Genomic DNA, 56,332 nt, shown 5'->3' with positions numbered 1-56,332 from the left:
CCCGGGCCTCGGCGGCGTCCTGGGCCGCGGCGGCCGTCCTGGCCTTCGCCTCGTCCAGCTTCTGCGCGGCCGCCGCCAGCCTCGCGATGATGTCCGCTGCGCTCACGCGCCCTCCCCACGTCGCCGGGCTCGACCGGTCGGCATCAGCGCTCCGCCACGAACACACCCAGACCGTGCACGCCCTGAACCCATCCCTGCGTCTGCAGGACCAGGATCGCCTGGCGCACGACCGTCGCTGACACGCCGTGCTGTGCCTTGAGCTGCGCCGTGGACGGCAACTGATCGCCGGGCGCGAGGTCACCGGACTCGATCTGGCTTCGGATGTGGTCGGCGAGCTGTTCCCACTTGGGTTTGACGGGCATCTGTACTCCCAGGTCTGCACCGCCATTCGATCACGGGCCACTTCTCATGACAAGTAAGGTGATGTCGCGCTTGCTTTAAGTGACTAGTTGTGTAAAGTTCGAATCGACCGGCTCCCAGGTCTGCAAACCCGAGTTGGTCGTTCCCACCGCGCAGAGCGCCCGGTCGGCCGGTCCCCCTGGACGGCCGGGCGTGCCCGTGGCGTGCCCGCAGTTCCCCTCGCGCCTGGCCCCTTCCCGACCGGCAAGGAGACCATCATGGACAAGCCCGAAGACCCGCCGGCGACCGGTCAGACGGGCCGGACCTTCGTGTCCCGGCAGGATCTGGACGACGCCGACGACATCCTCTTCGCGCATCCGCCCCGGAAGGTGACCCGCTGGCTCTGCGGCTGCGGCGAGGACTGGCCGTGCCCGGACGTGCGCTTCGCCCAACTGGTCCGCCACGCGCGCGTCCGCGCCGCCCCCTGATCAGCTCAGCAGCCGGAACAGCACCAGGTAGACGCAGAACAGCGACGGCGCGACCAGCGCGCAGATGACGAAGCCGAGCGGCACGTACCGCCCCGGCGGGGTCTCGCCGCCGATCACCGGGCGGCCCCAGCGCCCCAGCACCAGATGTCCGGCCAGGAAGGACAGCAGCGGCACGCCGGCGCACGAGACGGCGGCCACCAGGTCCAGCCCGGTGGCCGGCAGCGGCGAGCCGATCAGCGCCACCAGCATGAGCAGGGAGCCGGCCAGCGCGCAGGCGGTGTAGACGGCGACCGCCCGAGCCGGCGCCGACCAGGTGGGCAGCAGCACGGGCCGCTGCGCCAGCGCCTCGGCCTGCCGCCCGTGCCGGTCGGCCTCGTCGGCAAGCTGCCCGGCCGCGGCCAGCTCCGCCGCCGGGTCACCCACCCGGGGCCCCGGCACGGCCCCCTCGGGATACGCCCCGACCCCCGGCCGCCCCGGCGCGGCGGCTGCGCCGCCGGTGGCCCCGCCCCCGGTTCCGGGCGCCTCCGCGCCGGCCGGCACCGGCGCGGCCGTTCCGCCGACAGGCGCGGTCGCACCTGCGGCGGGCCCCTTCGATCCCTGGGCGGGCGCGATCGAACCCGATGCGGGCGGGGCGCCCACGGGGACCGCAGCAGCGCTCGGGGCCTCGGCCGGGACCGACCGCATCGGCAGGTTGATGGCCTGGCCGAGCTGGTCGAGGCGCTGCCCCTGGGCGGCGAGCCGCCGACCGAGCTGGTCCACGGTGGACTGGAGGGCACGCCGCCGTTCCGCCTCGGCGGCGACCGCCCGCTCCCCGCCCCGCTGCCGGGTGGACAGCTCCCGGAGCAGGGCCGCGTACTCGTCGAATCCGGTCACGACTCGTCTCCGTCGCCGACGAAGGGCACCACCAGGGCGGTGCGGTGCTCGTGCCGGTCGACCAGCAGGGCCCGGCCGTCGCGCGGGGCGTAGGCGAGGTCGTGCACGCCCAGGTGCAGCCCGAGGTCGGCGGCGGGCACGTTGAGCGCCACGAGGCAGGCCACGTCGTCGCGGTTCTGGCTGCCGCCGACGTCCTCCGTGAGCCGGCGCAGCCCTCGCCACCAGCCGAGCAGGTGCACCCCGTGCCCGGGACCGTGGCGCAGCACCGCCCGCAGGTCGTCGTAGCCGGAACGGAACGTCACCGGGTCGCTCGCCGCGAGCGCCCCGGCGGCGGCGTCCATCCCGAACACCACCAGGTAGGTGCGGGCGGGGGCCGGAGTGGACACGTCGGCCAGCTCGGCGAGGTGGGCGCGCAGTGCCGCCGCGTCGAGGCGGCGGACCGGGTGGCCGGCGGCCGCGAGGGTCATGGCCAGGTCGTCGGCGGTCTCCGTGGTCCCGGGCGCCAGGGGGACGAACAGGAAGCGGGCCGTGCCGGGTGCGTGCTGCCGGGCCAGGCTGAGGGCGGCCGACCGGAGCACGTCCACGCCGCTCGCGGCGGTGCCGACCACCGCCAGGTGCCGGCCCGGGCTGTCGTCGAGGCGGAACCCGGCCGGGCTGCCGGCCACGTCGACGGTGCGGCCGACGAGGGCGAGCGGCGGCTCGTCGCCGGGGGCCAGGCCGGCCCAGGTGGGGTCGTCGGCGAGCCGCGGGGTCTCGTACCCGCGGAAGACGGCGGGTGGACGGGCGCCGGCGGGGCGGGCGGCGAACAGCTCGTGGCGCAGGGCGGCGAGGTCGGCCGCGGCGGCGTGCGCGTCGGGGAAGCGGACCTCGGTGTCCGCGCCGGCCGTGCCGCCGGCGGTATTGACCACGGCCGTGCCCACGGTCAGCGCCTTCGCGGCGTCGTTGAGCGGATCGAGCACCCCGCCCCCGCCGGGCAGCGCGACCCGCAGCGGGAACTGGCCGAAGATCGCCTCGGCCCGGCCGTAGAGGGCCTCGATGCCGGTGGTGCTCTGGCTGGCCAGCACCAGGTGCAGGCCGTACGAGCGGCCCTTGCGGGCCAGCTCCTCGATCAGGTCGACGGCCTGCCGGGCGAGCGGGTCGTTGCCGGCGAACAGGACGTGGAACTCGTCGACCACCGTGACGATCCGGGGCGGCCGGGCGTTCGGCGGCAGGTCGGCGAGCTTGCTGACGCCGTGCCGCTTGAGCAGGTCGGCGCGGCGGGTCAGGTCGGCGCGCAGCTCGCGGAGCACGGCCACGCCGTACTCGCGGTCGGACTCGATGCCGACGGCGCGGGCGTGCGGCAGCCAGGACGGGTCCCGCTCGGTGGGCACGAACTCGGTGAAGCTGACCCCCTCCTTGAAGTCGAGCAGGAGGAGTTGGAGTTCGGCCGGCGAGTAGCGGGCGGCCAGGCCGTAGAGCACGTCGAGCAGGAACACGGTCTTGCCGGCGCCGGTGCGCCCGCCGACCAGCCAGTGCGGTGTGGCGTCGTCGAAGGCCACGGTGACCGGTTCCCGGCCGGCGGCTCCGCCGACGGCGTCGGACGCGCCGAGCCGGACCCCCCGCACGGCGCGGCCGAGCACGGTCCGCAGCCCGGGGCCGGACGACTCGGCCCAGCGCCGGGCCGGCAGCAGGTCGGCGAAGGTGACCTCGGTGGCCCGCCGGGTGGCCCGGGCGAGCTGCCCGGCCAGCGCGGTCACGGTGGCGTGGGACGGGTCGCCGTCGAGCACCACGGGTGCGGCCAGCCCGCTGCCGTCGGCGCTGAACGGCCGGCCGGGCGGGTCGCCGACCAGGGCGTACCGCTCGTTGAGCCGGAGCTGGGTGGTGGCGCCCAGCGGCGGGGCCTCGCCCGGACCGGCCGCCGGGTGGCCGGCCAGCAGCACGCAGACCGCCGCGGCGGGCCCGGCGTGGGTGAACGCGGCGAGCCGGGCCAGCTCCCGGGGCGGCGGGGCGGACGCGGCGACCAGCAGCAGCAGCTCCCGGTCCTCGGGCGCGGCCGCCTGGGCGTCGCGGGCGTGCCGTTCCGCCGCGTCCAGCAGGGCGGCCGTCTCCGCGACCGTGGTGGCCGCCGGGGCCAGCACGCCGGCGTCGAGCAGCGGGCGCAGCGGCAGGAAGGTGGCGCCGAAGGCGGCCGGGTCGATGCCGGCCACCCGGACCGTGCCGGCGGGCGCGGCGGCCAGCAGCCGCACCACGAGCGCCCGCAGCAGCTCGCCGACCCGGGTGTCCCGGGCGTCGGTGTCGACCGCGAGGTGGGCGCCCGCGCCCAGCGGCACCAGCACCGGGAAGCCGCCGTCCACGGTGGTCGCCTCGCCGAGGCGTACCGGAACGGGGTGGGTGGCGGCGCGGGCGGTGCCGGGCACCGGGCCGGCCAGCTCGTCACCCAGCCGGGCCAGCCGCGCGACCAGTTCGGGGCTGCCCACGGGTGCCGGGCCGGCGGCGGCCAGCGCGCGCCGGGCGGCCTCCCAGCGGCGCAGGGCCTCCCGGTGCAGGGCGACCGCCTGCCGGTACGCCGTCGCGAGCCTGCCCACCGTCCGCCCTCCGACGCCGCCGTACCGATCGAGGGGAACCCTAACGGACGCGCGCGGGCCCGGCACAGTACGCGGCGCGCACCGGACGTTGGTCCACTGTTCATCCCACGGTGGCCGTTCCCACCGGACGCCGTTCCCCCGGCCCGACTTGCCTCTGCCCTGAGCAACGCTGTGAACAGGAAGGCGACGACGTGACCTCCTCCCCCATCTCCCGACGGGCCGTGCTGCACGGTGGCGCGGCCGCCGGCCTCGGCATCGTGGTGGCCGGCAACCTGGAAGCCATCGCCGGCCCGGCGGCGGCGCGGGCCGCGACCCGCCCGGCGGTCGGCTACGGCGACCTCGTCCCGGACCCGGCCGGCCTGCTGGCCCTGCCGCCCGGCTTCTCGTACACCATCGTCGCCCAGGCGGGCGTGACCCTGCTGGAGTCCGGGCAGGCCACCCCGAGCGACGCGGACGGCACCGGCTGCTTCCTCGGCCCCAACGGGTCGGTGCTGGTGAACAACCACGAGATCGGCGGCAGCGAGCCGTTCCCGGTGCCGGCGCTGGCCGGGCTGACCTACGACCCGGGTGCCCGGGGCGGCACCACCACCATCGAGGTGGACGGGCAGGGCCGGCGGCTGCGCGAGTACGTCAGCGTGGCCGGCACGCACAACAACTGCGCGGGCGGCATCACCCCGTGGGGCACCTGGCTGACCTGCGAGGAGACCGAGCAGAAGGCCGGCGGCAAGTACCTGAAGGACCACGGGTACGTCTTCGAGGTCGACCCGCACGACCGGGCCGCCAACCAGAACCCGGTGGCGCTGAAGTTCCTCGGCCGCTACTCCCACGAGGCGGTGGCCGTGGACCCGTACACCCACGCCATCTACCTGACCGAGGACGCGAGCGGCCCGAACGGCCTCTACTTCCGCTGGACCCCGCCGGCCGGTTTCCGGGCCGGCAAGGGCGCGCTGCGCGCGCTCGCCCAGCGGCCCGACGGCGACACCGCCGGCAGCCTCCAGGCGATGACCTGCTTCCGGGGCAGCCAGCACGTGGCCGACCTCTCCGAGGCCACCACCCCGGGCACCCGCTACAGGGTGGAGTGGGTGGAGGTGCCGGACCGCGACGCGAAGACGGTCTCGGTGCGCAAGCAGTTCACCGACGCCGAGGTGACCCGCAGCCGCAAGCTGGAGGGCGCCTGGTGGGCCGACGGCGGCGCGTACTTCGTGGCCAGCTACGCCCGGCACGACGACGGCAGCGTCCACGAGCACGACGGCCAGGTCTGGTTCTACGACCCGCGCACCGAGACGGTGACGCTGAAGACCATCTTCGGCGTGAACACCGAGCCGGAGGCGGACAACGGCAACTACGACGGCCCGGACAACATCACCGTCTCCCCGTACGGCGGCGTGATCCTGGCCGAGGACGGCGAGGGCGTGTCGCACCTGGTCGGGGTGACCGCGCAGGGCAAGGCGTACCCGCTGGCCCGCAACGAGCTCAACGACAGCGAGTTCACCGGCCCGACGTTCAGCGCGGACGGGAAGATCCTGTTCGCCAACATCCAGTCGCCGGGCTACGTCTTCGCGATCACCGGCCCGTGGGGCCGGCCGAGCAACGCGGACGTCGACGCGTCCTGACCCGACGGTGACGGCCGGCGGCTCCACGGGGGCCGCCGGCCGTCTGCGTTGTCAGCGGGGCGCGGCCGGGAGGCGCAGGCCGTCCAGGGCGATGCCCAGCACCCGGTCGCGCTGGGCCGGCTCGAAGAACTGGTACGCCATGATCCCGCTGACCAGCCGCACCACGTCGTCGAAGGTGGCGTCCGGCCGGGCCACCCCGGCCTCCTGCGCGCGGCGCAGCAACGGCTCGCCGGCGGCGTAGATCTCGGTGCGGCAGCTGCGGAAGACCTCGGAGTCGTGCACCAACTCCTCGGCGAGGGCCCGCTTCGTGCCGACGTAGGCGACGAACCGGTGCAGCCAGGCGACCAGGGCGTCCCACGGCGGGAGGCCGGCCAGGTCGGCGGCGGACGCGCTGAGCGCCCGCACCTCCTCGACGTAGACCGCCTCGAACAGGTCGCGGCGCTTCGGGAAGTTCCGGTAGAGCGTGCCGATGCCCACCCCGGCCCGCCGGGCGATCTCCTCCAGGGAGGCGCCGGCGCCGCTCTCGCCGAACACCTCCTGGGCGGCGGCGATCAGCGCGTCGTAGTTCCGCCGGGCGTCGGCCCGCTTCGGGCGGCGGGCGAAGACCTCGCCCAGCTGGTCGGCGCTGGCCATGACGGGCGTCACCCCTCTCCCCTTGCAAGCGGAGGCATCCCTCCGCTACGTTAGTGGAGGCACCCCTCCGGAACTGACCGGAGCCTTGCCTCCGGATAGTTTACTCCGGCCTTCCCCGCCGATCCCACCCACCGCGACCGGCGAACCAGACATCGGACCCGGGAGGTCCCACCATGCCCGCGAACCGCTGAGCCACCCCCTGTGGCCGCCACCGTCGCCGATCCGCGCGAGCGGCCCGCCCGGAACACCTCGCCCCACGAACGGGAGCCATTTCCGTGATCGACACCGTCCGGCGCGACTCGCGCCGGTTGACCTTCCTCGTCCTCGCGGCCGGCGCCGGCTTCTTCGCGATGCTCCAGTCGCTGATCACCCCGGTGCTGCCCACCATCCAGCACGACCTGCACACCTCGCAGAACACCGTGACGTGGGTGCTGACCGCCTACCTGCTGTCCGCGTCGATCTTCACGCCGGTCCTCGGCCGGATCGGCGACATGGTCGGCAAGGAGCGGACCCTGGTCGTCTCCCTCGCCGCGCTCGCGCTGGGCTGCCTGCTGGCGGCCGTCGCGCCCAACATCGGCATGCTCATCGTCGCCCGGGTCGTCCAGGGCATCGGCGGCGCCGTCTTCCCGCTCTCCTTCGGCATCATCCGCGACGAGTTCCCCGCCGCCCGGGTCAGCTCGGCCGTCGCGGCCATCTCGGCGATCGTCGCCGCCGGCGGCGGCCTCGGCGTCGTGCTGGCCGGGCCCATCGTCGCCACCCTGGGCTACCGCTGGCTGTTCTGGATCCCGATGGTCGTCGTCGGCCTCACCGCGCTCGCGGCGCACCGGTTCGTGCCGGAGTCGCCGGTGCGTACCCCCGGCCGGGTCAACTGGGCGGCCACCCTGCTCCTCTCCGGGTGGCTCGTGGCGCTGCTGCTGCCGGTCAGCAAGGGCGCGGCCTGGGGCTGGACCTCCGGCCGGGTGACCGGCCTGCTGGTGCTCGCCGGCGTGCTCCTGGCCGGCTGGCTGGTGGCCGAGGCGCGCTCGGCGAACCCGCTCATCGACATGCGGATGATGCGCCTGCCGGCGGTCTGGACGACCAACCTGGTCGCCCTGCTCTACGGCGCCTCGATGTTCGCCGTCTACGCCTTCCTGCCGCAGTTCGTGCAGATCCCGACCAGCGCCGGGTACGGCTTCGGCGCGAGCATCACCCAGGCCGGGCTGCTCATGCTGCCCATGCTGGTCGGCATGTTCGTGGCCGGCCTCGTCGCCGGCCGGCTGGCGGCCCGGTTCAGCGCCAAGGCGCAACTGGCCACGGGCGCCGTGTTCAACGTGCTCGCCGCCGCCATGCTGACCGTCGCGCACGACACCCGCTGGGAGATCGGCGTGGCCGGGGGCCTCGTGGGGCTCGGCATCGGGCTGGCCTTCGCCTCGATGGCCAACCTCATCGTGGCCAACGTGCCGGCCCGGCAGACCGGCGTGGCGACCGGCATGAACGCCAACATCCGCACCATCGGCGGCGCGATCGGCGCCGCGGTGGCGAGCACCGTGATCACCGCGCACCCGCAGGCGAGCGGGCTGCCCCGCGAGGCCGGGTTCACCATGGGCTTCCTGCTGCTCACCGGCATCTCCCTCGCCGCGGCGCTGGCCGCCCTGGCCGTGCCGTCGGGCCGGCGGGCGGCGCGGGGGCGGCACACCGGGCCGACGGTGCGCGGCACCGAGCCGGAGCTGACCGGCGAGCTGGTGCCGGCGCGCTGACCGGCAGCGGCAGGCGGCCGGCGGTCCATCGCGGACCGCCGGCCGCCGTCGCGTCGGGTCAGCCGATGGCGGCCGTCAGCGCGGCCAGGTAGCCGTAGCGGTAGCCGTCGGCGTCCGGGTGGTACGCCTCGACGAGCCCGCTCACGTCGTTGATCCACGGGTCGGCGGCGCAGACGCCGTGGCCGGCGAAGTACGGCCGGGCGTCGACGAAGGTGGCCCCGGCCGCCCGGGCCCGGTCGGCGATCACCGTGGCGAGCAGGTCGGCGGCCTGGTTGAGGATGGTCCGCTTGTAGGTGCTCATGGCCAGCAGGCCGCAGTAGTTCGTCTCGAACAGCCGCGGGTAGCCGAGCACCACCAGCCGGGCGTTGGGCGCCCGGTTCCGGATGGCGGCGTAGGTGTTGTCGAGCCGGCCGGGCAGGGTGCTGGTGGCGAAGGCCCGGGAGTCGTTGACGGCGCTCTCGCAGGACGAGGTGCTGCCGAACCGGCAACTGGTGATGACGTCGGCGAAGCCGGCGTCGTTGCCGCCGATGGTGACGGTGACCAGGGTGGTGCCGGTGCTCAGCGAGTTCACCTGGCTGTTGATGACGTCGGCGGTGACCGCGCCGCCGCAGGCCGGGAACCGGAAGCTGGTGACCGCGTGCGCGGCGGCCCAGAGCGGGGCGTACGACTTCTGGCTGCGCAGGCAGGTCGAGAGGTCGTACGGGCCGGCCCCGACGCCGGAGGAGTAGGAGTCGCCCAGGGCGACGTAGTTGACGGTTGCCGCCTTGGCGACGCCGGGGACGAGCACGGCGCCGAGGACGGCCGCGAGCAGCGCGGACAGGGCGGTGTGGACGCGACGGGACATCACAGGACCTCCACGGGACAGGGGTGGTGGAGCCCGTTGACCGCGCGCGTGGCCAGAGGGTGGCGCTTGTTACTAGTCGGTAATCCTATCGAAACATTGCCATAAATTGAATAGCGGCCGCCCACGATCGGGGGCAGACGCGTTCACAACCGTCGATTAGGTTGGCGGTGCGTACACCCCGATGGAGGGAGTCCACCCCGTGCGACGCGCTCTCACGGCGGCCATCGCCGCCCTGACCGTCACCACCGCCGGCACCGTCGTGACCGGCGCCCCCGGCCAGGCCGCCCTACCGGGCTGGGGCCGGCCGAAGAAGCCCGCGGCGGCGACCCCGACCCCGGGCAGCCCCGGGCTCGGCGACAGCTACTTCCCCGACTACGGCAACGGCGGCTACGACGTCGGCCACTACGACATCCGGCTGCGCTACGAACCGGCCACCGACCGGCTCAGCGGCACCACCACGGTCCTCGCCACCGCCACCCAGGACCTGTCCCGGTTCAACCTCGACTTCGCCCTCGACGTCGAGTCGGTCCGGGTCAACGGCTGGTCGGCCGGCTTCGCCCGGGAGGGCGCGCACGAGCTGGTGGTCACCCCGCCCCGGCCGATCCTCAAGGGACAGCAGCTCACCGTCGTGGTGAAATACGCCGGCGTCCCGTCGGAGACCCTGGTCCAGGGCTACACGGGCTGGACCCGGGTCGCCGACGGCGCGCTCGCCGTCAACGAGCCCGAGTCGGCCTGGTGGTGGTACCCGAGCAACGACCACCCGACCGACAAGGCCACCTGGGACATCTCCGTCTCGGTGCCGACCGGCGTCGAGGTGGTCAGCAACGGGGTCCAGCCCCGCGCCCCGCTGCCCGAGGCCGGCAACCGCACCCGGTGGAGCTGGCGCAGCGTCAAGCCCGGCGCCACGTACCAGGCGTTCCTGGCCATCGGGCAGTACGACATCGTCACCGACACCGCGCCGAACGGGCAGCCGGTGGTCAACGCGTACAGCACCACGCTGGGCGAGCGCGCGCCGGCCGCCCGGGCCAGCATCGAGCGCACCGCCGAGGTGGTGGACTGGGAGAGCGGCGTGTTCGGGCCGTACCCGTTCGAGGCGCAGGGCGGCGTGGCCGGCCCGATCGACGGCTTCGGCTTCGCCCTGGAGACGCAGAGCCGGCCGGTCTACGGCCCCGGCTTCTGGCGGCGCGGCTCCAACACGTACGTGGTGGTGCACGAGAACGCCCACCAGTGGTTCGGCGACTCGGTCTCGGTGGCCGACTGGCGGCACATCTGGCTGAACGAGGGCTTCGCCTCGTACGCCGAGTGGCTCTGGTCGGAGGAGCAGGGCGAGGGCACCGCCCAGGAGCTGTTCGACTTCACCTACGCCTCCTACCCGGCCGACTCGGAGTTCTGGCAGGTCCTCCCCGGTGACCCGGGCGCCGGCGACATCTTCGCCGACGCGGTCTACGACCGGGGGGCCATGGCGCTGCACCAGTTCCGGCTGGCCGTCGGCGACGAGGCGTTCTTCCGGATCCTGCCGGCCTGGACCGCCGAGCACCGCTACGGCAACGGCACCGTCGCCCAGTTCCAGGCACTCGCCGAACGGATCTCCGGCCGGGACCTCGACGCGGTCTTCACCACCTGGCTGTTCACCGCCGGGCGCCCGGAGCCGGCCGCCGCCGCACGGGTCGCGGTGGCTCCGGCCCAGCCGAAGTCGTGGACCGCGATCCGGGCCGCCCACCAGCTGCTGGATCGCTGACCGGCACCGGCCGGGGCCCGCTCCACCACCCCGGGGGCGGGCCCCGGCCGGTCAGGCCGCCACCGGGGCAGCCGGGGCCGGGGTCGCCGCCTCGATCGCCCGGATGTGCCGGTACGCCAACCACAGCGGCGGGAACGCGCCCACCGCGAAGGAGAGGTCGACCAGGGTCCAGAACCAGGGGATGTCGCGCACCGGCCCGCAGATCAGCGCCAGCGGCACGATCCCGGCGCAGGCGATCATGCCGACCTGCACCACCCAGACGTTGCGCACCGGGTCGCGCAGCGGACCCCAGAACGCCACCGCGAGCACCAGGTGCGCGAAGGCGAGCCAGTCGGTGCCGTAGAGCATGAAGGGGTAGCGCTCGCCGGTCTCGACCAGTCCGGTGTGGACCCGCTCGATCCACGCGACCAGCGCCGGGAACTGCCCGGCGAGCGGGTCGAGCGCCCGGAGCAGCCAGCGCACCTCCGGCTCCAGCGGGAACGCGGTCACCCCGCTGAGGAACAGACCCACCACCACGACCCAGAGCCACCGGCGGATGCGCCGGAGGCGTACCTCGACGTCCATGCCCGCAGCGTAGTGACGATCTTCGCGCCGTCGGGCCCCGCGGGGCCCGACGGCGGCATGACCTCGCTCACCCGGCCGGGCGCCGGCGGGTCAGGCGGCGGGGCAGCCGTCGCGGTGCGCGAACGGCGTCCGCAGCCCGGTCCACCGGGAGCGGCGGCGGCCCCGGTGCGGGGCGCAGCCCGCGCAGTCCTGAGCCGCGCGGGCGGCCCGGCCCGACCGGAGCCGGGCGGCGCCGCGACGCGCGCCCGGGAGCGCCACCGGTGACGCGCCGGCCAGCACGGTGGGCCGGGGCAGCGCCACGGCGGTCGCGGCGGCCAGACCGGCGTCGGCCGGGCGGACGACCCGGGCGGCGGTGGCGGCGACCCGGCGGACCGGGCGGGCGGCGGGCACCGCCAGCACCCGGGTGAGCCGGTGCGCCAGCTTGCGCTCGCGGAGCCGGTCCAGGGCCACCCCGGCCGCGGCGGTGGCGACGGCGGTGACCGTGCCGGCCAGCACCAGGGTCTGCCGGGGGCCGGCGTGCTCGGCGAGCCAGCCGAGCAGCGGCGCGCCCACGGCCGCCGACACCGAGCCGGTGACCGCGAGAGCGGCCAGCACCCGCCCGCGCATCGCGTAGTCGGTGTCGAGCTGGGCCCGGGCGCCGACCGTGGTGTCGATGACCACCGCCGCGGCCGCCACCGGCAGGATCACCGCGGCGAAGCTCAGCGTGCCCGGGGCCAGCCCGGCGACGATCTGGAGCCCGCTGGCCAGCAGGCCGGCACCGACCAGCACCGCGTAACCGAGTTCCGCGCGGCGGGCCGCGAACAGGGCGCCGAGCACCGTGCCGACGGCGAAGACCGTGGAGAGGAAGCCGTAGCCGGACGCCCCGCCGTGCAGCGGCCCGTCGCTCATCGCGGCCATGGTGACCTGGTAGTTGCGGCCCAGGCTGCCCAGCACGAAGGAGAGCGCCAGGGCCACCAGCACCACCGGCTGGCCGAGCAGGTAGCGGAAACCGGCCCGGATGCCGCCGTCGGCCGGCGCCGCGTCGGCCGGCGCGGTCGCACCGGCGTGCCGCTCCCCCTCGCGTACGGCGAACAGCGCCACGACGACCGCGACGAAGCTGGCGGCGTTCGCGGCGAAGAGCAGCGCGGGGCCGACGGCGGCGACCACGACGGCGCCGAGGCTCATGCCGAGGATCCGCCCGGCGGAGTTGGTGAGCGAGCCGAGCGCCAGGGCGTTGCCGAGGCTGTCCCGGTCGACCAGGGTGGAGGCCCAGCGGCCCATCACCGGCCCCTCGATCGCCGACACGGCCCCGGTGGCCAGCGAGATCACGTAGATGGCCGGGAGGCCGCCGGCGCCCGTGACGGCGGCCACGGCCAGCCCGGCGGCGAGCAGCGCGTGGGCGGCCTGGGCGCCGATCAGCAGCGGCTTGGCGGGCACGCGGTCGGCCAGCGCGCCACCCCAGACGCTGAGCACCAGCGTGGGCAGGGCCTGGAGCAGGACGGTGAACCCCATCGAGGTGGCCGATCCGGTCTCGGCCAGCACGAACCAGTTGACGCCGAGGACCTGCATCCAGGTTCCGATGACCGACACGAATCCGGCCGCGGCCCAGATCCGGTAGTTGCGGTGGCGCAGCGCGGCGAACGTGGCGCCGAGGGCCATGAGTGTTTCCCCGTCCAGACGGTGACACGACGAAGCCGGACCCCGCGGGTCCGGCCAGCGCACAAGTCTGGCGGCGGTCAAACCTCCCGACCACAGTTGGTGAGAGGGTTCACCGGCACGGTCGGGCGGCCGGGCACGAACCGGACGGCACGACACCCCGGTCCGCCGGGGACCGGGGTGTCGTGACGCGCGCGTCAGCGGGCGGCGAGCGGCTGCCGGCCCGGGTCGACCGGCGCGGGCAGGGTCCCGACCCCGCCCAGGTACGCGTGGACGGCCGCGGCGGCGGCCCGGCCCTCCGCGATGGCCCAGACGATCAGCGAGGCGCCCCGGTGCATGTCCCCGGCCACGAACACGCCGTCGGCGCCGGCCTGCCAGTCGGGGCGGGCGTCGACCGCGCCCCGGCCGTTGCGGGTCACCCCGAACTGGGCCAGCAGCGGCTGCTCCTCGGTGCCCTCGAAGCCGATGGCGAGCAGCACCAGGTCGGCCGGGATCTCCCGCTCCGAGCCGGGCAGGGCCGTGACGATCCGGCGGCCGTCGACCTTCTCGACGGTCACCTCGGCGATCCGGACCGCCCGGACCTGACCGGTGCCGTCGTCGACGAACTCCTGCACCGCCACGGCGAAGACCCGCTCGCCGCCCTCCTCGTGCGCCGGGTAGCTGCGCAGCACCCACGGCCAGGTGGGCCACGGGTCGCGGGCGGCGTCCCGGTCGGCCGGCGGCTCCGGGTAGAGGTCGAGCTGGTGCACGCCGGCCGCGCCCTGCCGGTGGGCCACACCGAGGCAGTCGGCGGCCGTGTCGCCACCGCCGATGATCACCACGTGCTTGCCGGCCGCGTCGATCGGCGTGCCGTCGGGAAGCGTGGCCAGGGCCGGCCTGCCCTCACCGGCCGCGGCCACCACCCGGTTCGCGGCCACCAGATGCGCCATGGCCTGGTGTACGCCGCGCAGCGCCCGCCCCGGTGTCTCCGGGGTGTCCCGGCCCTGCAGCGCGCCGCAGGCGAGCAGCACCGCGTCGTGCTCGGCGCGCAACTCCTCGGCGGTGACGTCGACGCCGACGTTCACCCCGGTGCGGAAGCGCACCCCCTCGGCGGCGAGCTGCGCCAGCCGCCGGTCGATGTGCCGCTTCTCCAGCTTGAAGTCGGGGATGCCGTAGCGGAGCAGGCCGCCGAGCGCGTCGTCCCGCTCGTACACGGTGACGGCGTGGCCGGCCCGGGCGAGCTGCTGCGCGGCGGCGAGACCGGCGGGGCCGGAGCCCACCACGGCGACGGACCGCCCGGTCGGCGCCGGCACGGGCTGCGGGCGGAGCCCGCCCCGGGCCACCGCGGCGTCGGCGATCTCCACCTCGACCTGCTTGATGGTGACCGGCTGCTGGCCGCCCAGCCCGAGCACGCAGGCCGCCTCGCAGGGCGCCGGGCAGAGCCGGCCGGTGAACTCGGGGAAGTTGTTGGTGGCGTGCAGCGACTCCACCGCCGCGTCCCAGCCGCCGGTGCGGACCAGGTCATTCCAGTCCGGGATCCGGTTGCCGAGCGGGCAGCCGTCGTGGCAGAACGGGATGCCGCAGTCCATGCAGCGGGTCGCCTGCTCGCGGATCAGCTCCTCGCCGGCCGGCGGGTAGACCTCCCGCCAGTCCATGATCCGCACCGGGACCGGGCGGCGGGCGGGCAGCCGCCGGTCGTAGCGCAGGAAACCGTTCGGGTCAGGCACGAGCCACCTCCTGGGCGACCGCCCGCGGGGCGGGAGGCACCGGCAGCGCCGGTTGGGCCGGCTCAGCCGGCGCTGTCAGTTCTTTCATGACCGCGTCGTCGACGTCACGGCCGGCGGCTTCGGCGGCCCGCATGATCTCCAGCACCCGGCGGTAGTCCCGGGGCACCACGGCGGTGAACTCCTCCACCGCCTCCGGCCAGCGCTTGAGCAGCTCCTCGGCGACCGCCGAGTCAGTCTCGGCGAAGTGCCGCTGGACCAGCTCGTGCAGGCGCTCCCGCTCCTCCTCGCGCAGCGGCGACAGGTCGACCAGCTCGGCGTTGACGAGCCGCCGGTCCAGCCGGTGCACGAACGCGGTGCCGCCGGACATGCCGGCCGCGAAGTTGCGCCCGGTCGGCCCGAGCACCACCACCGTGCCGCCGGTCATGTACTCGCACCCGTGGTCGCCGACGCCCTCGACGACGGCCGCCGCGCCGGAGTTGCGCACCGCGAACCGCTCGCCGACCCGGCCGCGCAGGAAGACCTCGCCGCCGGTGGCCCCGTAGAGGATCGTGTTGCCGGCGATGATCTGGTCCTCGGCACGCCGGCCCGGGTCGGCGTCCGCGCCGGCGAACGGCGCGGCGGCGTCCGGGCGGACGACCAGCCGCCCGCCGGAGAGGCCCTTGCCGACGTAGTCGTTGGCGTCGCCGTGCAGGCGCAGGGTGACCCCGCGCGGCAGGAACGCCCCGAACGACTGGCCCGCGGTGCCGTGCAGCAGGAACTCGACGGTGTCGTCGGGCAGCCCGGCCCCGCCGAAGCGGCGGGTCACCTCGCCGCCGAGCATCGCGCCCACGCTGCGGTGCTCGTTGCGGACGGCCACCTCGACCCGGACCGGGGTGCCGTCGCGCAGCGCCGGCTCGGCCAGGGCGATGAGCTGGTTGTCCAGCGCCAGCTCCAGGCCGTGGTCCTGGGCCCGGATCCCGCGCCGGGCGGCGCCCTCGGGCAGCTCGGGCAGGTCCAGCACCCGGCTGAGGTCGAGGCCGTGGCCCTTCCAGTGGTCGATCGCCGGGGTGACGTCGAGCAGCTCGGTGTGCCCGATCGCCTCCTCGATGCTGCGGAAGCCCAGCTCGGCCAGGTAGCCGCGGACCTCCTCGGCCAGGAAGAGGAAGAAGTTCTCCACGAACTCGGGCCGGCCGGTGAAGCGCTCGCGCAGCACCGGGTTCTGGGTGGCGATGCCGACCGGGCAGGTGTCCAGGTGGCAGACCCGCATCATCACGCAGCCCTCGACGATCAGCGGGGCGGTGGCGAAGCCGAACTCCTCGGCGCCGAGCAGCGCCGCGACCAGCACGTCCCGGCCGGTCTTGAGCTGGCCGTCGACCTGCACGGTGACCCGGTCCCGGAGCTTGTTGAGCAGCAGCGTCTGCTGCGCCTCGGCCAGCCCCAGCTCCCAGGGGGTGCCGGCGTGCTTGAGCGAGTTGAGCGGGGACGCGCCGGTGCCGCCGTCGTGGCCGGAGATCAGGATGACGTCGGCCTTGAGCTTGGCCACGCCCGCGGCCACGGTGCCCACCCCGACCTCGCTGACCAGCTTGACGTGCACCCGGGCGGCCGGGTTGACGCACTTCAGGTCGTGGACGAGCTGGGCCAGGTCCTCGATCGAGTAGATGTCGTGGTGCGGCGGCGGCGAGATGAGGCCGACGCCCGGGGTGGCGTGCCGGGTCCGGGCGATCCACGGCCAGACCTTGTTGCCGGGCAGCTGGCCGCCCTCGCCGGGCTTCGCGCCCTGGGCCATCTTGATCTGGAGGTCGTCGGCGTTGACCAGGTATTCGCTGGTCACGCCGAACCGGCCGCTGGCGATCTGCTTGACCGCGGAGCGGCGCCGCGGGTCGTGCAGCCGGTCGACGTCCTCGCCGCCCTCGCCGGTGTTCGACTTGCCGCCGAGGCGGTTCATCGCGATGGCCAGCGTCTCGTGCGCCTCCGCCGAGATCGACCCGTACGACATGGCGCCCGTGGCGAACCGCTTGACGATCTCGGTCGCCGGCTCGACCTCGTCCAGCGGCACCGGCGGGCGCACCCCGGTACGCAGGCTGAACAGCCCGCGCAGCGAGCCGCCCCGCGCGGCCAGCTCGTCGACCTTGGCGGTGTACTGCCGGAAGACGTCGTACTGGCGGCTGCGCGTGGCGTGCTGGAGCAGGAACACCGTCTCCGGGTTGAACAGGTGCAGCTCGCCCTCGCGGCGCCACTGGTACTCGCCGCCGACCTCCAGCCGGTCGGTGGCCCGCCCACCCGGGGCCGGCCAGGCCAGGGCGTGCCGGGCGGCCACCTCGGCGTGGATCTCGGCCAGCCCGATGCCGCTGATCGTGCTCGGGGTGCCCCGGAAGTAGCGCTGGACCAGGCGGGTGTCCAGGCCGACCGCCTCGAAGACCTGCGCGCCGCAGTACGACGAGACCGTCGAGATCCCCATCTTCGACATGATCTTCAGGACGCCCTTGCCGAGCGCCTTGACGTAGTTGCGGATCGCCTTGCCGGGGTCCACGCCGACCAGCGCGCCCGTGGAGATCATGTCCTCGACCGACTCGAAGGCCAGGTACGGGTTGACCGCCGCGGCGCCGTAGCCGATCAGCACGGCGGCGTGGTGCACCTCGCGGCAGTCGCCGGACTCGACGATGAGCGCCACCTGGGTGCGGGTCTGCTCCCGCACCAGGTGCTGGTGCACGGCGGCGGTGAGCAGCAGCGACGGGATCGGGGCCAGGTCGGCGTTGGAGTCCCGGTCGGAGAGCACCAGGATGCGGACGCCGTCCTCGATCGCCTCGGAGACGTGCCGGCAGATCTCGGTGAGCCGGGCCTTGATGCCGGCGCCGCCGTCCCGGACGCGGTAGAGCCCGGAGACCCGGACCGCCTTGAAGCCGGGCAGGTCGCCGTCCTCGTCGATGGAGAGGATCTTGGCCAGCTCGTCGTTGTCGATCACCGGGTAGGGCAGCACGATCTGCCGGCAGCTCGCCGGGCCCGGGTCGAGCAGGTTGCCCTCCGGCCCGATGGTGGACGACAGGCTGGTCACCAGCTCCTCCCGGATGGCGTCCAGCGGCGGGTTGGTGACCTGGGCGAAGAGCTGGTGGAAGTAGTCGTAGAGCAGCCGCGGCCGGGTGGACAGCGGGGCGATCGGGGTGTCCGTGCCCATCGAGCCGATCGGCTCGGCGCCGCCCCGGGCCATCGGGGCGAGCAGGATCTTCAGCTCCTCCTCGGTGTAGCCGAAGGTCTGCTGGCGGCGGCGTACCGAGTCGTGGGTGTAGACGATGTGCTCGCGCGGGGGCAGCTCGTCCAGCTCGATGAGGCCGGCGTGCAGCCACTCCCCGTACGGGCGGGCGGCGGCCAGCTCGGTCTTGATCTCGTCGTCGGAGACGATCCGGCCGTTGACCGTGTCGACCAGGAACATCCGGCCGGGCTGGAGCCGGCCCTTGGCGACCACGGTGGCCGGGTCGAGGTCGAGCACGCCCGCCTCGCTGCCCAGCACCACCAGCCCGTCGGCGGTGTGCCACCAGCGGCCCGGGCGCAGCCCGTTGCGGTCCAGCACCGCGCCGACGATCTCGCCGTCGGTGAAGGCGACCGAGGCGGGGCCGTCCCACGGCTCCATGAGGCTGGCGTGGAACCGGTAGAAGTCGCGCTTGTCGGCGCGCATCTCCGGGTCGTTCTCCCACGCCTCGGGGATCATCATGAGCACCGCGTGCGGCAGGCTCCGCCCGGCCAGGTGCAGCAGTTCGAGAACCTCGTCGAAGTTGGCCGAGTCGGAGGCGGCCGGGGTGCAGACCGGGAAGACCCGCCGGATGTTGCCGGGCAGGTTCGGGCTGCGCAGCAGCGCCTCCCGCGCCTGCATCCAGTTCCGGTTGCCGCGGATCGTGTTGATCTCGCCGTTGTGCGCGATGAACCGGTACGGGTGGGCCAGCGGCCAGGACGGGAACGTGTTGGTGGAGAACCGGGAGTGCACCAGCGCGATGGCGCTGACCACCCGCTCGTCGGTCAGCTCCGGGTAGAACGCCGGGAGCTGGTCCGGGGTGAGCATGCCCTTCCAGACCATGGTCCGGCCGCTCAGCGACGGGAAGTAGGCCGGCACGCCCCGCTCGGCGGTCTCCCGCTCGACCTGCTTGCGCAGGCAGAACGCCACCCGGTCCAGGTCCAGCCCGGTCAGCGGGGAGCCGGCCGGCCCGGCGGGCGCGTCGGTGAGCCGGTGCGCGGCCAGGAAGAGCTGCCGGACCCGGGGCATCGCCGCGAGGGCGGTCTCGCCGAGGCCGGACGGGTCGGTGGGCACCTCGCGCCAGCCGAGGATGTCGGCCCCCTCGACCAGGGCGTACTTCTCCACCACCTGGCGGGCCCGGGCCTCGGCCGCGTCGTCGTCGGGGAGGAAGACCAGGCCGGTGGCGTACTGGCCGACGGGCGGCAGCGGGAAGTCGACGACCGCACGCAGGAACGCGTCCGGCACCTGGATCATGATGCCCGCGCCGTCGCCGGTGTTGTGCTCCGCCCCCCGGGCGCCCCGGTGGTCCAGCCGGCAGAGCGCCCCGAGGCCGTTCGCGACGACCTCGTGGGAGCGGCGCCCGTGCAGGTCGGCCACGAAGGCCACACCGCAGGCGTCGTGCTCGTGCGCGGGGTCGTAGAGCCCCGTCGTCCGCGGGGCCGGCTGGGGGCTGTGAGGGTACGGAAAGGCCACCGGGCCTCCTGTCGTCACTCAGGTTGGAACATGGTGGGGACGACGTCGGCCCTCGGGGGTTTTATTGAGTCTACGTTAGGGCTTCCGGCGCAAGGCCAGTTCGGATTGATCACACTTCCACAATCTGGGACGTGTAGTCTCGCGCGGTGGATGTCGTACGCACTGACGCGCTCGACCGGTTGGAGCGTTTCTACGACGCCGTGCCCCGGGACGGGGCCCGGGCGGAGGAACACGGCTCCCTCGTGCTGTTCGTCCGGGACGGCGCCGGCTGGCCGTTCTACGCCCGCCCCCGGGTGGACGCCACGGAGTCGCCTTCGCTGGCCGACGTGACCGCCGTCCGGGCCCGGCAGCGGGAACTGGGCCTGCCGGAGGCGTTCGAGTGGGTGCACGAGGTCACCCCGGACCTGCTGGCGGTGGCCCGCTCGGCCGGGCTGAGCGTGCTGGAGGCGCCGCTCATGGTGCTGGAGCCGGAGCGCCTGCCCGACCCGGCGACGCTCAGCGGCGTACCGGTGCGGGTCCTCGACCCCGCCGACCCCAGCTTCGCGGCGGACGTGGCGCTGCGCCGCGCCGTCGCGGCGGTCGGCTTCTCGCACGGCGGCACCGCACGCGGCGAGGCCGGCCCGGCCGAGCGGGACGCCGCGATCTCCCGGCTGGACGTGGCCGCGCTGGACGAGGAGGCGGTCCGCATCGCCGACGGCCGGCGCATCTCGGTGCTCGCCGAGACCCCCGACGAGGGGGCGCTGGCCAGCGGCATGGCCATGCGGGTCGACGACGTGGCGGAGATCGCCGGGGTGGCCACCCTGCCGGCCGCGCGCCGGCGCGGCCTCGGCGCGGCGGTGACCGCCACCCTCGCCCACCGGCTGCGCGCCGCCGGCACCGACCTGATCTTCCTCTCCGCCGGCAGCGAGGAGATCGCCCGGGTCTACCTGCGGGTCGGCTTCCGCCGCGTCGGGACCGCCTGCATCGCCGAACCCACCGCCGTGGTCGGCTGACCCTCGCTCGCTCCGCCCGGCAGGCCCTGCCCCGCGGGCGCGGTCAGGCCGGCGGGTGCCAGGAGGCGGCCGCGGTCGCCGCCGTGTTGCGCAGCCGTGGGCTGATCGTGCCCAGGGCGGCGTCGCGGGCGCGCAACGCCAGCCGGCCCCGGGTCTGGAGGACGGCCGACATCCGCCGGGTCTGCCGCACCATGGTCGCCGCGCGCGGCCGGCGCAGCCGGTCGTAGGCGGTCACCGCGTCCGGGAGACGGGACTCCCGCAGCAGCGCCGACAGGGTGGCCGCGTCCTCGAAGGCCAGGCAGGCGCCCTGCCCGAGATGCGGCGGCATGGCGTGCGCGGCGTCGCCGAGCAGCACCACCCCGCCCGGACCGGCCGGGAAGCCGTACGCCCGGGGCAGCGGGCGCAGCTCGCGGATCTCCTGCTGCACCACGTCGGCGGGGTCGGTGGCGTCCAGCAGCGCGCCGATCGGCGCGGGCCAGCCCGAGTACCAGCGCTTGAGCAGGGCGAGCTGGGTCTCCGGCGGCTCGGGCCGGGGCGCCCCGGCCGCGGTGGCCACCCAGTAGATGCCGCCCCGGCGGGAGGCGCCCGCCGTGCCCCGGTCGCCGAGCGAGGCGGCCACGAAGCGGTAGCCCGCGCCCAGCGTCTCGCCGTGCACCGGCTGGTCGTCGGGGAGCTGCGGCGCCCGGTACCAGGGGATGACGGCCCGCCAGGCGGCGCAGCCGGAGCTCACCACCGCGGTCTCCGGGGCCAGTTGCCGGCGGATCTCGCTGTCCGTGCCGTCGGCCGCGACCACCAGGTCCGCCTCGACGGTGTGCCGGCCGTCGCCGACCGCGGGACGCTCGCCGGGCGCCGCCCGCACGGTCCGCACGGTCACGCCGGTGCGCAGCTCCACCTGGTCGCCCAGCCCGGCGATCAGCGCGTCGTGCAGGTCCTCCCGGTGCACCACCACCGGCATCCGCTCGGCCGGGGTGGGCCGGGGCTGCACCAGCCAGTGCCCGTCGGGGCGGCGTACGCCGCCGTCGGGCAGCGGGGTGGCGATCGCGTCCAGCCCGGCGCCGAGGCCGAGGGCGCGCAGCGCGCGTACCCCGTTGGGCCAGAGCACCACGGCGGTCGCCTCGGGACGGACCCGGTCGGCCCGTTCGAGGAGGGTGACCCGCCAGCCCGACCGGGCCAGCGCGCCGGCCGTCGCCAGCCCGCCGAGGCCGGCGCCGACCACCACCGCGCTCCGCATGACTCCCCCGCTCAGCTGTCCCGGTCGGCGGGGCGGGCGCCACCGGCGCCGGCCCGGTCCTCGTCCGTCCGGTCCGGGTCGGGTCGCGCCTCGTCGGCGGGGCCGTCCGCCGGCTCGCGCTCCGCGGCGTCCGCACCGGTGGCGGCCTCCTCGGAACCGCCCTCGGCGGCCTCGTCCGCGTCGGCCTCGCCGGTCGCCGCCGGCTCCTCGGCGGGGACCTCGCCGGTCTCCCGGTACGCGCGGAACTGCTCCTCGGTCACCACCCGGTAGCCCTCCGGCGCGACCGGCCGCGCCCCGCCCTCCCGCGCGGAGAGGTCGACCTGCGACACGTCGCCGCCGGCGGGCGGGACCGGGGCGGCCGGCTCCCCGACCGGGATCAGGTATTCGCGGGGCCCGCGCACCCGCAGGAAGTAGACGAGGGCGCCGAGGAAGACCAGCGCGGCGGTCCACACGTTGAGCCGCACGCCGAGGATGTGGTTGGCCTCGTCGGTGCGCATCAGCTCGATCCAGAACCGGCCCGCCGTGTAGCCCATGACGTAGAGCGCGAAGGCCCGCCCCCGGCCCAGCCGCAGCTTGCGGTCGAGGACCAGGACCAGCGCGGCGACGCCGATGTTCCAGAGCGCCTCGTAGAGGAACGTCGGGTGGTAGAGCCCTGGTTCGAGGACCGGCTTGCCGGCGTCGTCGCGCAGCGCGTGCCCCGGGTTGTCCGGGTCCATGACGTGGACCTGCAGACCCCAGGGCAGGCTGGTGCGCCCGCCGAAGAGCTCGTTGTTGAACCAGTTGCCGAACCGGCCGACCGCCTGGGCCAGCGGCAGCCCCGGGGCGAGCGCGTCGGCGACCACGGCGAACGGGATGCCCAGCTGCCGGGCGGCGAACCAGGCGCCGACCGCGCCACCGGCCACCGCGCCCCAGATGCCGAGGCCGCCCTCCCAGATGGCGAACGCCTTGAGCGGCTGGCCGTCGGCCCCGAAGTATTTCTCCGGCGAGGTGATCACGTGGTAGATCCGGGCGCCGATGATGCCCGCGGGCACCGCCCAGACGGCGATGTCGAGCACGGCGCCCGGAGCGACGCCGCGGCGGCGCAGCCGGTACTCGGTGACCACGCAGGCCACCACGATGCCGACGATGATGCAGAGCGCGTACGCCCGGATCGGAACCGGGCCGAGCTGCCAGACGGCGGTGCTGGGGCTGGGCAGGGCCGCCAGTGGGGTCATCGGGGCGAGGGTCACGGGTGCACACGGTACCGGGACGGACCGTGCTCGCGGCACCCCGGTCCGGCCGGGTTCGCGGGTCGGCTGACTTCTGGTTTGCGCGGTCGTAGGCTCTTTGTCCATGAGCGCGCTCACCTGGGCGGTCGCCGCGGTCGTCACCGACCGGTCCGGCCGGGTGCTGCTCTGCCGGCAGTCCGGCGGCGGCCGGCGCTGGGCGTTGCCCGGGGGGCGGCTGCGCCGCGACGAGAGCCCGGCCGCGGCCGCGCGCCGGGAGATCCGCGCCGAGACGGGCTGGGAGGTCGACCTCGTCGACCTCGTCGGCCTCTACCGGCTCGGCGACCCGGCCGCTCCCCCGCCCCCGGCCGGCCGCTGCGGCGCCCTGCCGGACGTGCTGGTGCACGTGTTCCGGGCCCGGGTGGCCGCGGACGCGCCGGCCGGCGCCCCGGCGGGCGGCTGCCAGCTCGACTGGCATCCGCCGGACGCGCTGCCCGAGGCGCTCACCCCGACCACCCGCGCCGCCGTCGCCGACGCCCTCGCCGGCCGCTCCGGCGTGCTGTGCGAGACGACGCGCGGCGGGGACGGGCCGGCCGGCGCGGCGGCCCCGCCCGGACAGCGTGCCGGGGGCGAGCTGGGCACCCTGCGGTGACGCCGGCCCGCCGGACTGATCGACACGACCGCCGTCAGCGCGCCGGGTTGCGGACCCCTTCGGCGAGTTCGGCGCTGAGGGCGCGCAGGGCCGTGAGGCCGGCGGCCTGGTCGGGCGCGTCGAGCACGCAGCGGACCAGCGCGCTGCCGACGATCACCGCGTCGGCGTACCCGGCCACCGTGGCGGCCTGCGCGCCGGTGCCCACGCCCAGCCCGACGCCGACCGGCAGGTCGGTCACCTCACGAAGCCGCGACACCAGCACCGGGGCGGCCTCGGAGGTCTGGGCCCGGGCCCCCGTGACGCCCATGATGGCGGTGGCGTAGACGAAGCCGCGGCAGTGCTCGGCGGTCATCTTCAGCCGGGCATCGGTGGAGGACGGGGAGACCAGGAACGTCCGGTCCAGGCCGTGCGCCTCGGACGCGGCCAGCCACTCGCCGGCCTCCTCCGGGATGAGGTCCGGCGTGATCAGGCCGGTGCCACCGGCCGCGGCCAGGTCGCGGGCGAACCCGTCGACGCCGTACTGCTCGATCGGGTTCCAGTAGGTCATGGTGACCACCGGCGCGCCGGTCGCGGCGACCGCCTCGATGATGCGCAGCGTGTCCGCGGTGCGTACGCCGCCGGCCAGGGCGATGTCGCTGGCCTTCTGGATGACCGGGCCGTCCATCACCGGGTCGGAGTAGGGGATCTCCACCTCGATGACGTCCACGCCGGCCTCGACCATGGCGGTCATGGCGGCGATGCTGCCCTCGACGCTCGGGAAGCCGGCCGGCATGCAGCCCACCAGCACCGCCCGCCCGTCGGCCCGGGCCTTGTCGAAGGCCACCCCGATCCGGCTCACGCTCTCACTCCTTGTCGAGGATGCCGAAGTAGGCACCGGCGGTGTGCACGTCCTTGTCGCCCCGGCCGGAGAGGTTGACCACGATGACCGGCTCCCGGCCCAGCTCGGCGGCGAGCTGCGGGGCGATCCGGCGGGCCCCGGCGAGCGCGTGCGAGCTCTCGATCGCCGGGATGATGCCCTCGGTGCGGCAGAGCAGCTCGAAGGCGGCCATCGCCTCGGCGTCATCGACGGGCAGGTAGGTGGCCCGGCCGCTGTCGTGCAGCCAGGCGTGTTCCGGCCCGACGCCCGGGTAGTCCAGGCCGGCCGAGATCGAGTGCGACTCGATCGTCTGCCCGTCGGAGTTCTGGAGCACGTACGTCCGCGTGCCGTGCAGGACGCCCGCCGAGCCACCGGTGATGCTGGCCGCGTGCCGGCCGGTCGTCACGCCCTCGCCGCCGGCCTCGAAGCCGTAGAGCCGCACCCCGGTGTCCGGCACGAAGGCGTGGAAGATGCCGAGCGCGTTGGAGCCCCCACCCACGCAGGCCGCGACGGCGTCCGGCAGCGCGCCGGTGAGGTCGAGGCACTGCTGGCGGGCCTCCACGCCGATGCCGCGCACGAAGTCCCGGACCATCTCGGGGAACGGGTGCGGGCCGGCGGCGGTGCCGATCAGGTAGTGGGTGGTGTCGACGTTGGCGACCCAGTCCCGCATGGCCTCGTTCATCGCGTCCTTGAGGGTCCGCGAGCCGGTGGTGACCGGGACGACGGTGGCGCCGAGCATCCGCATCCGGGCCACGTTGAGCGCCTGCCGCTCGGTGTCCACCTCGCCCATGTAGACCACGCACTCGAGGTCGAACAGGGCGGCCGCCGTGGCGGTGGCCACGCCGTGCTGGCCGGCGCCGGTCTCCGCGATCACCCGCTGCTTGCCCATCCGCTTGGTGAGCAGCGCCTGGCCGAGCACGTTGCGCACCTTGTGCGCGCCGGTGTGGTTGAGGTCCTCCCGCTTGAGCAGGACCCGGGCCCCGATCTCGGCGGAGAGCCGGCGGGCCTCGTAGAGCAGCGAGGGGGTGCCGGCGTAGTCGCGCAGGAGGGCGTCGAACTCGGCGAGGAAGCTCTCGTCGGTCATCGCCTTCCGGTACGCCGCGTCCAGTTCGTCGAGCGCGGCGACGAGGGCCTCGGGGACGAACCGGCCGCCGAACCGGCCGAAGTGACCGGCGGCGTCGGGGAGCCGGCCGGCCGGGGCCGCGGCGTCAGTGCTCATCGCGGGAGTCCTCTCGCTGCGTTTGGGGACCCGGCGCGGGTCAGCGCACCGGGCGGGGCGTGGCCGGGTGGTTGCCGGCGTTGACCAGCTCGGCGACCGCCTCGCGGGGGCTCTTCTGGGTGACCAGGCCCTCGCCGACCAGGACCGCGTCGGCGCCGGCCGAGGCGTAGCGGATCAGGTCGTGCGGGCCGCGCACGCCGGACTCGGCGATCTTGACGACGCTGCTCGGCAGGCCGGGCGCGATCCGCTCGAACACCGAGCGGTCGACCTCCAGGGTACGCAGGTCACGGGCGTTGACCCCGATCACCTGCGCGCCGGCCTCCATGGCCCGGTCGGCCTCCTCCTCGTTGTGCACCTCGACGAGCGCGCACATGCCCAGCGACTCGATCCGCTCCAGCAGCCCGACGAGCACGTTCTGCTCCAACGCGGCGACGATCAGCAGCACCAGGTCGGCGCCGTGCGCGCGGGCCTCGTGCACCTGGTAGCTGGAGACCACGAAGTCCTTGCGCAGCACCGGCACGTTCACCGCGGCGCGGACCGCGGCCAGGTCGTCTAGCGACCCGCCGAACCAGCGGCCCTCGGTGAGCACGCTGATCGCCCGGGCGCCGCCGGCCGCGTAGTCGCTGGCCAGGTCGGCGGGGTCGGCGATCTCGGCCAGCCGCCCCTTGGACGGCGACGAGCGCTTCACCTCGGCGATCACGGCCACGCCGGGCCGGCGCAGCGCCGCGTACGCGTCCAGCGGCGGCGGCGCGGCGGCGGCCAGCTCGCGGATCCGCTCCAGCGGAACCTGCTCCTGTCGCCGGGCCACGTCCTCGCGCACGCCGGCCAGGATCTCGTCGAGCACGCTTGCGGACGCCGCCGATCCGGCCTCGTCCCCCTCCGCGTGCGCATGCTCAGCAGTCACCAACGGACTCCCCTCTCCGGGTGTCATGGGCCGATGCTAGGGGGCGCCACCTGGCGACAAGTGCCGGGGGGTATGGCGCTCCTCACGAAATGGGCTGTGGCATGATGACCGACTTCGGGTGAACACGGTGTCACGCAGCGCCACCGCGCCCATCGACCGGCGTCACCCGGGCGCGTCCCGCACCCCCGGCCGCCACATCGACCGCCGCCCATGACCCATCTCACCATGGCGGCCCGTCCCCCGCAGGCCAGCGGCGGCCGTCGATGCTGTGAGCAAGCTCAAGGACGAACGGCCCTGCCCAGGTCGGACCGGCTGCCGCAGAGTTGACCTGCGTTTCACGGACGCGAAACGTGAGCCCGGCAGCATCTTCCTCGGGCAGACTCGATGAGGCGGCTGCCGACCGTCGCCAACGATCTCGTGCGGGGTGACCATGAGCGCCAACGGTCCGAACCAGACCCTCGGATTCACCACCATCTCCCGGAACGTCGCGGCGCTCGCCGTCGGCGTCGTGCACACCCTCGAAGCCATGGCCGGCGACGGGCGGACGCGCACCGCCCGGGGCAACGCCTGGGAGGCCGTCTGCGCCGACCGGGCCCGGGCCGCGCAGCGCCGGGAACTGGACCGCCTGGTGGCCGAGCTGGCCGCGGCCCGCGCCGCGGTCCGAGAGCGCCGCGACGCGCGCGACGCCCAGCCGGTGCGCTGACCCCGGGAGCGCCGCGACCCGAGGGACCCTCCCGACGCCCAGCCGGTGCGCTGACCCCGGGAGCGCCGCGACCCGAGGGACCCTCCCGACGCCCAGCCGGTGCGCTGACCCGCGACCCGCATCTCGGGACGGCCGGTCGTTGAGCTGACCCGACGGTCAGCGCACGGTCGGGTCCTCGCCCCGGTCGAGCGCCTCCCAGGCGTCCCGGGTGCCGCGCTCGACCGCCGGCCCGGCCGCGCCGGCCGGCTCGGCCGGCCGCCGCTCGTAGCGGGCGCCCATCGCCGGCCAACCGCCGCCGCGCAGCGCGGTGAACAGCCCGCCGGCCGCCAGGACCAGCCCGCCCAGCAGCACCACCGCCGGCCACTGCCGGCTCACCCCGGCCTCGGTCAGGCCGTAGCCGCCGCCGGCCGCCACGCCCAGGCCGAGCAGGGCCAGCAGGCCGCCCAGCAGCCGTCGTACCCGCCCCCGGGTGGCCAGCACGGCGCCGCCGCCGGCCAGACCGACCAGGGCCAGCGCCGACACCCAGGGCAGCAGGTCCGTCCCGGTGCGAGCGTGCCGGGTGGGCGGCAGCGAGCCGCGGGCGGTCAGCTCGACCGACCAGGTGCGGGTCACGGCCCAGAACGCCAGGCCCGCGCCGGCCAGGCAGAGCAGCACGGCGTACGTCAGCGCGCGCCGGCCCCGGGCGGCGGGCGCGCCGGTCGACGCGCTCATCGCGCCGGCCGCAGCGTCTCGGCGGCGGCGATCGCGGCGAGCACCGCGGCCGCCTTGTTCCGGGTCTCCTGGTCCTCGGCGGCGGGATCGGAATCGGCCACCACCCCGGCCCCGGCCTGCACGTAGGCGCGGCCCTCGCGGATCAGCGCGGTGCGGATGGCGATCGCCATGTCCAGGTCGCCGCCGAAGCCGAAGTAGCCGACGGTGCCGCCGTAGACGCCGCGCCGGACCGGCTCCAGCTCCTCGATGATCTCCATGGCCCGCACCTTCGGCGCGCCGGAGAGCGTCCCGGCCGGGAAGGTCGCGGCGAGCGCGTCGAAGGCCGTGCGGTCCGCCCGCAGCTCGCCCACGACCGTGGAGACGATGTGCATGACGTGGCTGTACCGCTCGATCGTGGCGAACTCCGGCACCTCCACGGTGCCCGGCCGGCAGACCCGGCCCAGGTCGTTGCGGCCCAGGTCGACCAGCATGACGTGCTCGGCGCGCTCCTTCGGGTCGGCCAGCAGCTCGGCGGCGAGCCGGGCGTCCGCCGCCGGGGAGCCGCCGCGCGGCCGGGTGCCGGCGATCGGGTGCAGCAGCGCGCGGCGCCGCCCCTCCGCCGTGGTGCTCACCTTGAGGTGCGCCTCCGGCGAGGAGCCGACGATGTCGAAGCCGTCGAACCGCAGCAGGTACATGTACGGGCTGGGGTTGGTGGTGCGCAGCACCCGGTAGACGTCGAGCGGGTCGGCGTGCGTGGGGCGCTCGAAGCGCTGGCTGAGCACGATCTGGAAGCACTCGCCGGCCCGGATCGCCTCCTTGGCCGCCTCCACCGCCTTCGGGTAGCCGCCCTCCGGCGTCCGGCTGAGCACCTCGCCCACCCCGGGCCGGGCGACCGTCGAGATCATGGGCGGAATCGGTCGGGACAGCGCCGTGGTCATCGCGTCCAGCCGGCCCACCGCGTGGTGGTACGCGGCCGCCACCAGGGAATCCCGGTCGGGCGCGTCGAGCGGGGGCAGCACCGCGTTGGCGACCAGGATGGCCGAACCGTCGTAGTGGTCGAGCACCACGAGGTCGGTGGCGAGCATCATGCCCAGCTCGGGCACGTCGAGCTCGTCCTCGGTCAGCTCGGGCAGCCGCTCGAAGCGGCGGACCAGGTCGTAGCCGAGGTAGCCCACCATGCCCCCGGTGAGCGGCGGCATGCCGCTGGCCGGGTCCCAGGCCGGGCCGGCCAGCGCGGCGACGGTCTCCCGGAGCGCGGTCACCGGGTCGCCGGCGGTCGGCACCCCGGCGGGCGGCTCGCCGGCCCAGGCCGCCGTGCCGTCCCGCTCGGTCAGCGTGGCGCTGCTGCGCACCCCGATGAAGGAGTAGCGCGACCAGGCCATCCCGGCCGAGCCGACGCCCTGCTCGGCGGATTCCAGCAGGAACGTGCCGGGGCCCCCGGCGAGCTTGCGGTAGACGCCCACCGGGGTCTCGGCGTCGGCGAGCAGCCGACGGGTGACCGGCACGACCCGCCAGCGGGCCGCCAGGTCGGCGAACGTGCCCTGGTCCGGGCTGACCGTGCCGTCGGTCATGAGGTCGCCTCCGGGGAGCTGACCGGCAGTTCGGTGAAGAAGCAGGTGCGGTGCCCGGTGTGGCAGGCCGCGCCGACCTGGTCGACGCTGACCAGCAGCGCGTCGCCGTCGCAGTCGACCGCGACGGAGCGGACGTGCTGGTGGTGGCCGGAGGTGGCCCCCTTGACCCAGTACTCCTGCCGGCTGCGCGACCAGTAGGTGGCCCGGCCGGTGGTCAGGGTGCGGTGCAGGGCCTCGTCGTCCATCCAGGCGACCATGAGCACCTCGCCGGAGTCGTGCGCGCGGACGACGGCGGCCACCAGGCCGTCGGGGGTGCGGCGCAGCCGGGCCGCGATGGCCGGGTCGAGCCGGGAGGGGCGGGCCGGGCCGGGGGCCGCGGCGCCGCCGGAGCTGGCGGGGGCGCCGGTCACCGGCGCGTCAGAGGCGGGCACGGTTGCCCATTCTCCCGCACGGGGCACCGGCACCGCCGACGTGTCCCGGGAGGCGGGCGCGGGGCGGTCCAGGGCCCGGGCCAGTTGGCCGAGGTAGCGGTCCAACCGGCCGTCCACCAGCGCCTCGGCCAGGTCGGCGCCGCCGACCGCGGCGATCTCCCCGGCGTACGGGCGGACGAGCGGCACGATCCCGGTCACCAGGCGGCCGGCGGCGGCGCCCACCTCCGCGGTGTCGCCGGGGCGCAGCCCGAGGCAGCGCAGCATGTCGTCGCGGTAGCCGGGCGGGGCGACCGGCAGGTCCAGCGCGGCGGCCAGGGCCGCCCGGCGGGACGCCACCCGGACGGACGGGTTGGCCAGCCGCAGCACCGACGGGCAGAGCCGGGCCAGATCGGCGGCGGCGAGTCGGACCCCGACCGGGTCGCCGGCCCAGCGGGCGCCGGCCACCTTGCCGAGGGTGGCGATCAGCTCCTCGAGGCGGGGCTCGTCGGCGGGCTGGCAGAGCACCGGCAGGTCGATCCGGCGCCGCCACTCCGGCGCCGCCCAGAGCAGCCGGGCGGGCGCGGTGACCGGCAGCCCGAACGCCCAGTCGGCGGGCTGGCCGAGCCGGCGCACCCAGGAGCGGACGTCCCGGGCGGCCACCGAGACGTGCACGAGCCGGCCGTCGAACTCGGCGAGGTACGCCCGGCGGGCCGCGTAGGGGGTGCCGGGGCGGGCCGAACCCGCCGCACCGGAAACCGGGGCGGCGGGTCCGTCGTCGTCGGTGGCGACCAGCACGTCCACGTCGACGTCGCTGTGCTCGGTGGCGGCCCGCCGGGCATGGCTGCCCCGCAGCATGATCCCCACGACGGGACGGTCGGCGGCCTGCCGGAGGCGGGCGGCCCAGTCGTCGAGGAATTGCGACCACTCCGGCTCGGCGCGTCCGGCGCCGCGCCGCGACCTGGAGCCACCGCCGGTCTCGGACAACGAAGCGGGACCCACCGCGCCATGGTGCCGGACGCCCGATCTTCGGCGCAATGACCGATGGCGGACGCCGTGTCCGATGCGAGGAGCTAGTGACCGACCGTTCGCATTCCTGCCGCGGTATACCTTTCCCCCGCGACGGAACCGGCGGGCACCGCGGCACGGAGGCGGGCCTGCTGTTCCGGGCTCAGCCGCAGGTCGGCCGCCGCGGCGTTCTCGGTCAGGTAGCGGACCCGCCTGGTGCCGGGGATCGGCAGGATGTCGTCGCCCTGGGCGAGCAGCCAGGCCAGCGCCGCCTGGGCCGGGGTGCAGGCGATCTCGGCGGCCACCTCGCGGACCGCGTCGGCGAGCCGCACGTTGGCGTCGAGGTTGCCGTCGGCGAAGCGCGGCACGGTCCGCCGCCAGTCGTCGTCGGCGAGCTGCTCGCGGCTGGTGATGGCCCCGGTGAGCAGCCCGCGCCCGACCGGCGAGTACGCCACGAGGGACACCCCCAGCTCCCGGCAGGTGGCCAGCATCTCGTCCTCGACGTCCCGGGTGAACAGGGAGTACTCCATCTGGACGGCCGAGACGGGGTGCACCGCGTGCGCCGCCCGCAGGGTCGCCGGGCTGACCTCGGAGAGGCCGATGAGCCGCACCTTGCCGGCCTGGACCAGCTCGGCCAGCGCGCCGACGGTCTCCTCGATGGGGGTGCCCGGGTCGCGCCGGTGCAGGTAGTAGAGGTCGATGGTCTCGATGCCGAGCCGCTCCAGCGAGGCGTCGCAGGCCTGCTTCGCCCAGGCGGCGCTGCTGTCCACGTAGGCGCCCGGGCTGCCGGTGCCGCCGAAGCTGTCGCCGCTGGTGCGGTTGCCGAACTTGGTGGCCAGGAAGACCTCGTCCCGGCGCTCCCGGACCACCGGGCCGAGCAGCCGCTCGTTCGCCCCGAAGCCGTACATGTCGGCGGTGTCGAGGTGGTTGACCCCGAGGTCGAGGGCCCGGTGCAGGGTCCGGGTCGACTCGGCGTCGTCGGCGGCGCCGTAGGCGAAGCTCATGCCCATGCAGCCCAGCCCGATCGCCGAGACCTCCGGACCGGTCGCGCCCACCCGTCGCTTGATCATGACAGTTCCTCCTCGGCCCGCCGGTACGCGTCGATCTTGTGGTCGAGGACCTTGAGGTCGTCCTCCAGCTCCGCCATCCGGGCCAGCACCCGGGTGCGGTGCGCCTCGAACAGCGCCCGCCGGGCGCCGAGCGTGCGGTCCCCCTGCCGGGCCAGTTCGGCGTAGCGCCGCATGTCCCGCACCGGCATGCCGGTGCGGCGCAGCCGGGTGAGCAGGAACAGCCAGTTGACGTCGGACTCGGTGTAGCGCCGGCGGCCCCCGGAGTCCCGGCCGACCGGGGCGACCAGCCCCTCCTGCTCGTACCAGCGAAGTGTGTAGGTGGTGAGGCCGACCCGTTCCGCCGCCTCACCGACGGTGAGGCTCATCTCCCGCGTGCTGATGTCCACGCACCAAGGCTTCCAGTTCGAGCGCACTCGAAGTCAACCTTGCGCGCGGGCCGGTAACTCATCTAGCGTTGAGTTCAACAGTTGATGAGTTTTCTGGAGGCGGGCATGGACGACGCGGTGTCGGTCCGTGACCTGGTGGTCGAGCGGGGCCGGCGGCGGGTGCTCCAGGGCATCTCCTGCGCGGTGCCCCGCGGCACGGTCACCGGGCTGCTCGGGCCGAGCGGCAGCGGCAAGACGACCCTGATGCGGGCGATCGTCGGGGTGCAGACGGTCGACTCGGGCACGGTGACCGTGCTGGGCCGACCCGCCGGGGCGGCGGAGCTGCGCCGCCGGGTCGGCTACCTGACCCAGGCGCCCAGCGTCTACGCGGACCTGACCGTCCGGGAGAACGCCCGGTACTTCGCCGCACTCCACGGGCGGGACCACGCCCACGCCGACCAGACGGTCGCCGACGTCGGGCTGGCCGGCGCGGCCACCCAACTGGTCGGCAACCTCTCCGGCGGCCAGCGCAGCCGCGCCTCGCTGGCCTGCGCCCTGGTCGGCGACCCCGAGCTGGTCATCCTCGACGAGCCGACCGTGGGCCAGGACCCGGTGCTCCGGGCCGACCTGTGGGCCCGGTTCCACGCCATGGCTGCCGCCGGCACCACGCTGCTGGTGTCCAGCCACGTGATGGACGAGGCGGGCCGGTGCGACCGCCTGCTGCTCATCCGGGACGGCCGCCTGGTCGCCGACGACACCCCGGCCGCGGTCCGCGCCGCCACCGGGGTGGACGACCTGGAAGAGGCGTTCCTCCGGTTGATCAAGGCGAGCGAGCAGGAGGCCGACGCATGAACCCGCACATCCTCGCCGCCACCACCGGGCGGATCCTGCGCCAGCTCCGGCACGACAGGCGGACCGTGGCGCTGCTCGTCGTGGTCCCCACCGTGCTGCTCACGCTCGTCTACTTCATGTACGTCGACCAGCCCACCCCGCCGGGGCAGCCCACGGTCTTCGACCGGGTGGCCCTGATCATGCTGGGCTTCTTCCCGTTCATCATCATGTTCCTGGTGACCAGCATCGCCATGCTGCGGGAGCGCACCACCGGCACGCTGGAACGGCTGCTCACCACCCCGCTGGCCAAGCTCGACCTGCTCTTCGGCTACGGCATCGCGTTCGGCCTGGCCGGCGTGGTCCAGGCCACCGTCGCCTCGGCCGTGGCGTACTGGGTGTTCGACCTGACCACCGCCGGCAGCATCGGGTTCGTGATCATGATCGCCGCGATCAACGCCGTGCTCGCCGTCGCGCTCGGGCTGTTCTGCAGCGCCTTCGCCCGCACCGAGTTCCAGGCCGTGCAGTTCATGCCCGTGGTGGTGCTGCCGCAGGTGCTGCTCTGCGGGCTGTTCGTGCCGCGCGGCGAGATGGCCGGCTGGCTCCAGGCGATCAGCGACGTGCTGCCCCTGTCGTACGCCGTCGAGGCGCTCCAGGAGGTCGGCGCGCACGCCGACCCGACCGGGACGATGTGGCGGGACGTGGCGATCGTCGCCGGGGCGGCGGTGGCGGCGCTGGTGCTGGCCGCCGCGACGCTGCGGCGGCGCAGCGGGTGATGGCGCGGCGCACCGGCCGGCGGCCCGGCAACCCCGACACCCGGGAGGCCATCCTCACGGCGGCCCGGGCGGCGTTCGCCGACCGGGGGTTCGACGCCGCCTCGATCCGGGCGATCGCCACCGCCGCGGGGGTGGACCCGGCGCTGGTGCACCACTACTTCGGCACCAAGGAGGAGCTGTTCCGGGCCACCGTGGCGATCCCCGTCGACCCGGCGGAGCTGGTGCCGCGCGTGCTGGCCGGCGGCCGCGACGAGGTCGGCGAGCGGCTGGTCCGCACCTTCCTGTCCGTCTGGGACTCCCCGGTCGGCACCGCCGCGGTGGCCCTGCTCCGCTCGGCGGTGAGCAACCAGTGGACCGCCCGCCTGCTGCGCGAGTTCCTGGTCACCCAGGTGCTGCGCCGGGTCGTCGAGCAGCTCGACCTCGACCCGGCCGAGACGCCGCTGCGGGGCGCGCTGGTGGCCACCCAGATCGCCGGCCTGGCCATGATGCGGTACGTGATCCGCCTCGAACCGGCCGCCTCCGCGTCCCCGGACACGCTGGCCGCCACGATCGGCCCCACCGTCCAGCGCTACCTGACCGGCCCGCTCGACACCGCCTGACCGGGCCGGTCGCGCGCCGGTCTACCGGGTCTGCTCCAGCCAGGAGGCGAAGAGCAGGCCGTAGACCGACTCCGGGTCGCGCAGCAGCTCGTCGTGCGGGCCGCGCTGCACGATCCGCCCCCGGTCCACCACGATCACCTCGTCGGCGGCCTGGGCGGTGGAGAGCCGGTGGGCGATGGCGAGCGTGGTCCGGCCCCGGGTGACCGCGTCCAGGGTGCGCTGGAGGCGCACCTCGGTGGCCGGGTCGACGGCGCTCGTCGCCTCGTCCAGCACCAGCAGGTCGGGGTCGGCCACGTACGCCCGGGCCAGCGCGACGAGCTGCCGCTCGCCGACGCTGAGCGCCTCGCCGCGCTCGCCGACCGGGGTGTCCAGCCCGGCCGGCAGCCCGTCCAGCCAGTCGGCCAGGCCCAGCTCCGAGAAGGCGGCCGTGAGCTGGGCGTCGGTCAGGTCCGGGCGGGCGAAGCGGACGTTCTCGCCGACCGTGGCGTCGAAGAGGAAGCCGTCCTGCGGCACCATCACGACCCGGGAGCGCAGCGACTCGAAACGCACGTCGCGCAGCGAGACGCCGGAGAGCAGCACCGCACCCTCGGTGGGGTCCATGAGCCGGGTGAGCAGCTTGGCGAAGGTGGTCTTGCCGCTGCCGGTCTCCCCGACCACGGCCACCCGGCTCTTCGCTGGGATCTCCAGCGTCACGTCGTGCAGCACCGGCGGCCCGCCCGGGTAGGCGAAGGTCACCCCGGCGAAGCGGATGTCCAGCGGGCCGGGCGGCAGCTCCCGGCCCTGCTCCCCCGGGTCGGCCACGTCCGGCGCGACGTCCAGCACGTCGAGCACCCGGCGCCAGCCGGCGATCGCGTTCTGCGCCTCGTTGAGCACCTCGGTGGCGATCTGCACCGGCTGGATGAAGAGCGTCACCAGGAACAGGAAGGCGGTGAGCTGGCCGATGGACAGGGTGCGGTCGACGCCGAGGTTCACCCCGACCACCACCACGCCCGCGAGGGCCAGGCCGGCCGCCAGCTCGCCGACGGAGCTGCCCAGGATGCTGATCCGGATGGCCTTCTGCTGGGCCTGCCGCTGCCCCTCGATCGCCGTGTCCAGGCGCCGGGCGGTGCGCCCGGCGATCCCGTACGCCCGGATCACCGGGGCGCCCACCACGCTCTCGCCGATGGTGCCGAGCAGCGTGCCCGTCCGCTGCCGGACCACCCCGTAGGCGCCGGCCAGCCGGCGCTGGAGCAGCCGGATGACCAGCACCGCGGGCGCGAAGGCCGCGAGCACCACGAGGGTCAGCTGCCAGGAGTACGCGAGCATCACGGCCGTGGTCACCACGAGCTGGCCCAGGTTGACGATGAGGATCACGCCGCCCCACTGGAGGAACTGGGTGATCTGGTCGACGTCGCTGGTGACCCGGGAGACCAGCGAGCCGCGCCGCTCGGACTGCTGGTGCAGCATGGACAGGTCGTGCACGTGCCGGAACGCCCGGGTGCGCACCCCGGCCAGCGCGGTCTCGCTGACCGTGAACAGCCGGCGCATCATCAGGTAGCCGCAGGTCGTGGTGACCAGCAGCACGGCGGCGGTGACCACCACGGTCAGCGTGACGACGTCCAGGTCGAGCCCGCCGACGATGCCGTGGTCGATGCCGCGCTGCACGGCCACCGGCACGGCGACCCGGCCGACCATGTAGACCAGGGCCAGTGCCAGGGTGCCGGCCAGCCCGGTCTTCAGCTCCGGGGAGAGCGCCAGCCCGCGCCGCAGCGTCCGCCAGGTCGACTCGGTCGCCTCGGCCGGCCGCTCGGCCTCAACAGTCGCGCTCACCGGTCAACCTCGACTTCCAGGCCGGAGGTCAGCGGGGTGACCTCGTCGTACGTGCGGGTCTGCTCGCGTTCCTGCTCCGCCTGCTCGTAGGCGGTGACCAGGTCGGCGTAGCCGGGGACGGTGGCGAGCAGGTCGGTGTGCGTGCCGCGGGCCACCACCCGGCCGTGCTCGACGTAGATCACCTCGTCGGCGAGCGCGATGGTGGCCCGCCGGTAGGCGACCACCAGGATCGAGGCCGGCGCCCCGCCGTCCGTCGGAGCGCGCAGCCCGGCCAGGATGGCCGCCTCCACCCGGGGGTCGACGGCGCTGGTGGCGTCGTCGAGCACCAGCAGCCGGGGCCGGCCGGCGAGCGCCCGGGCCAGGGTGAGCCGCTGCCGCTGCCCGCCGGAGAGCGAGGTGCCGCGCTCGCCGACCATGGTGTCCAGCCCCTCGGGCAGCGCGGCCACGAAGCCGTCCGCCTCGGCCAGCCGCAGCGCCGCCCAGACCTCCTCGTCGCCGATTCCGGGGCGGTCCAGGGTGATGTTGGCCCGCACGGTGTCGTCGAAGACGAACGGCACCTGGGCGACCAGCGCGACGGTCGAGGCGAGCGAGGCGGCCGTCAACTCCCGCACGTCGACCCCGTCCAGGGTGACCGTGCCGCTGGCCGGGTCGACCAGCCGCACGGCCAGCGAGGCGATGGTGGACTTGCCGGCGCCGGTGGGCCCGACCAGGGCGACCGTCTTCCCGGCCGGCACGGTGAAGGTGACCTCGCCGAGCACCTCGGTGCCGGGCAGGTGCGCCTCGGCCGGCTCGTACCCGAAGTGCACGTCGTGGAAGGCGAGGGTGGCCGGCGCCGGCGTGGCCGGGTCGAGCACCACCTCGCCGTACGGCATCTCGCCGGTGGCGTCGAGGACCCGGCGGACGCGGTCCCAGCCGGCGACGCTGCGCGGCAGCTCGGCCAGCACCCAGCCGATGGCCCGCACCGGGAAGGCCAGCACGGTGAAGAGGAAGGCCACGCTGACCAGCTCGGTCACGGTGATCGCGCCCTGCCGGAGCCGGATCGCGCCGACCACCAGCACGGCGAGCGTGCCGAGGCTGGGCAGCGTCTCCAGCATCGGGTCGAAGACGCCGCGCAGCTTGCCCACGGAGATCAGCGCGTCGCGCAGGTCACCGGCCCGGGCCGCGAACCGCGCGGTCTCCTGGGCCTCCCGGCCCATCGTCTTGACCACCAGGGCGCCGTCGAAGCTCTCGTGGGCGATGCCGCTGACCTCGGCACGCAGCCGCTGGGCCCGGGCCTGGCGGGGCGCCATCCGGCGGGAGTAGACGACGTTGAGCGCGAACAGCGCCGGGAAGACGGCGAGGCCGACCAGCGCGAGGGCCCAGTCGGTGAGGAAGAGCGAGACCACGGCGCCGACCAGCATGACCAGGGTGCCGACGGCGAAGGGCAGCGGCGCGATCGGGTACCAGGCGGCCTCCACGTCCGAGTTGGCGTTGGAGAGCAGCGTGCCGGTGGAGTTGCGGTGGTGCCAGGCCAGCGGCAGGTCGAGGTACCGGCGGGTGACCCGGCGACGGTAGGTGGCCTGGAGCCGGTACTGCATGTAGCCGGCGCCGAGCCGGCGGCCGAAGATGCCGACCACCCGCAGCACGCTGATCCCGAACAGCGCGGCCGCGGCGAGCGCGAGGGCCCCGTCGGTCACCGAGCCGCGGGCGACCGCCGGGACCACCACCTTGCCGACCACCGCGCCGACGACGTACGCGCTGGCGATCACCATGAGACCGAAGAGCACGCTGCCGGTGACCGCCACCGCGAAGATGCGCGGCTGCTCCCGGATGGCCCGGCCGAGCACCCGTAGCCCTCTGCCGACGACGTCCCGACTTGTCCCGCTCGCCACGCTGTCCCCCGCCGTAAGCCGCAGTTTTCCCTCCTCATCCTTACCGCTCGACCCCGACTCCGCCGACCCGGCCCTGATATGTCCACCGTCACGCCTTCCCCCGGGCCCCGCCCACCAGGGCGGACGCCCGCGCGACGGGCCACCCCTCGACGTGGGACGCCGGCCCCGGGCCGCGCCGGGCGCGCCGGCCGGCCCCGCCGGGCCTACGATCAGCCCATGCCGCGGTACGCCCGGGCGGAGCGCGAGGCGCTCGCCGACCTGATGCTGGAGCTGGGACCGGACGCGCCGACGGTCAACGAGGGGTGGACCACCCGCGACCTGGCGGCGCACCTGCTGGTGCGGGAGCGCCGGCCGGACGCGGCCGGCGGCATCCTGCTGCCGCCGCTGCGCGGGCACGGCGAGACGGTCCGCCGGCGGGTGGCCGCCGGCCCGTACGCGGACCTGGTGGCCCGGGTCCGCCGCCCGCCGCTGTGGAGCCCGGTGAGCAACCCGCTCACCGACGAGCTCGTCAACGGCCTGGAGTTCTTCATCCACCACGAGGACGTGCGCCGGGCCCAGGCGGGCTGGCTGCCCCGCGACCTGCCGGCCCGCCAGCAGGCGGCGCTCTGGAAGCAGGCCGCCGTGCTGGCCCGGGTGGCGTTGCGGCGCTTCCCGGCCGACCTGCTGATCCAGGCCCCGGGCTACGGCGAGCGCAGCGTCGGCCGCGGCGGCGAACGGCTGCGCGTGGTGGGCGCACCGGGCGAGCTGGTGCTGTTCGTCTCCGGTCGGCAGCGGGTCGCCCGGGTCCAGGTGGACGGCCCCGCCGAGCCGGCGGAGCGGTTGCGGGCGGCCAGCCTCGGCTTCTGACCCGGTGTGCCGAACCGGTCACCGGGGAACGGTGGTGCGGCTTCGGCCCAGCGACGAAAGCCGATCCGCGCTGCCGTACGCTCCTGTCCCGCCGCCCCACCCCGAGGCGGCGGACAGGGGAGACGATGCGAGGCTTCGCGCTCTCGGCACTGCACGAACCCCCCTTCCCGGCGCGCCGGCACGCCGCCGTCCAACTGGTCGCCGGACAGAGCGCCGGGTGGGTACGCGACCTGGGCCTGATCGACACCCCCGACGGGCTGCGCCGGCTGGGCGGCGCACACCCGGTGGAACTGGCCGGACGGGCCTGCCCGGACGCGTCGGTCGACGACCTGCGGCTGCTCGCCGACCTGATCAGCTGGCTGTTCGTGATGGACGACGCCTGCGACGAGGACGGCCTGGGGACCAGCCCGACCCGGCTCGCCCCGACCGTGGCGGCCCTGCTGGAGGTGCTCGACCGGCACGGTGACCCGGGCGCGCCGGTCCCGGCCGACGCCGGCCCGCTGGCCGTGGCGCTGGACGACCTGTGCCGGCGGGTCCGCGACCGGAAGCGGCCGGGCCTCCTGCTGAGCCTGGTCAGCCAGTTGCGGGAGTACCTGCTGGCGCTGCTCTGGGAGGCGGCCAACCGCGAGCACCGCCGGGTGCCCGGGGTGGCCGAGTACGTGCAGATGCGCCGGCACACCGGGGGCGTCCGGCCCAGCTTCACGCTGACGGACCTGGCGCAACCGGAGCGGTCCGACCCCGGCCGACGGGCGGAGCCGGCGCTGGCCGACCTGGACGCGCTCGCCACCGACCTGGTCTGCTGGTGCAACGACCTCTTCTCCTACGACAAGGAGCGGGCGACCGGCCCGGACGCGCACAACCTGGTCACCACGATCGCCGGCGAGACGGGGCAGGGCGAGGAGGCGGCGCTGCGCGCGGCGGCCGCCCGGTTCAACGAGGGCCTGGCCGCGTACGCCGAGCGGGACGCGGCGGTGGCCGCCACGGGCGACGACGGGGTGCGGGCCTTCCTCGCCACCCGGCGCAACTGGATCCGGGCCACCTACGACTGGTCCCGCGCCGCCACCCGGTACGCCTGAGCCCCGGGTTCCACCTCGCGGGACGCCGGTCGCCGCAGGCCAGCAGGGCTAGCCGCTGCCCGGGTGGAGGCAATACTCTTCGGTAACCGCAGAATGGGCGTGACCCCCGTCACGTCCCTCCACCCTTGAAGGCGGCTACAGCGATGGCTCTCGATGTACCGTACCGTTCCGTACCCGACATGTTCCTCAAGCGTGTGGCGGACTCCCCCGACCGCCACGCGTTCGCCCATCCCGCCCCGGACGACTCGGGACCGGTCTGGCTGACGTGGGAGCAGGTCGGGCAGCGCGCCAAGGCGATCGCCGCCGGTTTGCACGGGCTCGGCGTCGGCCTGGAGGACCCGGTGGCGATCCTGGCGAACACCCGCCTCGACTGGGTGCTCGCCGACTTCGGGATCATGTGTGCCGGCGGGGCCACCACCACCGTCTACCCGACCACCGAGCCGGAGGACGCGACCTACATCATCGCCGACTCCGGGTCGAAGGTGCTCTTCGCCGAGAACCCGGCCCAGGCCGCGAAGATCGCCGGCAGCGCCGTGCCGGCGCTGACCCACGTGGTGCTCTTCGACGGCGCGCCCGACCCGGCCGCCCCCGTCCCGCAGCTCACCCTGGCCGAGCTGGAGGAGCGGGGGGCCCGGGCGCTGGAGAACGAGCCCGACCTCATCGACATGCTGGTCGCCGGGATCGGTCCCGACCACCTGGCCACCCTGATCTACACCTCCGGCACCACCGGCCGGCCCAAGGGGGTCGAGCTGCTGCACGGCGGCTGGTGCTGGGAGGGCGTGGCCCAGGCCGAGCAGGGCCTGCTGCACGCGGACGACCTGCAGTACCTGTGGCTGCCGCTGTCCCACTCGTTCGGCAAGACGCTGCTCTGCGGCGCCACCCACGTCGGCCTGCCCACCTACGTCGACGGCCGGGTGGACAAGCTGGTCGACCTGCTCGGGGTGATCCGGCCGACGCTCATGTGCGGCGCGCCCCGGGTCTTCGAGAAGGTCTACAACAAGGCGGTCACCACGGCCCAGGGCGCCGGCGGCGCGAAGGCGAAGATCTTCGCCTGGGGCGTCGCGGTGGGCAAGCAGAAGGTCGCGCTGGAGCAGGCCGGCAAGCCGGTGCCGGCCGGCCTGAAGCTGAAGTACGCGGTGGCCGAGAAGCTGGTGTTCAGCAAGCTCCAGGCCCGGCTCGGCGGGCGGATGCGGGTGCTGGTTTCCGGCGCGGCCCCGCTGAGCAAGGAGATCTCCACCTTCTTCGCCGCGGCCAACCTGCCCATCTCCGAGGGCTACGGGCTCACCGAGACCAGCGCCGGCGCGTTCGTGAACCCGCCCGACGGGCTGAGGATCGGCAGCGTGGGCCGGGCCATGGGCGACCTGGAGTGCCGGATCGACACCGACGGCGAGATCCTGGTCCGGGGCAAGCCGGTCATGCGCGGCTACCACAACCTGCCGGAGGAGACGGCCGCCGCGTTCACCGAGGACGGCTTCTTCCGCACCGGCGACATCGGCACGCTCGACGACGACGGCTACCTGTGCATCACCGACCGGAAGAAGGACCTGGTCAAGACCTCCGGCGGCAAGTACATCGCGCCGTCGCACATCGAGGGCATGTTCAAGGCCGTCTGCCCGTACACCTCGCAGGCGGTGGTGATCGGGCAGGCCCGCAACTACTGCACCATGCTGGTCACGCTCGACCCGGACGCGATCAAGGGGTGGGCCGCCGGCACGCCGCTGGAGGGCCGCGACTACACCGCCATCGTCACCTCGCCGGAGGCCCAGGCCATGGTCGAGGGCTACGTGGCCGAGCTGAACGGCAAGCTGAACCGCTGGGAGACGATCAAGAAGGTGACCATCCTCCCCCGGGACCTCACCATCGAGGACGGCGAGGTCACCCCGTCGCTGAAGATCAAGCGCCGGAGCGTGGAGACCAACTTCGCCGACGAGATCGACAAGATGTACGCGGGCACCCTCGCCGAGCTGTAGCGGGTCCCGCACCGGCCGGCGGCCGTGCCCCTCCGTCCCGGGGCACGGCCGCCGCCCCGATTTCCGCTCAGAGGTGCTGCTGGCGCCAGTGGCTCTGGTCCACCTCCGCGGCGAGCTGCTCCTCCAGCGCGAGCTGCCGGATCCGGCGCCGCCGGCCGTCCTCCTGGAACGTCTCCGCGGCCACGCCGGCGGTGACGAGCACCGCCAGCACGATGAGTGACGCCAGCTCGGGGATCGGGGCGACGACCGGGGCGACGACGGCGAGCGCCGCGACCGTGATCACCAGGGGCCAGCGCACCTCCCGCAGCGCCACCAGCGCGCAGGCGACGAGGCTCAGCAGGTAGAGGCCCACCCCGCCGTAGAGGACGGCGACCCAGAAGCCGCCCAGCGGCGGGCCCCAGCTCGGGGTGTCCGGGCTGGCCGCGTCGGCCAGCAGGTCCTTGAGGCCGAGGGCGAAGAGGATGACGCCGGCGAGCAGCGGCAGGTGCAGGAACGTGTAGACGTCCCGGCAGAGCCGGCGCCGGGCGTCCGGGTCGCGCGCGTGGTGCAGCGCCTGCTCCAGCGCGTACGCCAGGGTGTCGAAGTACGCCCACCAGAGCATCGCCACGACCAGGACGCCGAGCAGGGCGGCGACCGCCACCGGGCCGGTGAGCGGCAGCCCGGTCTTCGGGCCGAGCCCGAGCGCGATGATCAACTCTCCGAGCGCGACCAGCACCATGAGGGCGTGCCGCTCCGCCCAGTGCCCGGCAGAGACCACCACCCACCACCGCCGGGCCAGGGTCGTCCCGCCGACGTACTCGACCAGCAGCGCCACCGTCCACAGCGCCAGTTGCAGCGCCACGGCGTACGGCCGTTCGGCGAACCGCACGGGCACGAGGCCGGCGACCACCAGCAGCACGGTGGCGAGGCTCGGCAGCAGGGCGCGCAGCAACAGCCCGCGGCGCCGGGCCCGATCCGACCGGTCGAGCCAGGCGAAGACCGCGAGCTGGGCCATCCGGATCACGAAGTAGCAGCCCGCGAAGACCAGCGGGCCGTTCAGCCCACCGGGCTGGTCGACGAACGCGCTGGGCACGCTGAGCACCAGCAGGAAGGTCGCGGCCACCGTGACGACGCCGACCACCGGCAGCAGGCCCTGGTCGGCGCGGACCGCGTTGCCGAGCCGGGCGAAGCCGGTCCACGACCACCAGAGCAGGGCCAGCACCAGCAGGCAGCGGTAGACGTTCACCGGCGTGGGAATGGTGGCGGTCAGGGTGGTGACGTTGATGAACGCGAAGACGAAGACCAGGTCGTAGAAGAGTTCCAGGCGGGTGGTCCGGGAGCCGGGCGCGCCGGGCAACAGCACCCGCGACCACCGGGTGCCTCCGCCGTTCCCCACGCGGGCAGTCTCCGCAATCGCCGGCCCGCGCGGTGCCGATCGGACGATCCGTACCGGAACGTGCCTACCGGCCGGGCTCGCCGCCGACGCCGTGCTCGGTGAGGAACTCGTCGCGCAGGGCGCGGCGGGCCGTGCCGAAGAGCACCACCTCGGCCCCCACCATGCCGGCGCAGACCACGGCGAGCAGCCCCAGCGCGGCCAGTGCGGGCAGGTGGTCGGCGACCGGCAGGAGCAGCACCAGCAGCACGGTGGTGGCGACCCGCGGCCAGTTGAGCGAGCGCATGTTGCGCAGCCGGAAGCCCACGTGCCCGAGCAGGTAGACGATCACGCCGCCGTAGAGGGCGAGCAGGCCCAGCCCGTGCAGCGGGTCGGTGAGCCGGTGGTGGGTGCCGTCCCCGACGTACGCCAGGACCTTCTTGAAGCCGAGGGCGAGCAGGATGATCCCGGCGACCATCGGCAGGTGCAGGTAGGTGTAGGAGTCCCGGCCCAGCGCGGCCCGTTCGGCGCCCCGCGCCCGCGCCAGCACCCGCTCGGCGGCGATCGACACCACGTCGAAGTACGCCCACCACAGCGCCGCTGCCACCGTGACGCCGAGGAACGAGGCCACGATGATCGGCCAGGAGATCGGCAGCGCGGTGATCCCGACGCCGATGGCGACGAGGGACTCCCCCAGCGCCACGATGATGATGAGGCCGTGCCGCTCCGTCCAGTGGGCGGCCGAGAGGATCTGCCAGCCCGCCGCGCCGATGGCCATGATGCCGCCGTAGTCGACCGCGAGGGCGCACACCCACAGGACGGTACGCAACGCGACGACGCGCCCCGGGTCGTCGGTGAGGTACGGCGGCAGCAGCGCGGCGGTGAAGAGCAGCACCGCCCCGCCCAGCATCGGCAGGGCGGCCCGCACCAGCTGCCGGCGCAGCCCGGCGTCGCCGCGGGCGGCGTACCAGTAGAGGGTCAGGTGCAGCACCCGGACGGCCAGGTAGCAGGCGGCGAAGACGACCGGGCCGGAGAGCCCGCCGGGCAGGTCGACGAACGCCTCGGGGATGGTCGCGGCGACCACGAACATGGTGGCGATCACCGCGAAGAGGACCACCCGGACCACGCCCTCGTCGGCCCGGACGGTGTTGCCGAGCCAGGCGTAGCAGCACCAGCACCACCAGAGCAGGGCCAGCAGCAGCAGGCCCCGACCCAGGCCGGGCCACGTCAGGTCGGTCGCCATGAGCGCGGTCACCTGGGTGAGCGCGTAGACGAAGACCAGGTCGAAGAAGAGTTCCAGCGGGGTGACCGAGGCGCCCTCGGTCATCACCCGCATCCGCGGCCCGCGCCGCGTTCCGTCCGTCACGGCGGACAGTCTGGCAGCCGGGCGGCCGGGACGCCGTCCCCGGGACGCCCGGCGCGCCCCAGGTCCGGTCAGGCGATGACGGAGGGCTCCCGCCACTGCGGACGGCCGGTGCGGTCCAGGTCGTAGCGGACCGCGGCGAGCCGGCCGACGGCCTCCTCCAGGTCCGCGGTGGGCAGCGTGAAGGGCAGCCGGAGGAACCGCTCAAGGGTGCCGTCCAGGCCGAACCGCGGTCCGGGCGCCAGGCGTACGCCGACCTCCTCGGCGGCCCGGGCCAGCGCGCTGGAGATCGGGCCGTCCAGCTCCGCCCAGAGCGTCACCCCGCCGCGCGGCACGGTGACCCGCCAGTCGGGCAGGCGGTCGGCCATCGCCTTGACGAGGGCGTCCCGCTGGGCGGCGAGCTGGATCCGCCGGGCGGCCACGATGCTGGGCCCCTGGGCCAGCAGGTGCACCGCGACGAGCTGGTCGAGCACCGGGCTGGCCATGTCCACGCCGACCCGGGCGGCGGCCAGCCGCTGCACCTGCGGGGCGGACGCCCGGACCCAGCCGATCCGCAGGCCACCCCAGTACGGCTTGCTCATCCCGCCGATGCTGATGACCCGGGAGTGCCGGTCGAAGGTGGCCACCGGCGGCGGCAGCGGGGTGCCGTCCAGCGGCAGGTCCACGAACGACTCGTCCACCACGAGGTCGGTGCCGGCGGCGTGCGCCGCGCCGACCAGCCGCTCGCGCAGGTCGGTCGCCATGAGGTGGCCGGTCGGGTTGTGGAACTCGGGGATCACGTACGCCAGCTTCGGCCGGGTCTGCCGGATGCTGCCCAGCAGCAGGTCGGCGTCCCAGCCGTCGCCGTCGGCGGCGAGACCGTGAGTGGTGATCCGGGCCCGCCGGGCCGACAGCGCGGCGAGGGCGTTCGGGTAGGTCGGTGACTCCACCAGCACCCCGCCGCCCGGCGACAGGGCCAGCCGCAGCACCAGGTCCAGCGCGTGCTGGGTGCCGCTGGTGACCATGATCTGTTCCGGGCTGGTCGGCAGCCCCCGGTCGGTGTACGCGCGGGCCACCGCCTCGCGCAGCTCGATGATGCCGGTCGGGTGGTAGCCGGCCCCGCCGAGGTAGCGGGGCAGGTCCTCGGCGGCGGCCCGGGCCGCGGGCACGAGCTGCGCCGGGGCGGAGAGCGCGGCCACCCCCAGGTCGATCATGTCCCGGTCGTCGAGCGGGGTCCAGAGCCCGGTGCTGGCCACCCGGTGCGTGCCCGGGAGCATGGTCCAGCTCCCGGCGCCCCGCCGGCTGGCCAGGTGGCCGGTCTCCCGGAGCTCCCGGTAGGCGGCGGTGACCGTGGTGCGGCTGATCCGCAGCGCCTCGGCCAGATCGCGCTCGGCCGGCAGGCGTACCCCGAGGGGGAGCCGGCCGTCGGCGAGCAGCCCGCGGACCGCGGCGGCGAGCGCGGCGTAGTCCGGGCTGCGCCGGCGGCCCGGTAGGGCGTGCCACTGCCCGAGGAGCCGAGCCAATTGGACGCCACGCACCTGACTCGTCATGGCCACCCCTCCTGAATTGGCTCTGTCGCGGGCAGGATTGGCCCCTAGGGTGGCATGCATGGCACCAATTGGCAATCTCCGGCACCGGCCCACCCGGCGGCTCGTCCAGCTCTACGCCGGGCTGGCCCTCTACGGCATCAGCATGGCGCTGATGATCCGGTCCGGCCTCGGGCTCGACCCGTGGGACGTGTTCCACCAGGGGCTCGCCCGACAGACCCACCTCTCCTTCGGCACGGTCACCATCGCGGTCGGCGCGCTCGTGCTGCTGCTCTGGATCCCGCTGCGGCAGCGTCCCGGCCTCGGCACCATCAGCAACGTCGTGGTGATCGGCCTGGTCGTCGACGCCACGCTGGCCCTGCTGCCGCCCGGCGACGGCCTGCCGGTCCGCGCCACCCTGCTGGTCTCCGGGATCGTCGCCAACGGCGCCGCCACCGGCCTCTACCTGGGCGCCGGGCTCGGCCCCGGCCCGCGCGACGGCCTCATGACCGGCTTCACGGCCCGCCGGCCCCGCTACTCCCTGCGGCTGGTGCGGACCGTGATCGAGGTGACCGTGCTGAGCCTGGGCTGGCTGCTCGGCGGCACCGTGGGCCTCGGCACCGTGGCGTACGCGCTGGCCATCGGGCCGCTCGCCCAGTTCTTCATCCCGATCTTCGCGGTGCCGGCCCGGCCGGCCGACGAGCCGGTGGTCGCCTGCGCGCCGGGGGCGGCCGGCGAGGCAGCCTGAACCGCCCTTCGACCACGCAGCGTCACCACCGCCGCGCCGCCCGCAGCGGAACGGGACGCGCCGGACGTCGCTGAGCTGCGGCGACGTCCGGCCGCGAAACCGGGTGTTTTCTCCGCCGCCGTCGCCGGGCATCATTCGTTCATGGGGGAGAACGGTTGGCGTTGGAGCGACGCCTGGATCTTCGTCTCACTGGTCATCGCGAGCGGCGCCGGTCGGCACCGCCGGGCCGCCGACACCCGGCGCCCGGAGGGCGTGCGCCTCGCCGACGTCCTCTCCACAGCCGACCACCTCAACCAGGCCATCCCCGAGCGGCACGAGGTGGAGGGCGCGGTCCGCCGGCTCGTCGACGCGGGCCTGGTCAGCGTCACCGACGGCTGGTTCCGGGTGACCCCGGACGGCGAGCGGCTCTGGCGCACCCGGCCCAGCGCCGGGCTGGGCACCACCGTCGACACCGTGCAGGGCGTGCTGAGCCGCGGCCCCGTGCCCGGCGAGTCCGACTGGCGGCTGGACGAGGACGACCACGCCGCCGCCGTGCAGGAGTACGTGGTCCGTTCGATCCCGATGCCCCGCCGCTCCCCCGAGGGTCACTCCGGCCGCCCCTGACCGGCGGCGGCTCCCCGCCGAGCCGACGGGCGGGCGGGCGTCAGCGGACCGGGTGGCCCGCGCCGCGCAGGGCGTCCTTGACCTCGCCGACGGTCAGCTCGCCGAAGTGGAAGACGCTCGCCGCGAGCACCGCGTCGGCGCCCGCGCCGATGGCCGGCGGGAAGTGGGCGACCTCGCCCGCCCCGCCGCTGGCGATCACCGGCACGTCAACCACCGCGCGGACCGCCTCGATCAGCGGCAGGTCGAAGCCGGCCTTGGTGCCGTCGGCGTCCATCGAGTTGAGCAGGATCTCCCCCGCGCCCAGTTCGGCGCCGCGCGCCGCCCACTCGACCGCGTCGAGTCCGGCGCCCCGGCGCCCGCCGTGCGTGGTCACCTCGAAGCCGCTCGGCGTGGCGCCGGCCGGCGCCCGGCGTACGTCGAGGGAGAGCACCAGCACCTGGCGGCCGAACCGGTCGGCGATCTCGGCGATCAGCTCGGGGCGGGCGATGGCCGCGGTGTTCACCCCGACCTTGTCCGCGCCGGCCCGCAGCAGGGTGTCGACGTCGGCGACCTGGCGGACGCCACCGCCGACGGTGAGCGGGATGAAGACCGACTCGGCGGTGCGCCGCACCACGTCGAGCATGGTGCCGCGGTCGCTGCTGGAGGCGGTGACGTCGAGGAAGGTCAGCTCGTCGGCGCCGGCCCGGTCGTACGCGGCCGCCAGCTCGACCGGGTCGCCGGCGTCGCGCAGGTCGAGGAAGTTGACCCCCTTGACCACCCGCCCGGCGTCCACGTCCAGACACGGGATCACCCGTACCGCCACCGTCATGCCGTGAGCCTATCCAACCGGCACGGCACGGCGGCCGGCCCAACCGGGCCGACCGCCGTGAACGAGTGCGGCGTCACACACGGACGAGCATCTTGCCCAGGTTCTCGCCGCGCAGCAGGCCGAGGAAGGCCTCCGGGGCCCGCTCGATGCCGTCGACCACCGTCTCGTCGTAGGTGATCCGGCCGTCCCGCAGCCAGCCGGCCATCTCCTGGACGAACTGCTCCCGCAGGTGCCCGTGGTCGCCGACCAGGAAGCCGCGCAGGGTGAGCCGCTTGCCGATGAGCAGCGCCAGGTTGCGCGGTGCGGCGGGCGGCTCGGTGGCGTTGTACTGCGCGATCATGCCGCAGATGGCGGCCCGGCCGTGCAGGTTCATGGCGCCGATGGCGGCCTCCAGGTGCTCGCCGCCGACGTTGTCGAAGTAGACGTCGACGCCGTCCGGCGCGGCGGCCCTGAGCTGGTCGCGGACCGGGCCGTCGTGGTAGTCGAACGCGGCGTCGAAGCCGAGCGCCCGCAGCCGCTCGACCTTGGCCGGCGAGCCGGCGCTGCCGATGACCCGGCCGGCGCCGCGCAGCTTGGCGATCTGCCCGACCATGCTGCCGACCGCGCCGGCCGCGCCGGAGACGAAGACCGTCTCGCCCGGCTTCATGGCCGCCACGTCGAGCAGCCCGGCGTACGCGGTCAGCCCGGTCATGCCGAGCACGCCCAGGTAGGCGGTGACCGGCGCCAGGTCCGGGTCGACCTTCCGGGCGCCCCGGGCGTCGACCAGCGCGTACTCCCGCCAGCCCAGGCCGTGCAGCACGGTGTCGCCGGGAGCGAAGCCCTCGGCCTCGCTCGCCACCACCTCGCCGACCGCACCGCCGTCGAGCGGGGCGTCGAGCGCGAACGGCGGCACGTACGACTTGACGTCGTTCATCCGCCCGCGCATGTACGGGTCCACCGACATGAACCGGTTGCGGACCACGAGCTGGCCGGGCCCCGGGGTGGGCACCTCGGTCTCGACGAGGCGGAAGTTGTCGGCGGTGGGCCAGCCCTGCGGGCGGGACGCCAGGTGGATCTCCCGGTTGGCGGTCATCGGGCGTCCCGGACGGTCAGGGTGACCTCGACGTTGCCCCGGGTCGCGTTGGAGTACGGGCAGACCTGGTGGGCCGCCTCGACGAGCTGCTGCGCGGCGGACCGCTCGACCACGGGCAGGTCGACCACCAGCGTGACGGCCAGGCCGTAGCCGCCGCTGCCGTTCGGGCCGATGCCCACCTCGGCCTCGACGACCGAGTTCGAGAGGTCCGCCCGGGCCTTACGGGCGACCAGGCGCAGCGCGGAGTGGAAGCAGGCGGCGTAGCCGGCCGCGAAGAGCTGCTCCGGGTTGGTCGCGCCGCCGGCGCCGCCCATCTCCTTCGGGACGGCCAGGTCCAGGTCGAGGCCGCCGTCGGAGGTGCGGACGTGGCCGTCCCGGCCGTCGCCGGTGGCCTGCGCGGACGCGGTGTAGAGCACCTGCATGGTGGTCACTGCTCCTTCTGTCGGTGGATCGTCTCGGTGACCCGGGTGAGGGTGTCGCGGAGGGCGACCAGCTCGGCCTCGGTGAGGCCGGTGGCGCGGGCCACCCGGCACGGCACCTCGTCCATCCGCTCCCGCAGGGCCCGGCCCTGCGCGGTGAGGCCCACCTCGACCCGGCGCTCGTCGGCCGCCGAGCGGGTACGCACCACCAGGCCGGCCGTCTCCAGCCGCTTGAGCAGCGGCGAGAGGGTGCCGGAGTCGAGCCGGAGCCGCGCGCCGAGCTCGGAGACCGTGGGGGCGTCGTCGCCGCGCTCCCAGAGGACCAGCAGCACCAGGTACTGCGGGTAGGTCAGGCCGTGCTCGTCGAGGATGGGCCGGTAGACGTCGGTGAGGGCGCGCGACGCCGCGTAGAGGGCGAAGCACACCTGCCGGCGCAGCACCAGATCATCGGTCACCCCGAAAACGTAGCCCGCAATTGAGTTGTGCACAACCGAACTGGCCGCGGAGTGGCCGCCCCCACACCGCGGGGAAGGCCGTCAGCGATCGCCGAGCCAGGCCTCCAGCTCGACCTCGACCAGGTGCTCCGGGTCGATCAGCCCGGCCACCACGACCATGGTGGCCACCGGACGGACGGCGCCGAACACCGCGTTGTGCGCCCGGCCCACCTCGTCGGCGTACATCCGGTCGGTCACGTACATCCGGGTGCGCACCACGTCGGCCGGCTCGGCGCCGACCTCGGCGAGCGCGTCCAGGCCGATCCGGATCGCCTGGGCGGTCTGCGCCGCGGCGTCGCCCACGTGGGCCACCCGGCCGTCCACCGTCGAGGTGCAGCCGGCGGTGATCGCCAGCTGTCCGGCGCGCACCACCCGGCAGTAGCCGTAGAGCGCCTCCCACGGCCCGCCCGAGCCCAGCCGGGTGACCGCCGCGCCGGCCGGCACGTCCGGCGCCGGCCGGGCGCCCTCACCCGCGACGGCCGTCACGCCCCGGCCCGCAGGGTGGCCATCGCCTCGGCGACGGTGAACGCCCCCGCGTAGAGCGCCTTGCCCGCGATCACGCCCTCCACGCCCACCGGCTCCAGGGTGGCCAGCGCGCGCAGGTCGTCCAGCGTGGACACGCCACCGGAGGCGATCACCGGGGCGTCGGTGCGGGAGCAGACCTCGCGCAGCAGGTCCAGGTTGGGCCCGCGCATGGTGCCGTCCTTGGTGATGTCCGTGACCACGTAGCGGGAGGCGCCGGCCTTGTCCAGCCGGGCCAGCACCTCGTAGAGGTCACCGCCGTCGCGGGTCCAGCCGCGCGCGGAGAGGGTACGGCCGCGCACGTCCAGCCCGATGGCCACCCGGTCGCCGTACTCGCCGCAGACCCGGTCGCACCACTCCGGGTCCTCCAGCGCGGCGGTGCCGATGTTCACCCGGGCCGCGCCGGTGCCCAGGGCGGCCTGCAACGACTCGTCGTCACGGATGCCGCCGGACAGCTCGACCTTCACGTCGAGCTGCCGGACCACCTCGGCCAGCAGGTGGGCGTTGGTGCCCCGGCCGAACGCGGCGTCCAGGTCGACCAGGTGGATCCACTCCGCGCCGTCGGCCTGCCAGGCGAGGGCGGCCTCCAGCGGGTCGCCGTACGCGGTCTCGCTGCCGGCGGCGCCCTGGACGAGCCGGACGGCCTGGCCGTCGGCGACGTCCACGGCGGGCAACAGGGTGAGGCTCAACGATCTACTCCTCGCATCAGGAACGACGGTCCAGGGCGATCACCACGACCGCGGGCAGGACCAGCAGCAACAACACGACCAGCGCCAGCCGCAGCGCCAGGTCGTCGACGAAACTCCAGATACCGGCCACCGCCGCGCCGGTGAGCAGCACGATGGCCGCCCGCTCCCCGCGGCTGTGCCGGCGCAGCCGGCCGGTGCGGCCCCGCCGCAGCCTCGGCGTGAACCGGCGGGCGACCACGCGCCGCCGCTCCCGCCGCGCCACCTTCCGGGCCCGCGCGACGCGTTCCCGCTCCAGCTCGGCCTGGCGGGCCTCCCGGCGGCGGGCCCGCTCCTTACTCACACTGCGCCACCGTTCGTTCGCGACTGCGGGGCTCGCAACCCCGGCTCACTCCTCGCGCTCACAGTGTGCCGAGCCAGTTGCGCAGCAGGGCCGCCCCGGTGTCGGCGGACTTCTCGGGGTGGAACTGGGCCGCCGACAGCGCGCCGCGCTCGACCCCGGCGACGAAGTCCGTGCCGTGGTGGGCGGTGGTGACGGTGGCCCCGGCGGCGGCCAGCGCCGCCGGTTCGGTTACCCCGTAGGAGTGGACGAAGTAGAACCGGGCGTCCGCCGGCAGGCCGGCGAAGAGCACCGAGCCGGCCGGAGCGTGCACGGTGTTCCAGCCCATGTGCGGCAGCCGCGGCGCGGGCAGCTTCGTCACCCCGCCGGGGAGCAGCCCGAGCCCCTTCGTGACCACGCCGTGCTCGTCGCCGTGCTCGAAGAGCACCTGCATGCCCACGCAGATGCCGAGCACCGGGCGGCCGGCGGCCACCCGCTCGGCGATGACCGGCCCCGCGCCCAGCTCCTCGATCCCGGCCATGCACGCCGCGTACGCGCCGACACCCGGCACCACCAGGCCCTCGGCCTCGGCGGCGGCGCTCAGGTCGGCGGTGACGGTGACGTCGGCGCCGGCCCGCTCCAGGGCGCGCTCGGCTGAGCGCAGGTTGCCCGAGCCGTAGTCGAGCACCACGACACGCCTGCTCACGACCCCTCCCCCGGCAGCAGCCAGAGCAGCCCGCCGGCGGTGGCCAGCACGGCCAGCAGCCCGGTGACCACCACGGCGGGGCGGGCGGCGCCCTGCTTGTAGAGCGACCAGGTGCCGCCGACCAGCACCCCGGCGAGGATCAGCAGCAGCGTCGGCAGTGCCCGCCCCATCAGAGCCGGCTTCCATTCACGACTGCGGTACTCCGCTGCGCTGCGTTCCTCGCGCTCATCAGAGGGCTCCCTTCGTGCTGGGAATCGCGCCGGCCGCCCGCGGGTCGATCGACGTGGCCTCGCGCAGCGCGCGGGAGACCGCCTTGAACTGGGCCTCCACCACGTGGTGGGCGTCCGGGTTGCCGCCCGGCCGGGCCGCCCGCAGCACGTCCACGTGCAGCGTGACCCGGGCGGCCTGACCGAACGACTCCCAGATGTGCCGGGTCATGCTCGTCGGGTAGACCGGCCCGATGTACGGCGCGAGCGCCGGCTCGTCGTGCACCACGTACGGCCGCCCGGAGAGGTCGACGGCGGCCCGGACCAGCACCTCGTCCATGGGGACGGTGGCCGAGCCGTACCGCCGGATGCCGGCCTTGTCCCCCAGCGCCTGGTCGAACGCGGCGCCCAGGGCCAGCGCGGTGTCCTCCATGGTGTGGTGGGCGTCGATCTCCAGGTCGCCGACCGTGTGCACGGTCAGGTCGAAGCCGCCGTGCCGGGCGATCTGGTTCAGCATGTGGTCGTAGAAGCCGACGCCGGTCTCGATGTCGGCCTTGCCGGTGCCGTCGAGGTCGATCTCGACGAGGACCTTGGTCTCCTTGGTGATCCGCTCCACCCGGGCGGTCCGGCTCATGACAGCTTCTCCATTGCAGACAGAAAGGCGTCGGTCTCGGCGGGGGTGCCGGCGGTGACCCGCAGCCAGCCGGGCAGGCCGACGTCGCGGACCAGCACGCCGGCGTCGAGCAGGGTGCGCCACGCCGCGGCCTGGTCGCCGCCGACCTCGAAGAGCACGAAGTTGGCGTCGCTGTCGGCCACCCGGCGCCCGCGGGCGCGCAGCTCGGCGACGATCCGGTCGCGCTGCTCCATGATCGCGGCGACCGTGCCGAGCAGGGCGTCGCGGTGGGCCAGCGCCGCGCGGGCGGCGGCCTGGGTGAGCGCCGAGAGGTGGTACGGCAGCCGGACCAGCTGCACGGCCCGCACCACGGCCGGGTCGGCCGCCAGGTAGCCGAGCCGGCCACCGGCGAAGCCGAACGCCTTGCTCATGGTCCGGGTCACCACCAGCCGGGGGTGCCCGGGCAGCACGGCGAGCGCGCTGACCGTGCCGGGCCGGGCGAACTCGGCGTACGCCTCGTCCACGACCACCATGCCGGGCGCCTCGGCCAGCACGGCGGCCACCACCGCCGGGTCGAGCGCGGTGCCGGTCGGGTTGTTCGGCGAGCAGAGGAAGACCACGTCGGGCCGGTGCGCCCGGACCTGGGCGACGGCGTCGGCGGCGGCCAGCCCGAAGTCCGCGTCGCGGGCGGCCGGGATCCAGCCGGTGCCGGTGCCGAGCGCCAGCAGCGGGTGCATCGAGTACGCCGGCGTGAAGCCGAGCGCGGTGCGTCCGGGGCCGCCGAACGCCTGGAGCAGCTGCTGCTGGATCTCGTTGGAGCCGTTGGCCGCCCACACCTGGTCGACGGTGAGCCCGTGGCCCAGGTACTCCGCCAGGTCGGCGCGGAGCGCCACGGCGTCCCGGTCGGGATAGCGGTTGAGGTCGCGCAGCTCGGCGGAGAGGGCCTTGCCGATCGCCTCCACCACCGGCTCGGGCACCGGGTAGGAGTTCTCGTTGGTGTTCAGCCGCACCGGCACGTCGAGCTGCGGCGCCCCGTACGGCGTCAGGCCCCGCAGGTCGTCGCGGATCGGCAGGTCGTCGAGGGTGGTCACGAGGTCGCCCCCGGGAAGCGCACGCTGACCGCCTGGCCGTGCGCCGGCAGGTCCTCGACGCCGGCCAGGGTGACCACGTGCGGGGCCACCTCGCGCAACGCGTCCCGCGTGTATTCCACCAGGTGGACGCCGCGCAGGAAGGACTGCACCGACAGGCCGGAGGAGTGCCGGGCGCAGCCGCCGGTGGGCAGCACGTGGTTGGAGCCGGCGCAGTAGTCGCCGAGCGACACCGGCGACCAGGCGCCCACGAAGATCGCCCCGGCGTTGCGCACCCGCAGCGCCCACTCGCGCGCGTCGACGGTCTGGATCTCCAGGTGCTCGGCCGCGTACGCGTCGACCACCCGCAGCCCGGCCTCCAGGTCGTCGACGAGGACGACGCCGCTCTGCTCGCCGCGCAGGGCGGTGCCGATCCGCTCGGCGTGCTTGGCCGCCGGCACCTGCCGGGCCAGCTCGGCGTCGACCGCGTCGGCGAGCGCCACCGACGGGGTGACCAGCACGCTGGCCGCGAGGGGGTCGTGCTCGGCCTGGCTGATCAGGTCGGCGGCGACGTGCGCCGGGTCGGCCGTGTCGTCGGCCAGGATGGCGATCTCGGTGGGGCCGGCCTCGGCGTCGATGCCCACCACGCCGCGCAGCAGCCGCTTCGCGGCGGTCACCCAGATGTTGCCGGGGCCGGTGATCATGTCGACGGCCTCGCAGCGCTCGGCGCCCTCGGGGTCGACGGTCGCCCCGTAGGCCAGCATGGCCACGGCCTGGGCGCCGCCGACGGCGTAGACCTCGTCGACGCCGAGCAGCGCGCAGGCGGCGAGCACCCGCTGGTCGGGCAGGCCGCCGTTGTCCTTCTGCGGCGGGCTGACCACCACCAGCGAGCGGACCCCGGCCGCCTGGGCGGGGACCACGTTCATCACCACGGTCGACGGGTACATGGCCAGCCCGCCGGGGACGTAGAGGCCCACCCGGTCGACCGGCACCCAGCGCTCGGTCACCGTGCCGCCCGGCACCACCTGGGTGGTGTGGTCGACGCGGCGCTGGTCGGCGTGGACCTTGCGGGCCCGGGTGATCGACTCCAGCAGCGCGGCGCGGACCTGCGGGTCGAGGGTGTCCTCGGCGGCGCGGATCACCTCGACCGGCACCCGCAGGCGCTCGGGAGAGACCCCGTCGAACCGTTCGCTCGCCTCCCGGATCGCCGGGTACCCATGCTCCCGGACCGCCTCCACGAGGGGGCGGATCCTCTCGACGGCCACGGAGACGTCGAGCTGGGCACGGGGCAGCAGGCGGCGCGGGTCGCGCGCGCCGCCGCGCAGGTCGATCCGATTCAACACCCTTGCGAGTCTAGGCCGCCCGTCCGCGCGCCGACCGGAGCCGCCCGTACGCCGGGACGGTGAGCCGGGACACGCCGCCGCGGCGCGCTCGGGATACTCTCGATCACGTGACCGCACGGCTGCCGGTTTTCCCGCTCGGGACGGTCCTGTTCCCGGGGCTGGTTCTCCCGCTGCACATCTTCGAGGAGCGCTACCGGGCGCTGGTGCGCCACCTCGTCGGGCTGCCCGAGGGCGCGCCGCGCGAGTTCGGGGTGGTGGCCATCCGGGCCGGCTGGGAGGTCGCGCCGGCCGGGCCGCCGGACCGCTCCGGCCCCGCCGGCGGCGAGGTCACGCTGCACGAGGTGGGCTGCACCGCCGAGCTGCGGCAGGTCACCGAGCTGGCCGACGGCGGGTTCGACATCGTCACCGTGGGCCGGCGGCGGTTCCGCATCGCCGAGGTCGACGACGCCGC

52 protein-coding genes and 2 pseudogenes (2 of these 54 running past the window's edge) are annotated in these 56,332 nt (G+C 75.0%); 16 read left to right on the top strand and 38 right to left on the bottom strand.

Translation table 11 applies throughout. The features are described 5' to 3' along the window. A protein-coding gene (locus FXF50_RS18845; protein ID WP_091320555.1) for a DUF6244 family protein crosses the window boundary here: on the bottom strand, positions 1 to 106 show its 5' portion. It extends 158 nt beyond the left edge of the window; 106 of the gene's 264 nt are visible here — the first part of the coding sequence; it begins with the start codon at positions 104 to 106; its stop codon lies beyond the left edge, outside the window. A gap of 37 nt (positions 107 to 143) precedes the next feature. After that, a complete protein-coding gene (locus tag FXF50_RS18840) occupies positions 144 to 362 on the bottom strand; it encodes a winged helix-turn-helix domain-containing protein (protein WP_148429627.1) in 219 nt (72 codons plus the stop codon). A gap of 255 nt (positions 363 to 617) precedes the next feature. Here FXF50_RS18840 and FXF50_RS18835 point away from each other — a divergent pair, with 255 nt between their 5' ends. After that, positions 618 to 827 carry a hypothetical protein gene (locus tag FXF50_RS18835; protein ID WP_148429625.1) on the top strand — a complete coding sequence of 70 codons (210 nt, stop codon included), beginning with the start codon at positions 618 to 620 and terminating at the stop codon, positions 825 to 827. On the opposite strand, the gene FXF50_RS18830 is transcribed toward FXF50_RS18835, so the two are convergent. Continuing rightward, positions 828 to 1,700: a hypothetical protein gene (locus FXF50_RS18830; protein ID WP_148429623.1), complete on the bottom strand. Its 873-nt coding sequence runs from the start codon at positions 1,698 to 1,700 to the stop codon at positions 828 to 830. Continuing rightward, entirely contained in the window at positions 1,697 to 4,264 is a 2,568-nt protein-coding gene (locus FXF50_RS18825; RefSeq protein WP_148429621.1) for an FtsK/SpoIIIE domain-containing protein, read from the bottom strand. The genes FXF50_RS18830 and FXF50_RS18825 overlap by 4 nt, the downstream gene beginning before the upstream one ends. 191 nt (positions 4,265 to 4,455) lie before the next feature. On the opposite strand from FXF50_RS18825, the gene FXF50_RS18820 reads away from it, so the two are divergent. Beyond that, on the top strand, positions 4,456 to 5,877 hold the full coding sequence (locus tag FXF50_RS18820) for an alkaline phosphatase PhoX (protein WP_148429619.1): 1,422 nt from the start codon (positions 4,456 to 4,458) through the stop codon (positions 5,875 to 5,877). Positions 5,878 to 5,928: 51 nt separating this feature from the next. Here the strand turns inward: FXF50_RS18820 and FXF50_RS18815 are convergent, their stop codons facing one another. Next, complete coding sequence (locus FXF50_RS18815; protein ID WP_148429617.1) at positions 5,929 to 6,522, bottom strand: TetR/AcrR family transcriptional regulator; 594 nt, start codon at positions 6,520 to 6,522, stop codon at positions 5,929 to 5,931. A gap of 224 nt (positions 6,523 to 6,746) precedes the next feature. Between FXF50_RS18815 and FXF50_RS18810 the strand changes: the two are divergent. Continuing rightward, positions 6,747 to 8,246, top strand: a pseudogene (locus FXF50_RS18810) (MFS transporter); the annotation flags it as partial. A 58-nt stretch (positions 8,247 to 8,304) separates the two neighbouring features. Here FXF50_RS18810 and FXF50_RS18805 read toward each other — a convergent pair. Continuing rightward, positions 8,305 to 9,090, bottom strand: a complete 786-nt coding sequence (locus FXF50_RS18805; RefSeq protein WP_148429612.1) for an SGNH/GDSL hydrolase family protein — start codon at positions 9,088 to 9,090, stop codon at positions 8,305 to 8,307. A gap of 199 nt (positions 9,091 to 9,289) precedes the next feature. Here FXF50_RS18805 and FXF50_RS18800 point away from each other — a divergent pair, with 199 nt between their 5' ends. Then, complete coding sequence (locus FXF50_RS18800; RefSeq protein ID WP_148429610.1) at positions 9,290 to 10,828, top strand: M1 family metallopeptidase; 1,539 nt, start codon at positions 9,290 to 9,292, stop codon at positions 10,826 to 10,828. Between the two features lie 51 nt (positions 10,829 to 10,879). Here FXF50_RS18800 and FXF50_RS18795 read toward each other — a convergent pair whose 3' ends face one another. From FXF50_RS18795 to gltB, 4 genes are all read right to left on the bottom strand, one after another. Further along, complete coding sequence (locus tag FXF50_RS18795; RefSeq protein ID WP_148429608.1) at positions 10,880 to 11,392, bottom strand: hypothetical protein; 513 nt, start codon at positions 11,390 to 11,392, stop codon at positions 10,880 to 10,882. A 90-nt stretch (positions 11,393 to 11,482) separates the two neighbouring features. Further along, on the bottom strand, positions 11,483 to 13,030 hold the full coding sequence (locus tag FXF50_RS18790) for an MFS transporter (RefSeq protein ID WP_255510105.1): 1,548 nt from the start codon (positions 13,028 to 13,030) through the stop codon (positions 11,483 to 11,485). 194 nt (positions 13,031 to 13,224) lie between these two features. Continuing rightward, on the bottom strand, positions 13,225 to 14,733 hold the full coding sequence (locus FXF50_RS18785; RefSeq protein ID WP_148429606.1) for a glutamate synthase subunit beta: 1,509 nt from the start codon (positions 14,731 to 14,733) through the stop codon (positions 13,225 to 13,227). Next, a complete protein-coding gene (gltB, locus tag FXF50_RS18780) occupies positions 14,726 to 19,408 on the bottom strand; it encodes a glutamate synthase large subunit (protein ID WP_148429604.1) in 4,683 nt (1,560 codons plus the stop codon). Before gltB ends, FXF50_RS18785 begins: the two co-directional genes overlap by 8 nt. 146 nt (positions 19,409 to 19,554) lie before the next feature. Between gltB and FXF50_RS18775 the strand changes: the two genes are divergently transcribed. Then, on the top strand, positions 19,555 to 20,400 hold the full coding sequence (locus tag FXF50_RS18775) for a GNAT family N-acetyltransferase (protein ID WP_148429602.1): 846 nt from the start codon (positions 19,555 to 19,557) through the stop codon (positions 20,398 to 20,400). Between the two features lie 43 nt (positions 20,401 to 20,443). On the opposite strand, the gene FXF50_RS18770 is transcribed toward FXF50_RS18775, so the two are convergent. Both FXF50_RS18770 and lgt read right to left on the bottom strand, forming a co-directional pair. Then, entirely contained in the window at positions 20,444 to 21,631 is a 1,188-nt protein-coding gene (locus tag FXF50_RS18770; protein ID WP_148429599.1) for an NAD(P)/FAD-dependent oxidoreductase, read from the bottom strand. An 11-nt stretch (positions 21,632 to 21,642) separates the two neighbouring features. After that, complete coding sequence (gene lgt, locus FXF50_RS18765) at positions 21,643 to 22,860, bottom strand: prolipoprotein diacylglyceryl transferase (protein ID WP_148429597.1); 1,218 nt, start codon at positions 22,858 to 22,860, stop codon at positions 21,643 to 21,645. Between the two features lie 103 nt (positions 22,861 to 22,963). Here lgt and FXF50_RS18760 point away from each other — a divergent pair, with 103 nt between their 5' ends. Beyond that, entirely contained in the window at positions 22,964 to 23,488 is a 525-nt protein-coding gene (locus FXF50_RS18760) for an NUDIX hydrolase (protein WP_148429595.1), read from the top strand. 34 nt (positions 23,489 to 23,522) lie between these two features. Here FXF50_RS18760 and trpA read toward each other — a convergent pair whose 3' ends face one another. The 3 genes from trpA to trpC are packed head-to-tail and all read right to left on the bottom strand — an operon-like array spanning position 23,523 to position 26,407. Next, positions 23,523 to 24,326: a tryptophan synthase subunit alpha gene (gene trpA, locus FXF50_RS18755; protein ID WP_148429593.1), complete on the bottom strand. Its 804-nt coding sequence runs from the start codon at positions 24,324 to 24,326 to the stop codon at positions 23,523 to 23,525. 4 nt (positions 24,327 to 24,330) lie between these two features. Next, complete coding sequence (trpB, locus tag FXF50_RS18750) at positions 24,331 to 25,563, bottom strand: tryptophan synthase subunit beta (protein WP_148429591.1); 1,233 nt, start codon at positions 25,561 to 25,563, stop codon at positions 24,331 to 24,333. Positions 25,564 to 25,603: 40 nt separating this feature from the next. Beyond that, positions 25,604 to 26,407, bottom strand: a complete 804-nt coding sequence (trpC, locus tag FXF50_RS18745) for an indole-3-glycerol phosphate synthase TrpC (RefSeq protein WP_187399731.1) — start codon at positions 26,405 to 26,407, stop codon at positions 25,604 to 25,606. Positions 26,408 to 26,897: 490 nt separating this feature from the next. On the opposite strand from trpC, the gene FXF50_RS18740 reads away from it, so the two are divergent. Further along, positions 26,898 to 27,170 (top strand): hypothetical protein, encoded by a 273-nt coding sequence (locus tag FXF50_RS18740; protein ID WP_148429585.1) that lies wholly within the window; start codon positions 26,898 to 26,900, stop codon positions 27,168 to 27,170. Between the two features lie 156 nt (positions 27,171 to 27,326). Here FXF50_RS18740 and FXF50_RS18735 read toward each other — a convergent pair whose 3' ends face one another. The 6 genes and pseudogenes from FXF50_RS18735 to FXF50_RS18715 form a co-directional block, all read right to left on the bottom strand. Then, positions 27,327 to 27,881, bottom strand: coding sequence for a Trp biosynthesis-associated membrane protein (locus FXF50_RS18735; RefSeq protein ID WP_148429582.1), 555 nt, complete (start codon positions 27,879 to 27,881; stop codon positions 27,327 to 27,329). Beyond that, entirely contained in the window at positions 27,878 to 29,431 is a 1,554-nt protein-coding gene (locus FXF50_RS18730) for an anthranilate synthase component I (protein ID WP_148429580.1), read from the bottom strand. Before FXF50_RS18730 ends, FXF50_RS18735 begins: the two co-directional genes overlap by 4 nt. Then, positions 29,428 to 29,862, bottom strand: a complete 435-nt coding sequence (gene hisI, locus FXF50_RS29930; protein ID WP_148429754.1) for a phosphoribosyl-AMP cyclohydrolase — start codon at positions 29,860 to 29,862, stop codon at positions 29,428 to 29,430. The genes FXF50_RS18730 and hisI overlap by 4 nt, the downstream gene beginning before the upstream one ends. Before the next feature lie 180 nt (positions 29,863 to 30,042). After that, a pseudogene (locus FXF50_RS29925) lies at positions 30,043 to 30,696 on the bottom strand (phosphoribosyl-AMP cyclohydrolase); the annotation flags it as partial. Between the two features lie 215 nt (positions 30,697 to 30,911). Beyond that, positions 30,912 to 31,916 carry an aldo/keto reductase gene (locus FXF50_RS18720; RefSeq protein ID WP_148429577.1) on the bottom strand — a complete coding sequence of 335 codons (1,005 nt, stop codon included), beginning with the start codon at positions 31,914 to 31,916 and terminating at the stop codon, positions 30,912 to 30,914. Continuing rightward, positions 31,913 to 32,302, bottom strand: coding sequence for a MerR family transcriptional regulator (locus tag FXF50_RS18715; RefSeq protein ID WP_148429575.1), 390 nt, complete (start codon positions 32,300 to 32,302; stop codon positions 31,913 to 31,915). Before FXF50_RS18715 ends, FXF50_RS18720 begins: the two co-directional genes overlap by 4 nt. Positions 32,303 to 32,407: 105 nt before the next feature. Here FXF50_RS18715 and FXF50_RS18710 point away from each other — a divergent pair, with 105 nt between their 5' ends. From FXF50_RS18710 to FXF50_RS18700, 3 genes are read left to right on the top strand one after another with little or no spacing between them, the layout of a single operon-like run. Next, a complete protein-coding gene (locus FXF50_RS18710; protein ID WP_148429751.1) occupies positions 32,408 to 33,133 on the top strand; it encodes an ABC transporter ATP-binding protein in 726 nt (241 codons plus the stop codon). After that, the gene (locus FXF50_RS18705; protein ID WP_148429573.1) at positions 33,130 to 33,885 is read left to right on the top strand and encodes an ABC transporter permease; all 756 of its coding nucleotides are present in this window, start codon (positions 33,130 to 33,132) and stop codon (positions 33,883 to 33,885) included. The genes FXF50_RS18710 and FXF50_RS18705 overlap by 4 nt, the downstream gene beginning before the upstream one ends. After that, the gene (locus FXF50_RS18700) at positions 33,885 to 34,484 is read left to right on the top strand and encodes a TetR family transcriptional regulator (RefSeq protein WP_148429571.1); all 600 of its coding nucleotides are present in this window, start codon (positions 33,885 to 33,887) and stop codon (positions 34,482 to 34,484) included. Before FXF50_RS18705 ends, FXF50_RS18700 begins: the two co-directional genes overlap by 1 nt. Before the next feature lie 21 nt (positions 34,485 to 34,505). Here FXF50_RS18700 and FXF50_RS18695 read toward each other — a convergent pair whose 3' ends face one another. Together FXF50_RS18695 and FXF50_RS18690 are read right to left on the bottom strand one after the other, a co-directional pair. Beyond that, on the bottom strand, positions 34,506 to 36,293 hold the full coding sequence (locus FXF50_RS18695) for an ABC transporter ATP-binding protein (RefSeq protein ID WP_148429569.1): 1,788 nt from the start codon (positions 36,291 to 36,293) through the stop codon (positions 34,506 to 34,508). After that, positions 36,290 to 38,164 carry an ABC transporter ATP-binding protein gene (locus tag FXF50_RS18690; protein ID WP_187399727.1) on the bottom strand — a complete coding sequence of 625 codons (1,875 nt, stop codon included), beginning with the start codon at positions 38,162 to 38,164 and terminating at the stop codon, positions 36,290 to 36,292. Before FXF50_RS18690 ends, FXF50_RS18695 begins: the two co-directional genes overlap by 4 nt. Positions 38,165 to 38,380: 216 nt before the next feature. Between FXF50_RS18690 and FXF50_RS18680 the strand changes: the two genes are divergently transcribed. The 3 genes from FXF50_RS18680 to FXF50_RS18670 all read left to right on the top strand — a co-directional run bounded on the left by FXF50_RS18680 (position 38,381) and on the right by FXF50_RS18670 (position 42,056). Beyond that, positions 38,381 to 39,010, top strand: a complete 630-nt coding sequence (locus tag FXF50_RS18680) for a TIGR03085 family metal-binding protein (protein ID WP_148429564.1) — start codon at positions 38,381 to 38,383, stop codon at positions 39,008 to 39,010. A gap of 125 nt (positions 39,011 to 39,135) precedes the next feature. Then, complete coding sequence (locus FXF50_RS18675; protein ID WP_148429553.1) at positions 39,136 to 40,086, top strand: terpene synthase; 951 nt, start codon at positions 39,136 to 39,138, stop codon at positions 40,084 to 40,086. Between the two features lie 143 nt (positions 40,087 to 40,229). Next, entirely contained in the window at positions 40,230 to 42,056 is a 1,827-nt protein-coding gene (locus FXF50_RS18670) for a long-chain fatty acid--CoA ligase (protein WP_148429551.1), read from the top strand. Between the two features lie 67 nt (positions 42,057 to 42,123). Here the strand turns inward: FXF50_RS18670 and FXF50_RS18665 are convergent, their stop codons facing one another. The 3 genes from FXF50_RS18665 to FXF50_RS18655 form a co-directional block, all read right to left on the bottom strand. Next, positions 42,124 to 43,431 (bottom strand): low temperature requirement protein A, encoded by a 1,308-nt coding sequence (locus FXF50_RS18665; protein WP_255510103.1) that lies wholly within the window; start codon positions 43,429 to 43,431, stop codon positions 42,124 to 42,126. Between the two features lie 64 nt (positions 43,432 to 43,495). Further along, the gene (locus FXF50_RS18660) at positions 43,496 to 44,773 is read right to left on the bottom strand and encodes a low temperature requirement protein A (protein WP_222866077.1); all 1,278 of its coding nucleotides are present in this window, start codon (positions 44,771 to 44,773) and stop codon (positions 43,496 to 43,498) included. A 68-nt stretch (positions 44,774 to 44,841) separates the two neighbouring features. Next, a complete protein-coding gene (locus FXF50_RS18655; protein ID WP_148429549.1) occupies positions 44,842 to 46,299 on the bottom strand; it encodes a PLP-dependent aminotransferase family protein in 1,458 nt (485 codons plus the stop codon). 58 nt (positions 46,300 to 46,357) lie between these two features. Here FXF50_RS18655 and FXF50_RS18650 point away from each other — a divergent pair, with 58 nt between their 5' ends. Both FXF50_RS18650 and FXF50_RS18645 read left to right on the top strand, forming a co-directional pair. Then, complete coding sequence (locus FXF50_RS18650; protein ID WP_148429547.1) at positions 46,358 to 47,023, top strand: YitT family protein; 666 nt, start codon at positions 46,358 to 46,360, stop codon at positions 47,021 to 47,023. A 141-nt stretch (positions 47,024 to 47,164) separates the two neighbouring features. Further along, entirely contained in the window at positions 47,165 to 47,626 is a 462-nt protein-coding gene (locus tag FXF50_RS18645; RefSeq protein WP_148429545.1) for a hypothetical protein, read from the top strand. 40 nt (positions 47,627 to 47,666) lie between these two features. Here FXF50_RS18645 and hisF read toward each other — a convergent pair whose 3' ends face one another. From hisF to hisD, 12 genes are all read right to left on the bottom strand, one after another. After that, a complete protein-coding gene (gene hisF / locus FXF50_RS18640) occupies positions 47,667 to 48,434 on the bottom strand; it encodes an imidazole glycerol phosphate synthase subunit HisF (protein ID WP_148429543.1) in 768 nt (255 codons plus the stop codon). Positions 48,435 to 48,507: 73 nt separating this feature from the next. After that, positions 48,508 to 49,506 (bottom strand): NADP-dependent oxidoreductase, encoded by a 999-nt coding sequence (locus FXF50_RS18635; protein ID WP_148429541.1) that lies wholly within the window; start codon positions 49,504 to 49,506, stop codon positions 48,508 to 48,510. Continuing rightward, complete coding sequence (locus FXF50_RS18630) at positions 49,503 to 49,928, bottom strand: organic hydroperoxide resistance protein (protein WP_148429745.1); 426 nt, start codon at positions 49,926 to 49,928, stop codon at positions 49,503 to 49,505. Before FXF50_RS18630 ends, FXF50_RS18635 begins: the two co-directional genes overlap by 4 nt. Before the next feature lie 5 nt (positions 49,929 to 49,933). Further along, positions 49,934 to 50,380: a MarR family winged helix-turn-helix transcriptional regulator gene (locus FXF50_RS18625; protein WP_148429539.1), complete on the bottom strand. Its 447-nt coding sequence runs from the start codon at positions 50,378 to 50,380 to the stop codon at positions 49,934 to 49,936. Between the two features lie 81 nt (positions 50,381 to 50,461). After that, positions 50,462 to 50,905 (bottom strand): RidA family protein, encoded by a 444-nt coding sequence (locus tag FXF50_RS18620; RefSeq protein ID WP_255510102.1) that lies wholly within the window; start codon positions 50,903 to 50,905, stop codon positions 50,462 to 50,464. After that, positions 50,902 to 51,630 carry a bifunctional 1-(5-phosphoribosyl)-5-((5-phosphoribosylamino)methylideneamino)imidazole-4-carboxamide isomerase/phosphoribosylanthranilate isomerase PriA gene (gene priA / locus FXF50_RS18615; RefSeq protein ID WP_148429537.1) on the bottom strand — a complete coding sequence of 243 codons (729 nt, stop codon included), beginning with the start codon at positions 51,628 to 51,630 and terminating at the stop codon, positions 50,902 to 50,904. Before priA ends, FXF50_RS18620 begins: the two co-directional genes overlap by 4 nt. Before the next feature lie 16 nt (positions 51,631 to 51,646). Further along, a complete protein-coding gene (locus FXF50_RS18610; protein WP_148429535.1) occupies positions 51,647 to 51,970 on the bottom strand; it encodes a hypothetical protein in 324 nt (107 codons plus the stop codon). 58 nt (positions 51,971 to 52,028) lie between these two features. After that, the gene (hisH, locus tag FXF50_RS18605; RefSeq protein ID WP_148429532.1) at positions 52,029 to 52,652 is read right to left on the bottom strand and encodes an imidazole glycerol phosphate synthase subunit HisH; all 624 of its coding nucleotides are present in this window, start codon (positions 52,650 to 52,652) and stop codon (positions 52,029 to 52,031) included. Further along, on the bottom strand, positions 52,649 to 52,822 hold the full coding sequence (locus FXF50_RS29365; RefSeq protein ID WP_167544604.1) for a hypothetical protein: 174 nt from the start codon (positions 52,820 to 52,822) through the stop codon (positions 52,649 to 52,651). The genes hisH and FXF50_RS29365 overlap by 4 nt, the downstream gene beginning before the upstream one ends. Before the next feature lie 58 nt (positions 52,823 to 52,880). Continuing rightward, a complete protein-coding gene (gene hisB / locus FXF50_RS18600; RefSeq protein WP_148429530.1) occupies positions 52,881 to 53,492 on the bottom strand; it encodes an imidazoleglycerol-phosphate dehydratase HisB in 612 nt (203 codons plus the stop codon). After that, positions 53,489 to 54,562 (bottom strand): histidinol-phosphate transaminase, encoded by a 1,074-nt coding sequence (locus tag FXF50_RS18595; RefSeq protein ID WP_148429527.1) that lies wholly within the window; start codon positions 54,560 to 54,562, stop codon positions 53,489 to 53,491. Before FXF50_RS18595 ends, hisB begins: the two co-directional genes overlap by 4 nt. Next, positions 54,559 to 55,881: a histidinol dehydrogenase gene (gene hisD / locus FXF50_RS18590; RefSeq protein WP_148429525.1), complete on the bottom strand. Its 1,323-nt coding sequence runs from the start codon at positions 55,879 to 55,881 to the stop codon at positions 54,559 to 54,561. The genes FXF50_RS18595 and hisD overlap by 4 nt, the downstream gene beginning before the upstream one ends. A gap of 107 nt (positions 55,882 to 55,988) precedes the next feature. Here hisD and FXF50_RS18585 point away from each other — a divergent pair, with 107 nt between their 5' ends. Beyond that, positions 55,989 to 56,332, top strand: the 5' portion of a protein-coding gene (locus tag FXF50_RS18585) for an LON peptidase substrate-binding domain-containing protein (RefSeq protein ID WP_148429523.1). Its footprint extends 361 nt past the window's final position; only the first 344 of its 705 coding nucleotides appear in the window; its start codon is at positions 55,989 to 55,991; its stop codon lies beyond the right edge, outside the window.

Source organism: Micromonospora sp. AP08 (genome assembly GCF_008085935.1).
Taxonomy (GTDB): domain Bacteria; phylum Actinomycetota; class Actinomycetes; order Mycobacteriales; family Micromonosporaceae; genus Micromonospora; species Micromonospora chersina.
Note: the sequence above shows the minus strand (reverse complement) of the source record. Positions and strands in the feature narration are given on the sequence as shown.

Bases quoted from the DNA above. Each gene is read 5' to 3' on its own strand.
- FXF50_RS18650 (WP_148429547.1), top strand. From the start codon at position 46,358: ATGGCACCAATTGGCAATCTCCGGCACCGGCCCACCCGGCGGCTCGTC.
- FXF50_RS18710 (WP_148429751.1), top strand. From the start codon at position 32,408: ATGGACGACGCGGTGTCGGTCCGTGACCTGGTGGTCGAGCGGGGCCGG.
- FXF50_RS18770 (WP_148429599.1), bottom strand. From the start codon at position 21,631: ATGCGGAGCGCGGTGGTGGTCGGCGCCGGCCTCGGCGGGCTGGCGACG.
- FXF50_RS18655 (WP_148429549.1), bottom strand. From the start codon at position 46,299: ATGACGAGTCAGGTGCGTGGCGTCCAATTGGCTCGGCTCCTCGGGCAG.
- FXF50_RS18835 (WP_148429625.1), top strand. From the start codon at position 618: ATGGACAAGCCCGAAGACCCGCCGGCGACCGGTCAGACGGGCCGGACC.
- FXF50_RS18670 (WP_148429551.1), top strand. From the start codon at position 40,230: ATGGCTCTCGATGTACCGTACCGTTCCGTACCCGACATGTTCCTCAAG.
- FXF50_RS18645 (WP_148429545.1), top strand. From the start codon at position 47,165: ATGGGGGAGAACGGTTGGCGTTGGAGCGACGCCTGGATCTTCGTCTCA.
- hisB (WP_148429530.1), bottom strand. From the start codon at position 53,492: ATGAGCCGGACCGCCCGGGTGGAGCGGATCACCAAGGAGACCAAGGTC.
- FXF50_RS18795 (WP_148429608.1), bottom strand. From the start codon at position 11,392: ATGGACGTCGAGGTACGCCTCCGGCGCATCCGCCGGTGGCTCTGGGTC.
- FXF50_RS18730 (WP_148429580.1), bottom strand. From the start codon at position 29,431: ATGACCGACGGCACGGTCAGCCCGGACCAGGGCACGTTCGCCGACCTG.
- FXF50_RS18840 (WP_148429627.1), bottom strand. From the start codon at position 362: ATGCCCGTCAAACCCAAGTGGGAACAGCTCGCCGACCACATCCGAAGC.
- trpB (WP_148429591.1), bottom strand. From the start codon at position 25,563: ATGAGCACTGACGCCGCGGCCCCGGCCGGCCGGCTCCCCGACGCCGCC.
- FXF50_RS29365 (WP_167544604.1), bottom strand. From the start codon at position 52,822: ATGGGGCGGGCACTGCCGACGCTGCTGCTGATCCTCGCCGGGGTGCTG.
- FXF50_RS18680 (WP_148429564.1), top strand. From the start codon at position 38,381: ATGCCGCGGTACGCCCGGGCGGAGCGCGAGGCGCTCGCCGACCTGATG.
- FXF50_RS18805 (WP_148429612.1), bottom strand. From the start codon at position 9,090: ATGTCCCGTCGCGTCCACACCGCCCTGTCCGCGCTGCTCGCGGCCGTC.
- FXF50_RS18790 (WP_255510105.1), bottom strand. From the start codon at position 13,030: ATGGCCCTCGGCGCCACGTTCGCCGCGCTGCGCCACCGCAACTACCGG.
- FXF50_RS18630 (WP_148429745.1), bottom strand. From the start codon at position 49,928: ATGCAGGTGCTCTACACCGCGTCCGCGCAGGCCACCGGCGACGGCCGG.
- FXF50_RS18760 (WP_148429595.1), top strand. From the start codon at position 22,964: ATGAGCGCGCTCACCTGGGCGGTCGCCGCGGTCGTCACCGACCGGTCC.
- FXF50_RS18740 (WP_148429585.1), top strand. From the start codon at position 26,898: ATGAGCGCCAACGGTCCGAACCAGACCCTCGGATTCACCACCATCTCC.
- FXF50_RS18720 (WP_148429577.1), bottom strand. From the start codon at position 31,916: ATGATCAAGCGACGGGTGGGCGCGACCGGTCCGGAGGTCTCGGCGATC.
- FXF50_RS18705 (WP_148429573.1), top strand. From the start codon at position 33,130: ATGAACCCGCACATCCTCGCCGCCACCACCGGGCGGATCCTGCGCCAG.
- FXF50_RS18635 (WP_148429541.1), bottom strand. From the start codon at position 49,506: ATGACCGCCAACCGGGAGATCCACCTGGCGTCCCGCCCGCAGGGCTGG.
- FXF50_RS18675 (WP_148429553.1), top strand. From the start codon at position 39,136: ATGCGAGGCTTCGCGCTCTCGGCACTGCACGAACCCCCCTTCCCGGCG.
- FXF50_RS18735 (WP_148429582.1), bottom strand. From the start codon at position 27,881: ATGAGCGCGTCGACCGGCGCGCCCGCCGCCCGGGGCCGGCGCGCGCTG.
- hisF (WP_148429543.1), bottom strand. From the start codon at position 48,434: ATGACGGTGGCGGTACGGGTGATCCCGTGTCTGGACGTGGACGCCGGG.
- FXF50_RS18700 (WP_148429571.1), top strand. From the start codon at position 33,885: ATGGCGCGGCGCACCGGCCGGCGGCCCGGCAACCCCGACACCCGGGAG.